This is a genomic window from Klebsiella sp. CN_Kp097, assembly GCF_040064495.1.
Classification (GTDB): domain Bacteria; phylum Pseudomonadota; class Gammaproteobacteria; order Enterobacterales; family Enterobacteriaceae; genus Klebsiella; species Klebsiella aerogenes.
On the sequence record NZ_JBEAIL010000006.1, the window covers coordinates 230,687 to 288,357 of the forward strand.

50 protein-coding genes (2 of these 50 running past the window's edge) are annotated in these 57,671 nt (G+C 57.0%); 36 read left to right on the forward strand and 14 right to left on the reverse strand.

Annotation, left to right across the window (positions count from 1 at the left end):
- Both ABLV07_RS09615 and ABLV07_RS09620 read right to left on the reverse strand, forming a co-directional pair.
- Positions 1–41 carry the 5' end (the start) of a DcrB family lipoprotein gene (locus ABLV07_RS09615; protein ID WP_015369308.1) on the reverse strand. Its footprint begins 517 nt before the window's first position, so 41 of the gene's 558 nt are visible here — the first part of the coding sequence; it begins with the start codon at positions 39–41; its stop codon lies off the left edge, out of view.
- A gap of 73 nt (positions 42–114) precedes the next feature.
- Positions 115–780: a 7-cyano-7-deazaguanine/7-aminomethyl-7-deazaguanine transporter gene (locus ABLV07_RS09620; protein WP_015703712.1), complete on the reverse strand. Its 666-nt coding sequence runs from the start codon at positions 778–780 to the stop codon at positions 115–117.
- A gap of 207 nt (positions 781–987) precedes the next feature.
- On the opposite strand from ABLV07_RS09620, the gene tusA reads away from it, so the two are divergent.
- The gene (gene tusA / locus ABLV07_RS09625) at positions 988–1,233 is read left to right on the forward strand and encodes a sulfurtransferase TusA (RefSeq protein ID WP_015703711.1); all 246 of its coding nucleotides are present in this window, start codon (positions 988–990) and stop codon (positions 1,231–1,233) included.
- 330 nt (positions 1,234–1,563) lie between these two features.
- On the opposite strand, the gene zntA is transcribed toward tusA, so the two are convergent.
- Entirely contained in the window at positions 1,564–3,771 is a 2,208-nt protein-coding gene (gene zntA, locus ABLV07_RS09630; protein WP_348853515.1) for a Zn(II)/Cd(II)/Pb(II) translocating P-type ATPase ZntA, read from the reverse strand.
- Between the two features lie 78 nt (positions 3,772–3,849).
- Positions 3,850–4,476: a lysoplasmalogenase gene (locus ABLV07_RS09635; RefSeq protein ID WP_015369312.1), complete on the reverse strand. Its 627-nt coding sequence runs from the start codon at positions 4,474–4,476 to the stop codon at positions 3,850–3,852.
- A gap of 141 nt (positions 4,477–4,617) precedes the next feature.
- Here ABLV07_RS09635 and ABLV07_RS09640 point away from each other — a divergent pair, with 141 nt between their 5' ends.
- On the forward strand, positions 4,618–4,977 hold the full coding sequence (locus tag ABLV07_RS09640; RefSeq protein WP_045362896.1) for a DUF2500 domain-containing protein: 360 nt from the start codon (positions 4,618–4,620) through the stop codon (positions 4,975–4,977).
- Positions 4,978–4,992: 15 nt separating this feature from the next.
- Here the strand turns inward: ABLV07_RS09640 and ABLV07_RS09645 are convergent, their stop codons facing one another.
- Both ABLV07_RS09645 and rsmD read right to left on the reverse strand, forming a co-directional pair.
- Complete coding sequence (locus ABLV07_RS09645; RefSeq protein WP_015369314.1) at positions 4,993–5,271, reverse strand: DUF1145 family protein; 279 nt, start codon at positions 5,269–5,271, stop codon at positions 4,993–4,995.
- On the reverse strand, positions 5,261–5,857 hold the full coding sequence (gene rsmD, locus ABLV07_RS09650; RefSeq protein WP_032715233.1) for a 16S rRNA (guanine(966)-N(2))-methyltransferase: 597 nt from the start codon (positions 5,855–5,857) through the stop codon (positions 5,261–5,263). Before rsmD ends, ABLV07_RS09645 begins: the two co-directional genes overlap by 11 nt.
- A gap of 193 nt (positions 5,858–6,050) precedes the next feature.
- On the opposite strand from rsmD, the gene ftsY reads away from it, so the two are divergent.
- The 5 genes from ftsY (at position 6,051) to livJ (ending at position 11,801) form a co-directional block, all read left to right on the forward strand.
- The gene (ftsY, locus tag ABLV07_RS09655) at positions 6,051–7,544 is read left to right on the forward strand and encodes a signal recognition particle-docking protein FtsY (protein ID WP_348853516.1); all 1,494 of its coding nucleotides are present in this window, start codon (positions 6,051–6,053) and stop codon (positions 7,542–7,544) included.
- A 2-nt stretch (positions 7,545–7,546) separates the two neighbouring features.
- The gene (ftsE, locus tag ABLV07_RS09660; protein ID WP_348853517.1) at positions 7,547–8,215 is read left to right on the forward strand and encodes a cell division ATP-binding protein FtsE; all 669 of its coding nucleotides are present in this window, start codon (positions 7,547–7,549) and stop codon (positions 8,213–8,215) included.
- Positions 8,208–9,263 (forward strand): permease-like cell division protein FtsX, encoded by a 1,056-nt coding sequence (gene ftsX / locus ABLV07_RS09665; protein ID WP_015369318.1) that lies wholly within the window; start codon positions 8,208–8,210, stop codon positions 9,261–9,263. Before ftsE ends, ftsX begins: the two co-directional genes overlap by 8 nt.
- A 255-nt stretch (positions 9,264–9,518) precedes the next feature.
- On the forward strand, positions 9,519–10,373 hold the full coding sequence (rpoH, locus tag ABLV07_RS09670; protein WP_002920815.1) for an RNA polymerase sigma factor RpoH: 855 nt from the start codon (positions 9,519–9,521) through the stop codon (positions 10,371–10,373).
- Positions 10,374–10,697: 324 nt separating this feature from the next.
- The gene (livJ, locus tag ABLV07_RS09675) at positions 10,698–11,801 is read left to right on the forward strand and encodes a branched chain amino acid ABC transporter substrate-binding protein LivJ (RefSeq protein ID WP_015369319.1); all 1,104 of its coding nucleotides are present in this window, start codon (positions 10,698–10,700) and stop codon (positions 11,799–11,801) included.
- 427 nt (positions 11,802–12,228) lie between these two features.
- Here the strand turns inward: livJ and panM are convergent, their stop codons facing one another.
- Positions 12,229–12,612 carry an aspartate 1-decarboxylase autocleavage activator PanM gene (gene panM, locus ABLV07_RS09680; protein ID WP_032709323.1) on the reverse strand — a complete coding sequence of 128 codons (384 nt, stop codon included), beginning with the start codon at positions 12,610–12,612 and terminating at the stop codon, positions 12,229–12,231.
- 422 nt (positions 12,613–13,034) lie between these two features.
- On the opposite strand from panM, the gene livK reads away from it, so the two are divergent.
- The 12 genes from livK (at position 13,035) to ugpQ (ending at position 23,896) form a co-directional block, all read left to right on the forward strand.
- The gene (livK, locus tag ABLV07_RS09685; protein ID WP_348853703.1) at positions 13,035–14,144 is read left to right on the forward strand and encodes a high-affinity branched-chain amino acid ABC transporter substrate-binding protein LivK; all 1,110 of its coding nucleotides are present in this window, start codon (positions 13,035–13,037) and stop codon (positions 14,142–14,144) included.
- Between the two features lie 53 nt (positions 14,145–14,197).
- The gene (gene livH / locus ABLV07_RS09690) at positions 14,198–15,124 is read left to right on the forward strand and encodes a high-affinity branched-chain amino acid ABC transporter permease LivH (RefSeq protein WP_015369323.1); all 927 of its coding nucleotides are present in this window, start codon (positions 14,198–14,200) and stop codon (positions 15,122–15,124) included.
- Positions 15,121–16,398 (forward strand): branched chain amino acid ABC transporter permease LivM, encoded by a 1,278-nt coding sequence (gene livM / locus ABLV07_RS09695; protein WP_015369324.1) that lies wholly within the window; start codon positions 15,121–15,123, stop codon positions 16,396–16,398. The genes livH and livM overlap by 4 nt, the downstream gene beginning before the upstream one ends.
- A complete protein-coding gene (livG, locus tag ABLV07_RS09700; RefSeq protein WP_015369325.1) occupies positions 16,395–17,162 on the forward strand; it encodes a high-affinity branched-chain amino acid ABC transporter ATP-binding protein LivG in 768 nt (255 codons plus the stop codon). Before livM ends, livG begins: the two co-directional genes overlap by 4 nt.
- A 17-nt stretch (positions 17,163–17,179) precedes the next feature.
- On the forward strand, positions 17,180–17,893 hold the full coding sequence (livF, locus tag ABLV07_RS09705) for a high-affinity branched-chain amino acid ABC transporter ATP-binding protein LivF (RefSeq protein ID WP_086538103.1): 714 nt from the start codon (positions 17,180–17,182) through the stop codon (positions 17,891–17,893).
- Positions 17,894–18,056: 163 nt separating this feature from the next.
- A complete protein-coding gene (locus ABLV07_RS09710; RefSeq protein WP_004174006.1) occupies positions 18,057–18,278 on the forward strand; it encodes a type II toxin-antitoxin system Phd/YefM family antitoxin in 222 nt (73 codons plus the stop codon).
- Positions 18,275–18,643 carry a type II toxin-antitoxin system death-on-curing family toxin gene (locus tag ABLV07_RS09715; protein ID WP_002920800.1) on the forward strand — a complete coding sequence of 123 codons (369 nt, stop codon included), beginning with the start codon at positions 18,275–18,277 and terminating at the stop codon, positions 18,641–18,643. The genes ABLV07_RS09710 and ABLV07_RS09715 overlap by 4 nt, the downstream gene beginning before the upstream one ends.
- Positions 18,644–18,934: 291 nt before the next feature.
- Positions 18,935–20,251 (forward strand): sn-glycerol-3-phosphate ABC transporter substrate-binding protein UgpB, encoded by a 1,317-nt coding sequence (gene ugpB, locus ABLV07_RS09720; protein WP_015703703.1) that lies wholly within the window; start codon positions 18,935–18,937, stop codon positions 20,249–20,251.
- A gap of 106 nt (positions 20,252–20,357) precedes the next feature.
- Positions 20,358–21,245 (forward strand): sn-glycerol-3-phosphate ABC transporter permease UgpA, encoded by an 888-nt coding sequence (ugpA, locus tag ABLV07_RS09725; protein ID WP_015369328.1) that lies wholly within the window; start codon positions 20,358–20,360, stop codon positions 21,243–21,245.
- On the forward strand, positions 21,242–22,087 hold the full coding sequence (ugpE, locus tag ABLV07_RS09730; RefSeq protein ID WP_015369329.1) for a sn-glycerol-3-phosphate ABC transporter permease UgpE: 846 nt from the start codon (positions 21,242–21,244) through the stop codon (positions 22,085–22,087). Before ugpA ends, ugpE begins: the two co-directional genes overlap by 4 nt.
- Position 22,088: 1 nt before the next feature.
- Positions 22,089–23,159 (forward strand): sn-glycerol-3-phosphate import ATP-binding protein UgpC, encoded by a 1,071-nt coding sequence (locus tag ABLV07_RS09735; RefSeq protein WP_015703701.1) that lies wholly within the window; start codon positions 22,089–22,091, stop codon positions 23,157–23,159.
- On the forward strand, positions 23,156–23,896 hold the full coding sequence (gene ugpQ, locus ABLV07_RS09740; RefSeq protein ID WP_151584202.1) for a glycerophosphodiester phosphodiesterase: 741 nt from the start codon (positions 23,156–23,158) through the stop codon (positions 23,894–23,896). The genes ABLV07_RS09735 and ugpQ overlap by 4 nt, the downstream gene beginning before the upstream one ends.
- 23 nt (positions 23,897–23,919) lie before the next feature.
- On the opposite strand, the gene ABLV07_RS09745 is transcribed toward ugpQ, so the two are convergent.
- Positions 23,920–24,240: a DUF2756 family protein gene (locus ABLV07_RS09745; protein WP_032715222.1), complete on the reverse strand. Its 321-nt coding sequence runs from the start codon at positions 24,238–24,240 to the stop codon at positions 23,920–23,922.
- Between the two features lie 123 nt (positions 24,241–24,363).
- Here ABLV07_RS09745 and ggt point away from each other — a divergent pair, with 123 nt between their 5' ends.
- A complete protein-coding gene (gene ggt, locus ABLV07_RS09750) occupies positions 24,364–26,109 on the forward strand; it encodes a gamma-glutamyltransferase (protein WP_020077772.1) in 1,746 nt (581 codons plus the stop codon).
- Positions 26,110–26,196: 87 nt separating this feature from the next.
- Here the strand turns inward: ggt and yhhY are convergent, their stop codons facing one another.
- Together yhhY and ABLV07_RS09760 are read right to left on the reverse strand one after the other, a co-directional pair.
- Positions 26,197–26,685 carry an N-acetyltransferase gene (yhhY, locus tag ABLV07_RS09755; RefSeq protein ID WP_020077773.1) on the reverse strand — a complete coding sequence of 163 codons (489 nt, stop codon included), beginning with the start codon at positions 26,683–26,685 and terminating at the stop codon, positions 26,197–26,199.
- 226 nt (positions 26,686–26,911) lie between these two features.
- A complete protein-coding gene (locus ABLV07_RS09760) occupies positions 26,912–27,559 on the reverse strand; it encodes a polymer-forming cytoskeletal protein (protein WP_032715216.1) in 648 nt (215 codons plus the stop codon).
- Between the two features lie 265 nt (positions 27,560–27,824).
- Here ABLV07_RS09760 and ABLV07_RS09765 point away from each other — a divergent pair, with 265 nt between their 5' ends.
- The 11 genes from ABLV07_RS09765 to glgP all read left to right on the forward strand — a co-directional run bounded on the left by ABLV07_RS09765 (position 27,825) and on the right by glgP (position 44,092).
- Positions 27,825–28,862, forward strand: a complete 1,038-nt coding sequence (locus ABLV07_RS09765) for an oxidoreductase (protein ID WP_032715611.1) — start codon at positions 27,825–27,827, stop codon at positions 28,860–28,862.
- A gap of 121 nt (positions 28,863–28,983) precedes the next feature.
- Positions 28,984–29,679, forward strand: a complete 696-nt coding sequence (locus ABLV07_RS09770; RefSeq protein WP_015369337.1) for a pirin family protein — start codon at positions 28,984–28,986, stop codon at positions 29,677–29,679.
- Between the two features lie 114 nt (positions 29,680–29,793).
- A complete protein-coding gene (gntR, locus tag ABLV07_RS09775) occupies positions 29,794–30,789 on the forward strand; it encodes a gluconate operon transcriptional repressor GntR (RefSeq protein ID WP_015369338.1) in 996 nt (331 codons plus the stop codon).
- Between the two features lie 193 nt (positions 30,790–30,982).
- Positions 30,983–31,513, forward strand: coding sequence for a gluconokinase (gene gntK, locus ABLV07_RS09780; protein ID WP_015369339.1), 531 nt, complete (start codon positions 30,983–30,985; stop codon positions 31,511–31,513).
- Complete coding sequence (gntU, locus tag ABLV07_RS09785) at positions 31,513–32,853, forward strand: gluconate transporter (RefSeq protein WP_015369340.1); 1,341 nt, start codon at positions 31,513–31,515, stop codon at positions 32,851–32,853. The genes gntK and gntU overlap by 1 nt, the downstream gene beginning before the upstream one ends.
- Positions 32,854–33,326: 473 nt before the next feature.
- Positions 33,327–34,433 carry an aspartate-semialdehyde dehydrogenase gene (gene asd / locus ABLV07_RS09790; RefSeq protein WP_020077776.1) on the forward strand — a complete coding sequence of 369 codons (1,107 nt, stop codon included), beginning with the start codon at positions 33,327–33,329 and terminating at the stop codon, positions 34,431–34,433.
- Between the two features lie 237 nt (positions 34,434–34,670).
- Complete coding sequence (gene glgB / locus ABLV07_RS09795) at positions 34,671–36,854, forward strand: 1,4-alpha-glucan branching enzyme (protein ID WP_213197596.1); 2,184 nt, start codon at positions 34,671–34,673, stop codon at positions 36,852–36,854.
- Positions 36,854–38,830, forward strand: a complete 1,977-nt coding sequence (glgX, locus tag ABLV07_RS09800; protein WP_015369344.1) for a glycogen debranching protein GlgX — start codon at positions 36,854–36,856, stop codon at positions 38,828–38,830. Before glgB ends, glgX begins: the two co-directional genes overlap by 1 nt.
- 68 nt (positions 38,831–38,898) lie before the next feature.
- Positions 38,899–40,194, forward strand: coding sequence for a glucose-1-phosphate adenylyltransferase (gene glgC, locus ABLV07_RS09805; RefSeq protein ID WP_015703688.1), 1,296 nt, complete (start codon positions 38,899–38,901; stop codon positions 40,192–40,194).
- Positions 40,194–41,627 (forward strand): glycogen synthase GlgA, encoded by a 1,434-nt coding sequence (gene glgA, locus ABLV07_RS09810; RefSeq protein ID WP_015369346.1) that lies wholly within the window; start codon positions 40,194–40,196, stop codon positions 41,625–41,627. The genes glgC and glgA overlap by 1 nt, the downstream gene beginning before the upstream one ends.
- Positions 41,628–41,644: 17 nt before the next feature.
- Positions 41,645–44,092 (forward strand): glycogen phosphorylase, encoded by a 2,448-nt coding sequence (glgP, locus tag ABLV07_RS09815; protein ID WP_015369347.1) that lies wholly within the window; start codon positions 41,645–41,647, stop codon positions 44,090–44,092.
- A 95-nt stretch (positions 44,093–44,187) separates the two neighbouring features.
- On the opposite strand, the gene glpD is transcribed toward glgP, so the two are convergent.
- Entirely contained in the window at positions 44,188–45,696 is a 1,509-nt protein-coding gene (gene glpD / locus ABLV07_RS09820) for a glycerol-3-phosphate dehydrogenase (RefSeq protein WP_020077778.1), read from the reverse strand.
- Between the two features lie 206 nt (positions 45,697–45,902).
- Here glpD and glpE point away from each other — a divergent pair, with 206 nt between their 5' ends.
- The 3 genes from glpE to ABLV07_RS09835 are packed head-to-tail and all read left to right on the forward strand — an operon-like array spanning position 45,903 to position 47,893.
- Positions 45,903–46,232 carry a thiosulfate sulfurtransferase GlpE gene (glpE, locus tag ABLV07_RS09825; protein ID WP_015369349.1) on the forward strand — a complete coding sequence of 110 codons (330 nt, stop codon included), beginning with the start codon at positions 45,903–45,905 and terminating at the stop codon, positions 46,230–46,232.
- A 52-nt stretch (positions 46,233–46,284) separates the two neighbouring features.
- Positions 46,285–47,115 (forward strand): rhomboid family intramembrane serine protease GlpG, encoded by an 831-nt coding sequence (gene glpG / locus ABLV07_RS09830; protein ID WP_015703685.1) that lies wholly within the window; start codon positions 46,285–46,287, stop codon positions 47,113–47,115.
- 19 nt (positions 47,116–47,134) lie between these two features.
- Positions 47,135–47,893, forward strand: a complete 759-nt coding sequence (locus ABLV07_RS09835; RefSeq protein ID WP_046883666.1) for a DeoR/GlpR family transcriptional regulator — start codon at positions 47,135–47,137, stop codon at positions 47,891–47,893.
- 6 nt (positions 47,894–47,899) lie between these two features.
- On the opposite strand, the gene malT is transcribed toward ABLV07_RS09835, so the two are convergent.
- Complete coding sequence (gene malT / locus ABLV07_RS09840) at positions 47,900–50,605, reverse strand: HTH-type transcriptional regulator MalT (RefSeq protein WP_015369352.1); 2,706 nt, start codon at positions 50,603–50,605, stop codon at positions 47,900–47,902.
- Between the two features lie 621 nt (positions 50,606–51,226).
- On the opposite strand from malT, the gene malP reads away from it, so the two are divergent.
- Both malP and malQ read left to right on the forward strand, forming a co-directional pair.
- Positions 51,227–53,617, forward strand: coding sequence for a maltodextrin phosphorylase (gene malP / locus ABLV07_RS09845; protein WP_015703683.1), 2,391 nt, complete (start codon positions 51,227–51,229; stop codon positions 53,615–53,617).
- Positions 53,618–53,627: 10 nt separating this feature from the next.
- The gene (gene malQ / locus ABLV07_RS09850; protein ID WP_063445216.1) at positions 53,628–55,703 is read left to right on the forward strand and encodes a 4-alpha-glucanotransferase; all 2,076 of its coding nucleotides are present in this window, start codon (positions 53,628–53,630) and stop codon (positions 55,701–55,703) included.
- 253 nt (positions 55,704–55,956) lie between these two features.
- Here the strand turns inward: malQ and gntT are convergent, their stop codons facing one another.
- Together gntT and nfuA are read right to left on the reverse strand one after the other, a co-directional pair.
- On the reverse strand, positions 55,957–57,273 hold the full coding sequence (gntT, locus tag ABLV07_RS09855) for a gluconate transporter (protein ID WP_348853704.1): 1,317 nt from the start codon (positions 57,271–57,273) through the stop codon (positions 55,957–55,959).
- A gap of 343 nt (positions 57,274–57,616) precedes the next feature.
- Positions 57,617–57,671, reverse strand: the 3' end of a protein-coding gene (gene nfuA, locus ABLV07_RS09860) for a Fe-S biogenesis protein NfuA (RefSeq protein WP_015369356.1). It continues 521 nt past the right edge of the window; the window shows 55 of its 576 coding nt (coding positions 522–576); the start codon falls outside the window, past its right edge; it ends in the stop codon at positions 57,617–57,619.

Below are 57,671 nucleotides of genomic sequence, written 5' to 3' on the forward strand. Positions count from 1 at the left end.
ACCAGCAGGCCAATACCGACATATTTAACCAAATTGCGCATTGACATCTTCCTTTCGATAAACGGCCATTAACGGCTCATCCGGTTATCTTATCACAACCGTTAGCGAGTACCTTTAACCTGGCTGCAATGCCGACAAATCAGATTTATCCGCCAGTTTTTTCAACAGCATATTCAACAGCACGCCGTACATCGGCAAGAAGAAGACAATGCTGATAAGCACTTTGAAGCAGTAGTCGACCGTGGCGATTTCTCCCCAGTGGGCGGCCATAAACGGATCCGGGCTGCGCCAGAAGGCGATGAAGAAGAAGGCCAGGGTATCGCTGACGTTACCGAACAGGGTCGACGCCGTCGGTGCCAGCCACCAGCGACGATTCTGACGCAGGCGGTTGAAAACGTGGACGTCGAGAATTTGCCCCAGCGCATAAGCCATAAAGCTGGCGGCGGCGATACGGGCGACGAACAGATTAAAGGTGCCCAGCGCGGCAAAGCCCTGCCACTCGCCCATATAAAACAGCGCCGAAATGCCATAGGAAATAATCAGCGCCGGGATCATCACTGCGAAGATGATGCGTCGCGCCAGCGGGGCGCCGAAAATGCGCACCGTCAGATCGGTGGCGAGAAAAATAAAGGGAAAACTGAACGCCCCCCAGGTGGTATGGAAACCAAAAATGGAGATCGGCAGTTGGACCAGATAGTTGCTGGAGGTGATCACCAGCAGATGAAATAGCGAAAGCCAGACGAGCGCTTTCTTACGCTGTACGGTAGTAAAGGGATTCATATTGTGACCTTTTTATGCCCGTCATGCTTCATACCAATGAAGGAATCGGGAGCGGAACGTTGGGGTGAGGGAACCCAATTAAAAACGGCTGCATGATACTGCGTTGCGAGCGTAATGCAATGGTTGTTTTTCGCGCAAACGTTAACCTGGCTTGCGTACTGGCGAAGTGGGGGTAAACTAGGGCCGTTTTGTTGAAGTGAGATAAAAATGAGCGAACTTTTTTCCAGTCCTGACCATACGCTGGACGCCCTTGGGCTCCGCTGCCCGGAGCCGGTGATGATGGTGCGTAAAACCGTGCGTACCATGCCGGTGGGCGAGACCCTGCTGATTATTGCCGACGATCCGGCCACCACCCGCGATATTCCCGGTTTTTGCCTCTTTATGGAGCATGAACTGGTGGCGCAGGAAACCGAAGCCCTGCCGTACCGCTACCTGATCCGCAAAAGCCACTGAATCCGCGTTATCCGGGCTACCTAACGGCCCGGAACCGCAGCCCTGCTAAGCGCAGCGCGAGCAGGGAATACCCCCGGATGGCGGCGCGTTGCGCCTTATCCGGGCTACCTAACGCTCAGAACCGTAGCCCTGCTAAGCGCAGCGCGAGCAGGGAACACCCCCGGATGGCGGCGCGTTGCGCCTTATCCGGGCTACCTAACGCTCAGAACCGTAGCCCTGCTAAGCGCAGCGCGGGCAGGGAATACCCCCGGATGGCGGCGCGTTGCGCCTTATCCGGGCTACCTAACGATCTGGAACCGTGCTGCGCGAGCAGGGAATATCGGTTCAACCTTACTTTTTACGCAATAACCGCAGGGCGTTAGCTGTTACCAGCACCGTCGCGCCGGTATCCGCCAGCACCGCCAGCCACAACCCCGTCAGGCCGAGAAGGGTCGTGACGAGGAAAATCCCCTTCAACCCTAAAGCGATGGCGATATTCTGGCGAATATTGGCATGGGTGGCGCGCGCCAGCGAAATCATCTGCGCCAGGCCGGTGAGGCGGTTATGGGTCAGCGCCGCGTCGGCGGTCTCCAGCGCTACATCGGTGCCGCTGCCCATCGCAATACCGATGGTCGCCGCTTTCATCGCCGGGGCATCGTTGATACCGTCGCCGACCATTGCCAGCGGCGCGTTGGCGTTAAGCGCCATCACCGCGTTCACTTTGTCTGCCGGCAGCAATCCGGCGCGGAACTGCAGACCCAGTTCATTGGCGATAGCCGCCGCAGCGCGCGGGTTATCCCCGGTGAGGATCACCCCTTGTACGCCCAATTGATGCAGCTCTTCCACCGCCTGACGCGCATCGTCGCGCAGGGTATCGCGCAGCGCCAGAATGCCGAGCAAGGTATCATCGCGCATCACCAGTACCACCGTCTGTCCGGCGCCCTCCAGTTGCTGGATCTGTGCCTCATGCTCAGCGGGGGCGGCCTTACTGGCCGCGCAGATTAAGATGCGGCTGCCGTTGACCTCGGCTTCTATCCCGGAACCGGCCAGCGCCCGCTGGTTGCGCGCAACGGGAAGAGTCAGCTTACGCTGCTGCGCTTCGCGGACGATAGCCTGCGCCAGCGGGTGGCTGGAGCCTTGTTCAACCGCTGCCGCCAGCGCCAGCAGGCCGTTTTCATCAACGTCGGCGGTGGTGATAACGTGGGTGACCTGCGGTTGGCCGATGGTCAGAGTACCGGTTTTATCGAACGCCACCTGGCGCACCTGGCCCAATTGTTCCAGCGCCGCGCCGCCTTTAATCAGCGCACCGCGCCGTGCGGCGACAGCCAGGCCGGAGGTAATCGCCGCCGGGGTAGAGATGACCAGCGCGCAAGGGCAGCCGATCAGCAGCAGCGTTAAGCCTTTATAGATCCACGGCAGCCAGGCGCTGGCGAAGAATAGCGGCGGTACGATGGCAACCAGCAGGGCGACCACCATAATGGCCGGAGTGTAGATTCGGCTGAAGCGATCGATGAAGCGCTCAATCGGCGCCCGGCGCTCCTCGGCTTCTTCAATCAGTTTGAGTATCCGGTCAATGGCGCTGTCGCCCGGTTCGGAGATAACGCTCAATTGCACCAGCCGATCGACGCTGGTGGCGCCGGCGGCGACGCGCTCGCCGGCTTTACGCTCCACTGGTACCGATTCGCCAGTCAGCGCGCTTTCGTCAAAACTGGCAAACGGCGATAGCAGCTCGCCATCGGCCGGCAGACGCCCGCCGGCGGCGACTTCAATCACGTCGCCAGGACGCAGGTCGCGCTGGGAGACGGTCTCACGCTCGCCGTTGCGCAGGCGAACGGCGGTATCAGGTTTGAGCGCCATCAGGGCGCTCACGCCCTGACGCGCGCGGCTGGCGGCCCAGCCTTCAAGTCGTTCGCCGATCAGGAACAGCAGCAGCACCATCGCCGCTTCGGCGGTGGCGCCGATAAACAGCGCGCCAATGGCGGCGACGCTCATCAGCGTTTCGATGGCAAACCAGCTGCCGCTTTTAATTAACCGCAGCGCCTGACGGGCAACCGGCCACAGGCCGACGAGGGTAGTGGCGACAAACGCCAGTTTGCCGAACGGGTGGTTAAACTGCTCCAGCCCCCAGCTGAGCGCCATCATCACTACCAGACTCAATAACGCCAGGTTTTCCTGCAGCCATGAACCTTGCGGTTTCTCTTCCTGCGGCGCGTCAGCATCGCGCAGGGTATAACCCGCGGCGCGTACCGCGTTTTCAACCTGTGAACGGATATCGCTGTCGGCATTGACCAGCAGTTTCTCGGTGGCGAATAGCACCTGTACCTGGCTGACCCCGTCGATTTGGCGCACGGCGGTCTCCACCTTACGGGCGCAGGCCGCGCAGTCCATCCCTTCCACCTGCCAGCTATAGCGGGCGCCATTGAGCGGCTGCTCAGCGGAGGCGGTTTCTCCGGCGCAGTTATGATCGGTACAGCAGCTTTCCGCGGGCGCTGTCGCCGGGGTAAATTTGAATGACGAGAACTGGGGGACTTTTTTGTCCTGAGATTCTGGTGTCGACATGGCACCCTCCGGGTAATGATAATTTTCTCATTACCCGGAGGATACACTCTGGAGTCGACTCCAGAGTCAAGCAGTAAATTACAGATACAGTGCGCGAACGATCAGGAAGTGCCCGGCAAAGTAGAAGGCCGCGGAAATGGCGTTATCGGCGCGGAAGCGACGGCGATAGTGGCTAATCAGCCAGACGGCGTTACCCAACAGCAGCGAAGCGGCGCCAAGGAAGCCGGAGAGCGCGGTATCGGTCGGCCGCACGAACCACAGTTCGCCCGCCAGCCACACCATCACCAGAGTCATACCGATAAAGGTCAGCACCGGCATGCGCATCTCTTCCAGTCGGGTCCAGATAATCGCCAGCAGCAGCGCGCCGAGCACCAGCAGTACCAGCGGCAGCGGCCAGAAGAACGAAAGCGTCATCTGGCTGGCGAACCAGATCGTATACAGCAGATGAGAGAGGAAGAATGCGCCAACCGCGTACATCACCCGCTGGCGCGGCAGCAGGGTTAACGCATCGCCGAGCAGTGAAGCGCACAGGCCCGCCAGCACCAGGTAGCTAATGGCGTTGAACATCGGCGCCTGCCAGGCTAACAGCAGCAACAGAAGCAGGGTGACCGGTTTAAAGACCCAGCGCTGCCAGGCCGGCCCACGATAGGACGCATCGACGTACAGCCATGCGGAGAAACAGACAGCAATAAACGACCAAAGCATAGTAAGTCCCTGTATCTGTTATCATTAAATAAGCGATTACGCTTACGGTACCGGATCTCAGTGTAGTGGTTTGGGCCAGAAGATGACAACGTTATTCAATGCGCGTTATCCTTATTCCTGATAATTCTTATGGGTACGCAAATGAGTAAAGTTCCGCTATTTTTTGTGCTGGTGGTCGCGGTGATTGTGGTGGCGGCCTCGTTTCGCTACGTGCAGCAGCGCCGGGAGAAAATGGATAACGACGCCGCGCCGCTGCTGCAGAAGCGGGTGGTGGTCAGCAATAAGCGGGAAAAGGTGATTAACGATCGCCGCTCGCGCCAGCAGACGGTGACGCCAGCCGGCAGCGAGATGCGTTATGAAGCGAGCTTCCGCCCGGAAAATGGCGGACTGGAAGTGGTGTTCCGCCTTGATGCGCCGCAATACCACGCGCTGAGCGTTGGCGACCGGGGAATGCTGAGCTATAAGGGCTCAAAATTCGTCGAGTTCGTCGCCGATAACTGAGCCCTCGATTAACCGTTACTTCTTCTTCAGCGTGGCCTTCAGCTTTTTCTGCCAGGCCACCAGTTCAAATACGCCGAAGATGAAAATACGAATCTGCTCAAAGCGGCTCAGCGGCGGCGCATCTTTCGTCTGCGTCGCTTTCAACAGCGTCAGCTGCAGGCCATGCATCAGAATCATAAAAATCAGCGCCACGTTAACGAAGATATTCAGCGGTTTTGGGAAAGGTTGAAACAGGTTCAACAGCAAAAACGCCCAAACGCATAGCATCAGCAGGCGGCCTAAATTAATCAGCATGGTTTTCTCCTTGTGCCTCGCGTTGATACAGGCGGTAGGCGACCTGTCCGGCGACTTTTTCGCGATACAGCTGCCAGTTTGCCGGAACCGGCGGTAGTCCGTTTTCTACTTCGCTCTCGACATAAATCAGCGCTTCATCTGCGAGCCAGTGGTTTTTTTCCAGCAGGCTGAGCGTTTCTTCCAGCAGCCCTTTGCGGAAGGGAGGATCGACGAAGACAATATGGTGCGGCGTACCCGGCTGGCTGAGAAACGCCAGCGTGTTGGTGTTGACCACCTTGCCGTTGTTGGCTTTCAGCGTCGCGAGATTTTTTTGTAGCTGCTGCGCGACGCCGCGCTCCATCTCCAGTAGCGTGGTGCTGGCGGCATAGCGTGACAGCGCTTCCAGCCCCAGCGCGCCGCTGCCGGCGAAGCAGTCAAGGCAGTGGGCGTCGACCATCGACGGCGCCAGCCAGTTAAATAGCGTTTCCCGAACCCGGTCGGTGGTCGGGCGCAGACCCGGGCTCTCCGGCACCGGTAATTTACGGCCCCGCCACTGTCCGCCGATAATGCGGATCTGGCCGCTGCCTGCGTGATTTGGTTTCTTCATCTCTTTGCTCAAGTCTCAACTTCCAGCCTGCTATTCTAACGATCGAAGACCATTGACGAAACCTTAATCCGGGGGCGGTGATGCGAGTTAAGTTAAGTGATAGACTATCCAACTAATTTCATCATTTTTTCAGCTTCTGAAGCGGTTGTGTCGAAGCTGCGCCATGAATAAACAGCGAGGAGTGTGGTCGCAAATGGCAAAAGAGAAAAAACGTGGCTTCTTTTCCTGGCTGGGCTTTGGGCAAAAAGAACAGGCTCAGGAAAGCGAAACAGAACAAAAAGTAGAAGAACAACAAGAGGTTGCGGAACAGGCTCCGGCGGCGGAAATGCTTGCGGAAGCCGTACCCGCGGCGGAAACGGTAAAAGAAGACCCCGAGGCCTTTGCCGCTGAGGTCGTAGAAGTCACCGAACAGGTTGTTGAAAGCGAACTGTCGCATCCGGTGGCGGAAGAGACCGCGGCGTCGGAAATCGTAGTTGAAGAAGCGCCGGTTGTTCCTGCGGTAGAAGAAAAAGTCGCTGAACCGCTGGTTGAAGAGGTAATAGCCGAGCCGGTTATCGCCGAAGCGGTCGCTGAACAGACGCCGGAAGAGGTTATCGTCGCGGAGACTGAGGTCATCGAAGATGAGATCCTCCCGGAAGAGCCCGAAGCCGAACTAAGCGATGAAGAGCTCGAAGCACAAGCTCTGGCGGCGCAAGGCGTAGAAGAGACGCCAGAAGAAGAAGCGGAAACTCAGGAAGCGGCGCCGCAGGAGCAGGAAAAACCGACCAAAGAAGGTTTCTTCGCCCGCTTAAAACGCAGCCTGGTGAAAACCAAACAGAATCTGGGGTCCGGATTTATCAGCCTGTTCCGCGGTAAAAAAATCGACGACGATCTGTTTGAAGAGCTGGAAGAACAGCTGTTGATTGCCGACGTTGGGGTGGAAACCACGCGTAAGATTATTACCAATCTTACCGAGGGGGCGAGCCGTAAGCAGCTGCGTGATGCCGAGGCGTTATACGGTCTGCTGAAAGAAGAGATGAGCGAGATCCTGACGAAAGTTGAGGAACCGCTGAATGTTGAAGGGAAAACGCCATTTGTTATTCTGATGGTCGGCGTTAACGGCGTGGGTAAAACCACCACCATCGGTAAGCTGGCGCGTCAGTTTGAGCAGCAGGGCAAATCCGTGATGCTGGCGGCGGGGGATACCTTCCGCGCGGCGGCGGTGGAACAGTTACAGGTCTGGGGCCAGCGTAACGAGATCCCGGTGATTGCCCAGCATACCGGCGCTGATTCAGCCTCGGTTATTTTTGACGCCATTCAGGCGGCGAAAGCGCGCAATATTGATGTGCTGATTGCCGATACCGCGGGGCGTCTGCAGAATAAATCGCATCTGATGGAAGAACTGAAGAAGATTGTCCGCGTAATGAAGAAACTGGATGTCGACGCGCCGCATGAAGTCATGCTAACCATCGACGCCAGCACCGGGCAGAACGCGATTAGCCAGGCCAAACTGTTCCACGAAGCCGTGGGGCTGACCGGCATTACGTTGACTAAGCTTGACGGAACCGCGAAGGGCGGGGTTATCTTCTCAGTGGCTGACCAGTTCAGTATTCCGATTCGCTATATTGGCGTCGGCGAACGTATTGAAGATCTGCGTCCGTTTAATGCGGGCGACTTTATTGAGGCACTTTTTGCCCGAGAGGATTAAGAATGATTCGCTTTGAACAAGTCAGCAAAGCCTATCTCGGTGGGAGACAAGCGCTGCAGGGGGTGACGTTCCACCTGCAGCAGGGCGAGATGGCGTTCCTGACCGGCCATTCCGGCGCGGGGAAAAGTACCCTGCTGAAGCTTATCTGTGGTATCGAACGGCCGAGCGCCGGGAAAATTCTGTTCAGCGGCCATGATATCACCCGCCTGAAGAGCCGCGAGGTGCCGTTCCTGCGCCGCCAAATCGGCATGATTTTCCAGGACCACCACCTGCTGATGGATCGCACCGTGTTCGATAATGTGGCGATCCCGCTGATTATCGCCGGCGCCAGCGGCGATGATATTCGCCGCCGCGTATCCGCAGCGCTGGATAAAGTCGGGCTGCTGGACAAAGCGAAAAATTTCCCCATCCAACTCTCCGGCGGTGAGCAACAGCGTGTGGGCATTGCCCGCGCGGTGGTCAACAAGCCGGCGGTGCTGCTGGCGGATGAACCAACCGGTAACCTCGATGAGGCGCTCTCGGAAGGGATTTTACGTCTGTTTGAAGAGTTTAACCGCGTAGGTGTAACGGTACTGATGGCGACCCACGACCTGGGGCTTATTTCCAGCCGTCCGTACCGTGTCCTGACGCTAAGCGACGGTCATATGCATGGAGGCCATCGGGGTGAATAAGCGCGACGCAGTGAACCAGATTCGCCAGTTCGGCAGCAAGTTCGATCGTCTCCGTAACGCCACCGGCGGCGGCAACGGCGGGCGCAATGCGCCAAAACGGCCAAAAGCGGCGCCGAACCCGGCATCGCGGAAGAGTAACGTCTTTAACGAGCAGGTGCGCTACGCCTGGCACGGCGCGTTACAGGATTTAAAAAGCACGCCGCTGGCGACCTTCCTCACCATCATGGTGATCGCCATTTCGCTGACGCTGCCGAGCGTCTGCTATATGGTCTACAAAAACGTCAACAGCGCGGCGTCGCAGTATTATCCGTCGCCGCAGATCACCGTCTATCTGGAAAAAACGCTGGATGACGATGCGGCGGCGCGGGTGGTTGGCCAACTGCAGGCGGAGCAGGGCGTTGAGAAAGTAAATTACCTGTCGCGAGATGAGGCGCTGGGCGAGTTCCGCAACTGGTCCGGGTTTGGCGGCGCGCTGGATATGCTGGAAGAGAACCCGTTGCCGGCGGTAGCGATTGTGGTGCCGAAGCTCGATTTCCAGAATACCGATTCGCTTAACACCCTGCGCGATCGCGTCTCCCGTATTCAGGGGGTAGACGAAGTGCGCATGGACGATAGCTGGTTTGCGCGCCTGGCGTCGCTGACCGGGCTGGTCGGCCGGGTGTCGGCGATGATCGGCGTGCTGATGATCGCCGCGGTGTTCCTGGTGATTGGCAACAGCGTGCGCCTGAGCATCTTCGCCCGTCGCGATACCATTAACGTCCAGAAGCTGATCGGCGCTACCGACGGTTTCATCCTGCGTCCGTTCCTCTATGGCGGCGCGCTGCTGGGCTTCGCCGGGGCGTTTTTGTCGCTGATTCTGTCGGAGATTCTGGTGATGCGCCTCTCCTCGGCGGTGACCGAAGTGGCGAAAGTGTTTGGTACTAAATTTGAACTCAGCGGCTTAGGCTTCGATGAATGCCTGCTGATGCTAATCGTCTGCTCGATGATTGGCTGGGTCGCAGCATGGCTGGCGACGGTGCAACATTTACGTCACTTTACCCCCGACTAAAAATTTTCTGGTATAATCTTTCCCTGCACTGAATATCTCTCTGCAGGGAAAGAGTCCCTGTTCGCCTCTTCCCTAATCTTTCATCTCCATGTCACATTTTGTGCGTAATTTACTCACAACGTTGCATGGAACTTGTGGATAAAATCACTGTCTGATACTACTGTGGGTGATATTCTCGTTGCTCATAAATGCTGGCATGTTTGTTGCCTGATGGGGACAAGATCATGTCAGACACTATCGATTGAGAGGATTTGAATGACCAAAGAAATGCAAACTTTAGCTTTAGCCCCCGTTGGTAACCTGGAATCGTACATCCGGGCTGCTAACACTTGGCCGATGTTATCGGCTGATGAAGAGCGGGAGCTTGCTGAAAAGCTGCATTACCAGGGCGATCTGGAAGCAGCGAAAAAGCTGATTCTGTCTCACCTGCGCTTTGTTGTTCATATTGCTCGTAACTACTCGGGCTATGGCCTGCCGCAGGCGGACCTGATTCAGGAAGGTAACATCGGTCTGATGAAAGCCGTACGTCGTTTCAACCCGGAAGTGGGTGTGCGACTGGTTTCCTTCGCCGTGCACTGGATTAAAGCGGAAATCCACGAATACGTGCTGCGTAACTGGCGTATCGTTAAAGTCGCAACCACCAAAGCGCAGCGTAAGCTGTTCTTCAACCTGCGTAAAACCAAGCAGCGTCTGGGCTGGTTTAACCAGGACGAAGTAGAGATGGTTGCCCGCGAGCTGGGTGTGTCGAGCAAAGACGTACGTGAGATGGAATCACGTATGGCAGCGCAGGACATGACCTTTGATATGTCGTCCGATGACGAATCCGATAGCCAGCCGATGGCGCCGGTGCTCTATCTGCAGGACAAAACGTCTAACTTTGCCGACGGTATCGAAGACGATAACTGGGAAGAGCAGGCTGCTAATAAACTGACTGATGCGATGCAGGGCCTGGACGAGCGTAGCCAGGACATCATCCGCGCTCGCTGGCTGGACGAGGACAACAAGTCCACGCTGCAGGAGCTGGCGGATCGTTATGGCGTCTCAGCTGAACGTGTTCGTCAGCTGGAAAAGAACGCGATGAAAAAACTACGCGCCGCTATCGAAGCTTAATCTTCGACTTTCTGCGCCGTAGTGAATTAAGCCTCTGCTGTTTCAGCGGGGGCTTTTTGTTTTATATCCCCGTCATACCCGTTTCCCCTCTCCGCGCGATTTGTCGCGACCTTTAGCTTCAGTCACATAACTTTTACATCTCTTGCAAATTGTTGTTTCAAATTCTGAAAAATGGGGTATGTTTTGGCATAGTGTGCTGCAAAAGCGCAGGCGGCAGACCCAAATGCAGTCATACTACACTTATTATGACTAAAAAATCAGAATAATGCGCTGACAAACAACATCACAACAAATGCAAAAACCATAATAATGGGGAGCCTCAGGATGAATATGAAGGGTAAAGCGTTACTGGCAGGATGTATTGCTTTAATTATGAGCGGTTCCGCGCTGGCGGAAGACATTAAAATTGCCGTCGTGGGAGCGATGTCCGGCCCGGTTGCCCAGTATGGCGACCAGGAGTTTACCGGCGCGGAGCAGGCGGTAGCGGATATCAACGCCAAGGGCGGTATCAAAGGCAATAAATTGCAGATCGTAAAATATGACGATGCCTGCGACCCGAAACAAGCGGTGGCTGTTGCGAACAAAGTGGTGAATGACGGCATTAAATACGTTATCGGTCACCTGTGTTCCTCATCCACCCAGCCGGCGTCTGACATCTATGAAGACGAAGGCATCCTGATGATTACCCCGGCGGCAACCGCGCCGGAGCTGACGGCGCGCGGCTATAAGCTGATTCTGCGCACCACCGGTCTCGACTCCGATCAGGGACCGACGGCGGCTAAATATATTCTCGGCACGGTGAAGCCGCAGCGCATCGCTGTGGTTCATGACAAACAGCAATATGGCGAAGGGCTGGCGCGCTCAGTTCAGGAAAACCTGAAGAAAGGCGGCGCCAACGTGGTCTTCTTTGACGGGATCACCGCCGGTGAGAAAGATTTCTCTACCCTCGTGGCGCGCCTGAAGAAAGAAAATATCGACTTCGTCTACTACGGCGGTTATCACCCGGAAATGGGGCAGATCCTGCGCCAGGCGCGCGCAGCCGGTCTGAAAACCCAGTTTATGGGCCCGGAAGGCGTGGCTAACGTTTCCCTGTCTAACATCGCCGGCGAGTCGGCAGAAGGCCTGCTGGTCACCAAACCGAAGAACTACGATCAGGTTCCGGCAAACAAACCGATTGTGGATGCTATCAAAGCGAAGAAACAGGATCCGAGCGGCGCCTTCGTGTGGACCACCTATGCGGCGCTGCAGTCGCTGCAGGCGGGGTTAAATCAGTCTGAAGATCCGGCGGAAATCGCGAAATACCTGAAAGGGGCGAAGGTGGATACCGTCATGGGGCCGCTGTCGTGGGATGAGAAAGGCGACCTGAAAGGGTTCGAGTTCGGCGTGTTTACCTGGCATGCTAACGGTACGGCAACCGACGCCAAATAATTTAACCGGCGCCTTTCACGCCGCAGATGCGTTGTCTGCGGCCCTCAACCCCGGTCACTTACTGATGTAAGCTCCCGGGGATTTCGGGTCTTGACGCCTTCCTGCAACGCGAAATGCTGGGTTAAATGTGAGGGCGCCTTTCACGCCGCAGATGCGTTGTCTGCGGCCCTCAACCCCGGTCACTTACTGAAGTAAGCTCCCGGGGATTTCGGGTCTTGACGCCTTCCTGCAACGCGAAATGCTGGGTTAAATGTGAGGGCGCCTTTCACGCCGCAGATGCGTTGTCTGCGGAGCCTTTCACGCCGCAGATGCGTTGTCTGACCCCGGTTGCGCTGCGCTTACCGGGGCTACAATTTCCAGGTAGCCCGGCTAAGCGAAGCGCCGCCGGGTTCTTCCCTGGTCACGCTGCGTTTATTGGGGCTACGGTTTAATGCTTCTCCCAACCATTCTGCTGGGCGCTGAAACCCAGCGCCTGCATAAATGCCGCCATCACGCCGCGGTCTTCCACCCCGCTATCGGCAACGCGCCAGCTATTGATATTCGGGTTATCGCTTAACGTCTCTTCTACTAAATATTGCCCCACGCCGCGGCGGCGGGTGACTTCACGCACGCACAGATCGCTGAGCTCGCCTTCGACGCCGCGCAGGGTAACGCGTACGGCGCCGAGCAGACGTTCGTTAAAGCGGGCGGCGTAAATACGATGGTTATCGTCCAGCATCAGCGCCGCAGGATCCTGCGACGGCCAGATTTTGCCTAAATCAATGCGATCCTGATCGCTGAAGTGCTGTAAACGGATAATGGTGAGCTTCATACGCGGCAGTTCCAGTCAAAACAGATGCGACAGTGTACTCAAATTTCTCGTTCGGCGGGGCGCTGTTTTCAACTCATTCATTAGGGGATTCGTTTTCCTGGTTGCGTGGGGGTAGCGCAATACATTATGGATCGAAAAATAAGCAGAATTTTAATCTGATATGTAGCGTTTTATTCCGCCTTATATGCCGTTATTTTATGCTGTGAACTGGACTTTTTTTTGTTTATCTTCGCCTTAAACCAGAATATTATCTTTTCTTAATCACCTGAAAAATAGAGATTTTAATCATAATTCAGGTAAAAAACTGCGCTAAACCATTAAAGTTCATGGTAAAAATGGCGTTGTTTAACAAAAGCACAGAATGCTTTTTAACCATAAAAATACAAAACATTTACATCACATCACGAACGGGGTTCTGAAGCATGAAAAGGAACGCGAAAACGATCATCGCGGGAGTCGTTGCATTAGCGATTTCCCACGCGTCGTTGGCAAAGGATATTAAAGTCGCCGTCGTCGGCGCGATGTCTGGCCCGGTTGCCCAGTGGGGCGATATGGAATTCAACGGCGCGCGCCAGGCGATTAAAGACATTAACGCCAGCGGCGGCATTAAAGGCGACAAACTGGTTGGCGTCGAATATGACGACGCCTGCGATCCGAAACAAGCGGTCGCGGTCGCCAACAAAATCGTCAATGATGGCATTCAGTACGTTATTGGCCACCTCTGTTCCTCCTCCACCCAGCCGGCGTCTGACATCTATGAAGATGAAGGCATCCTGATGATCTCCCCCGGGGCGACCAACCCGGAACTGACCCAGCGTGGCTACCAGTACATTATGCGTACCGCAGGTCTTGACTCTTCCCAGGGGCCGACCGCCGCGAAATATATCCTCGAACAGGTGAAGCCGCAGCGTATTGCGATTATTCATGACAAACAGCAGTACGGTGAAGGACTGGCGCGTTCCGTGCAGGACAACCTGAAGAAAGCCGGCGCCAATATCGTCTTTTTTGACGGTATTACCGCCGGTGAGAAAGATTTCTCCGCGCTGCTGGCGCGCCTGAAGAAAGAGAATATCGACTTCGTCTACTACGGTGGCTACTACCCGGAAATGGGGCAGATGCTGCGCCAGGCGCGCTCCGTCGGCCTGAAAACGCAGTTTATGGGGCCGGAAGGCGTCGGTAACGCCTCGCTGTCCAACATCGCCGGCGCGGCGGCGGAAGGTATGCTGGTGACGATGCCAAAACGCTATGACCAGGATCCGTCCAACAGCGCTATTGTTGATGCGCTGAAAGCGGATAAAAAAGATCCGAGTGGTCCGTACGTCTGGATCACCTATGCCGCCGTTCAGTCGCTGGCGCAAGCAATGGACAGAACCGGCAGCCAGCAGCCGCTGGATTTAATTAAAGATTTGAAAGCTCACGGCGCGAAGACCGTGATTGGGCCGCTGAAATGGGATGAAAAAGGCGATCTGAAGGGATTTGAATTTGGTGTCTTCCAGTGGCACGCGGATGGTTCATCCACCGTCGCTAAGTAAGACGCGTTATCCCACCGCCCGCACCGCGCGGGCGGCATGAAAAAGGTTACCTTATGTCCGAGCAGTTTCTCTATTTTCTGCAGCAGATGTTTAACGGCGTCACGCTGGGCAGTACCTATGCGCTGATCGCCATCGGCTATACGATGGTGTACGGCATTATCGGCATGATTAACTTCGCCCACGGCGAGGTCTACATGATCGGCAGCTACGTCTCGTTCATGATTATCGCCGCCCTGATGATGCTGGGGATCGATACCGGCTGGCTGCTGGTCGCCGCAGGCTTTATTGGCGCCATCATTATCGCCAGCGCCTACGGCTGGAGTATCGAGCGCGTGGCCTATCGGCCAGTGCGCAGCTCCAAACGTCTGATCGCGCTGATTTCCGCCATCGGGATGTCGATATTCCTGCAGAACTTTGTCAGCCTGACCGAAGGCTCGCGCGATGTCGCGCTGCCGAGTCTCTTTAACGGCCAGTGGATTGTCGGCCACAGCGATAATTTCTCCGCCACTATCACTACCATGCAGCTGGTCATCTGGGTCGTTACCTTTATCGCCATGCTGGCGCTGACGCTGTTTATTCGCTATTCGCGAATGGGCCGCGCCTGCCGCGCCTGTGCGGAAGATCTGAAAATGGCGAGCCTGCTGGGCATCAATACCGACCGCGTTATTGCGCTGACCTTCGTCATTGGCGCAGCGATGGCGGCGGTCGCGGGCGTCCTGCTGGGGCAGTTCTACGGCGTAATTAACCCCTACATCGGCTTTATGGCCGGGATGAAGGCCTTTACCGCAGCTGTGCTCGGCGGTATCGGCAGTATCCCTGGCGCGATGATCGGCGGCCTGATTCTGGGTATCGCCGAGGCGCTCTCTTCTGCCTATCTCAGCACCGAATATAAGGACGTCGTCTCCTTCGCGCTGCTGATTCTGGTGCTGTTAGTAATGCCGACCGGCATTCTGGGCCGCCCGGAGGTAGAAAAAGTATGAAACCGATGCAAATTGCGATGGCGCTGCTTTCCGCCGCGATGTTCTTTGTTCTGGCGGGCGTCTTTATGGGCGTGCAGCTGGAGCTGAATGGCACCAAACTGGTGGTCGATACCGCCGCCGATATTCGTTGGCAGTGGATTTTCATCGGCACCGCGGTGGTCTTTTTCTTCCAACTGCTGCGCCCGCTGTTCCAGAAAGCGGTTAAGAACGTTTCCGGGCCGAAATTTATTATGCCGGCGATTGACGGGTCGACGGTCAAGCAGAAGCTCTTTCTGATAGCCCTGCTGGTGATTGCCGTGGCCTGGCCGTTTATGGTGTCGCGCGGTACGGTGGATATCGCCACCTTGACGATGATTTATATCATCCTTGGTCTCGGACTTAACGTGGTGGTTGGGCTTTCCGGCCTGCTGGTATTGGGCTACGGCGGGTTTTACGCCATCGGCGCCTATACCTTTGCGCTGCTTAACCACTATTACGGTCTCGGTTTCTGGACCTGCCTGCCGCTGGCCGGCCTGGTTTCCGCGGCGGCCGGCTTCCTGCTGGGCTTCCCGGTGCTGCGTCTGCGCGGCGACTATCTGGCGATTGTGACCTTAGGCTTCGGCGAGATCGTGCGCATTCTGCTGCTTAACAATACCGAGATCACCGGCGGGCCAAACGGTATCAGCCAGATCCCGAAACCGACTTTCTTTGGTCTTGAATTTAGCCGTACCGCCCGTGAAGGCGGCTGGGATACCTTCAGCAACTTCTTCGGTCTGAAGTACGATCCCAGCGATAGGGTGATTTTCCTCTATCTGGTAGCGTTGCTGCTGGTGGTGCTCAGCCTGTTCGTTATTAACCGTCTGCTGCGGATGCCGCTCGGGCGGGCGTGGGAAGCGCTGCGTGAAGATGAAATCGCCTGTCGTTCGCTGGGCCTGAGCCCGACGCGCATCAAGCTGACCGCCTTTACTATCAGCGCCGCGTTTGCCGGATTTGCCGGCACGCTGTTCGCCGCGCGCCAGGGCTTCGTGAGCCCGGAGTCCTTTACCTTCGCCGAGTCGGCCTTTGTGCTGGCGATCGTGGTGCTGGGTGGTATGGGCTCGCAGTTTGCAGTGATCCTGGCGGCTATTCTGCTGGTGGTATCGCGCGAGCTGATGCGTGATTTCAACGAATACAGCATGTTAATGCTCGGTGGGTTGATGGTGCTGATGATGATCTGGCGTCCGCAGGGGCTGCTGCCGATGACGCGCCCGCAGCTGAAGCTGAAAAACGGTCAGGCGAAAGGAGAGCAGGCATGAGTCAGCCAATATTATCCGTGAACGGCCTGATGATGCGTTTTGGCGGCCTGCTGGCGGTCAATAACGTCTCCCTTGAGCTGCGCCCGCAGGAGATCGTTTCCTTAATTGGCCCAAACGGCGCGGGAAAAACCACCGTTTTTAACTGCCTGACCGGTTTCTATAAACCTACCGGTGGCACCATTATGCTGCGCGACCAGCACCTGGAAGGGCTGCCGGGGCAGCAGATTGCGCGGATGGGGGTGGTACGAACCTTCCAGCACGTGCGTCTGTTCCGCGAAATGACGGTGATTGAAAATCTGCTGGTGGCGCAGCATCAACAGCTGAAAACCGGCGTCTTCTCCGGGCTGCTGAAAACGCCGGCCTTCCGTCGCGCACAGAGCGAAGCGCTGGATCGGGCTGCCACCTGGCTTGAGCGTATCGGCCTGCTGGAGCACGCCAACCGCCAGGCCAGTAACCTGGCCTACGGCGACCAGCGCCGGCTGGAGATCGCCCGCTGTATGGTGACGCAGCCGGAGATCCTGATGCTTGATGAACCGGCGGCGGGGCTTAACCCGAAAGAGACCAAAGAGCTGGATGAACTTATCGCCGAGTTGCGTAGCCATCACAACACCACCATCCTGCTTATCGAACATGATATGAAGCTGGTGATGGGCATTTCCGATCGCATCTACGTCGTGAACCAGGGGACGCCGCTGGCCAACGGGACGCCGGAAGAGATTCGTAATAACCCGGACGTGATCCGCGCCTATTTAGGTGAAGCATAATGGTGGTGACGCATAAGATGGAAAAAGCGATGTTAACTTTTGACAATGTCAGCGCCCACTACGGCAAGATTCAGGCGCTGCACAACGTCAGCCTGCATATCAAACAGGGTGAGATCGTCACGCTTATCGGCGCCAACGGCGCAGGGAAAACCACCCTACTTGGTACGCTGTGCGGCGATCCGCGGGCTTCCAGCGGGCGCATTGTCTTTGACGGTAAGGATATTACCGACTGGCAGACGGCGAAAATCATGCGTGAAGCGGTGGCGATAGTGCCGGAAGGGCGACGCGTCTTTTCGCGCATGACGGTGGAAGAGAATCTGGCGATGGGCGGTTTCTTTGCCGACCGCGACCAGTTCCATACCCGCATCAAATGGGTGTATGAGCTGTTCCCGCGTCTGCATGAACGCCGTATTCAGCGCGCCGGCACCATGTCCGGCGGCGAGCAGCAGATGCTGGCGATCGGTCGCGCTCTGATGAGCCAGCCGCGCCTGCTGCTGCTTGATGAGCCCTCATTGGGGCTGGCGCCGATTATCATTCAGCAGATTTTCGATACCATCGAACAGCTGCGTGAGCAGGGGATGACGATCTTCCTGGTTGAGCAGAACGCCAACCAGGCGCTGAAGCTGGCCGATCGCGGCTACGTACTGGAAAACGGTCACGTGGTGCTGGAGGATACCGGCGACGCGCTGTTGGCCAACGAGGCGGTGCGCAGCGCCTATCTCGGCGGTTAGTTCATCGTAACCCGGCGTTATTCACTTCGCCGGTTTGTAGCCCGGGCGAGGCGCTTGCGCCGACCCCGGGAGCCGATCGCACGAATACATTTAAAAGAGCCTGTTGGCTCTTTTTTTGTACATGTATGTTGTACAATAAAAGAGTACAGCTTTGGAGGTTTTTATGAGAACGGTTAACTATAGCGAAGCCCGGCAAAATCTGGCTGATGTGCTGGAAAGCGCAGTGACAGGTGTACCTGTGACCATTACCCGTCGTGGGCATAAATCTGCGGTCATCATTAGTGCAGAAGAGTTTGAACGCTACCAGGCGGCCAGAATGGATGATGAGTTCGCGGCTATCATGGCGGTTCATGGTGATGAGATCAGGGAGCTTGCGGATAAATGACGCTGCAGATTATCTCAGCGGAAGAGATAATACAGTTTCACGACAGGCTGCTCCGCGTCACGCCTGGCGTTGCCGGTATGCCCGATCCGGGGCGTGCCGAAGCGATAATGTATAGGGTGCTAAACAAAATTGAATATGAAGGTGTGACAGACGTGTGGCGACTCGCTGCGATGCATCTGCTGGCGATTTCTCGCGGTCATATATTTAATGATGGTAATAAGCGTACGGCACTGTTTATCACCCTGCTTTTTTTAAAGCGAAATGGAATTATATTGCCGGCGAATCCAGACTTCGTCGGCATGACCGTCGAGGCTGCAGCGGGGCAACTTACCCTGGAACAGATTGTCGCGCGTTTGCGCGGATGACGGTTAACTCGTTGCAACCCGGCGGCGCTTCGCTTGGTCGGGCTACCCAAGCCGTTGTAGCCCGGGCGAGGCGCTTGCGCCGACCCCGGGAGCCGATCGCACGGATATTATCCGTGTCTCAGCTCCCACTTTACTTCCCCCGTCCTTTCATCGGCTTGTCATCTCTCTGACCCGTTACTATCTTTTTTTTGTAATAAAAAAGTTATTTTTCTGTAATTCGAACATGTCATGTTACCCCGCGAACATAAAACGCGTGAAATCGCGCATCCGGAACAACAAGAGAGATAACCGATGATATCGTTACGACATACAGCTTTAGGACTGGCGCTGAGCCTGGCATTTGCTGGCCAGGCACTGGCAGTAACCACCATCCCTTTCTGGCACTCGATGGAAGGGGAACTGGGTAAAGAAGTTGATTCTCTGGCGCAACGTTTCAACGCGGCCAATCCTGATTACAAAATTGTTCCGATGTACAAAGGCAACTACGAGCAGAGCCTGAGCGCCGGTATCGCCGCCTTCCGTACCGGCAACGCGCCGGCGATTCTGCAGGTGTATGAAGTCGGCACCGCCACCATGATGGCGTCAAAAGCTATTAAGCCGGTGTACCAGGTCTTTAGCGATGCGGGTATTAAGTTCGATGAATCGCAGTTCGTACCGACGGTGTCCGGTTATTACACCGATTCAAAAACCGGCCATCTGCTCTCCCAGCCGTTTAACAGCTCCACGCCGGTGCTGTACTACAACAAAGACGCCTTCAAGAAAGCGGGTCTGGACCCTGAGCAGCCGCCGAAAACCTGGCAGGATTTGGCGGCTTACACCGCCAAACTGAAAGCGGCCGGAATGAAGTGCGGCTACGCCAGCGGTTGGCAGGGCTGGATCCAGATTGAGAACTTCAGCGCCTGGAACGGCCTGCCGGTCGCCACGAAAAATAACGGCTTTGACGGTACCGACGCGGTTCTTGAGTTCAACAAGCCGGAGCAGGTGAAGCATATCGCGCTGCTCGAAGAGATGAACAAGAAAGGCGATTTCAGCTATTTCGGGCGTAAGGATGAATCCACCGAGAAGTTCTATAACGGCGACTGCGCGATGACTACCGCCTCATCCGGTTCGCTGGCGGATATTCGTCAGTACGCGAAATTCAACTACGGCGTCGGCATGATGCCTTACGACGCTGATGTGAAAGGCGCGCCGCAGAACGCCATCATCGGCGGGGCCAGCCTGTGGGTGATGCAGGGCAAGGACAAAGAGACCTACACCGGCGTGGCGAAGTTTCTCGACTTCCTGACCAAACCGGAAAACGCCGCCGAGTGGCACCAGAAAACCGGCTACCTGCCGATTACCACCGCGGCCTACGATCTGACGCGCCAGCAGGGCTTCTATGATAAGAATCCAGGCGCTGATATCGCCACTCGCCAGATGCTGAACAAGCCGCCGTTGCCGTTCACCAAAGGCCTGCGCCTGGGCAACATGCCGCAAATTCGCACCATCGTTGATGAAGAGCTGGAGAGCGTGTGGACCGGCAAGAAAACCCCGCAACAGGCGCTGGACTCCGCCGTTCAGCGCGGGAATCAACTGCTGCGCCGTTTCGAGCAAGCCACCAAATCGTAATCTGTAACTTGCCCGGTGGCGCTGCGCTTACCGGGCCTACGATGTGCCCTATGTAGGCCGGGTAAGGCGTAGCCGCCGCCCGGCATTGTTCAGGAACCAAATCTCAATGTCATCATCCCGTCCGGTATTCCGCTCGCGCTGGCTGCCCTATGTGCTGGTCGCGCCGCAGCTGATTATCACGCTGATTTTCTTTATCTGGCCCGCGGGCGAAGCGCTGTGGTACTCGCTGCAGAGCGTCGATCCGTTTGGCCTTTCCAGCCAGTTTGTCGGCCTGGATAACTTCGTCACGCTGTTCCACGACCCGTACTATCTGGACTCGTTCTGGACGACCATAAAATTCAGCACTCTGGTAACCGTCAGCGGCCTGCTTATTTCGCTGTTTTTTGCCGCGCTGGTCGACTATGTGGTGCGCGGCAGCCGCTTTTATCAAACGCTGATGCTGTTGCCGTATGCCGTGGCTCCCGCCGTCGCGGCGGTGCTGTGGATCTTCCTCTTCAATCCCGGACGCGGGCTGATCACCCATTTCCTCGGCGAATTGGGTTACGACTGGAACCACGCGCAGAACAGCGGCCAGGCGATGTTTCTGGTGGTCTTCGCCTCGGTCTGGAAGCAGATAAGCTACAACTTCCTGTTCTTCTTCGCCGCGCTGCAGTCGATCCCGCGTTCGCTGGTTGAGGCCGCCGCCATCGACGGCGCCGGACCGATTCGTCGCTTCTTCAAGCTGGCGCTGCCGCTGATTGCGCCGGTGAGTTTCTTCCTGCTGGTGGTCAACCTGGTTTACGCCTTCTTCGACACCTTCCCGGTGATCGATGCCGCCACCGCCGGCGGCCCGGTGCAGGCGACCACCACCCTAATCTACAAAATTTATCGCGAAGGTTTCGCCGGGCTCGATCTTTCCGCTTCCGCCGCGCAGTCGGTGGTGCTGATGTTCCTCGTCATTATCCTGACGGTGGTGCAGTTCCGTTACGTTGAAAGTAAGGTGCGTTACCAATGATTGAGAACCGTCGCGGGCTGACGATTTTCAGCCACACCATGCTCATTTTGGGTATTGCCGTCATTTTATTCCCGCTGTATGTCGCCTTCGTGGCGGCGACGCTGGATAACAAATCGGTGTTTGAAACGCCGATGACGCTGATCCCCGGCGGACATCTGCTGGAGAACATGAAGACCATCTGGGTGAACGGCGTCGGCGTCAACAGCGCGCCGTTCTGGCTGATGATGCTCAACAGCTTCATCATGGCGTTCGCCATTACGGTAGGCAAAATCGTGGTGTCGATGCTTTCGGCTTTCGCCATCGTCTGGTTCCGCTTTCCGCTGCGTAACCTGTTCTTCTGGATGATCTTCATCACTCTGATGCTGCCGGTCGAGGTGCGTATTTTCCCGACGGTGGAAGTGATCGCCAACCTCAAAATGCTCGACAGTTATGCCGGGTTAACGCTGCCGTTGATGGCTTCGGCTACCGCCACCTTCCTGTTCCGCCAGTTCTTTATGACTCTGCCGGACGAGCTGATTGAAGCGGCGCGTATCGATGGCGCTTCGCCGATGCGCTTCTTTCGCGACATCGTGCTGCCGCTGTCGAAAACCAACCTCGCCGCGCTGTTCGTCATCACCTTTATCTACGGCTGGAACCAGTATCTATGGCCGTTGCTGATTATTCAGGATGTGAATCTTGGCACCGCCGTCGCCGGTATTAAAGGCATGATCGCCACCGGTGAAGGTACTACCCAGTGGAATCAGGTGATGGCGGCGATGCTGCTGACCCTGATCCCGCCGGTCGTCATCGTTTTAGCCATGCAGCGCGCGTTTGTGCGCGGCCTGGTCGATAGTGAGAAATAAAATGGCTGGTTTAAAACTACAGGCAGTAAGCAAAAGCTGGGATGGCAAAACCCAGGTAATTCAACCGCTGACGCTGGACGTGGCGGACGGGGAGTTTATCGTCATGGTCGGCCCGTCGGGCTGCGGGAAATCAACGCTGCTGCGGATGGTTGCCGGACTTGAACGGGTGACCAGCGGCGATATCTGGATTGATCGTAAACGGGTGACCGAGATGGAGCCGAAGGATCGCGGTATCGCGATGGTGTTCCAGAACTATGCGCTTTATCCGCATATGAGCGTGGAAGAGAACATGGCGTGGGGGCTGAAGATTCGCGGCATGGGTAAGGGATTGATTGCCGAGCGCGTGCAGGAGGCGGCGCGTATTCTTGAGCTGGATGGCCTGCTCAAGCGCCGACCGCGGGAACTGTCAGGCGGTCAGCGCCAGCGCGTGGCGATGGGCCGCGCTATCGTGCGTGACCCGGCGGTTTTCCTGTTCGACGAACCGTTGTCAAACCTCGATGCCAAGCTGCGCGTGCAGATGCGTCTGGAACTGCAGCAGCTGCATCGGCGCCTGAAAACGACCTCGCTGTATGTCACCCACGATCAGGTCGAAGCGATGACCCTTGCCCAGCGGGTGATGGTAATGAATAAGGGGATTGCCGAGCAGATCGGCACGCCGGTCGAAGTGTACGAAAAGCCCGCCAGCCGCTTTGTGGCGAGCTTTATCGGCAGCCCGGCCATGAACCTGCTGGAGGGGCGGGTGAGCGATGATGGCGGCCGCTTTGAGCTGGAAGGCGGCATACAGCTACCGATGAATCACGAGCATCGGCGTTACGCCGGGCGTAAAATGACTCTCGGTATCCGCCCGGAGCACTTTATTTTAAGCTCGCAGGCGCAAGGCGGCATTCCGCTGCTGATGGATACGCTGGAAATTTTAGGTGCCGATAACCTCGCCCACGGGCGCTGGGGCGAGCAGAAGCTGGTGGTCAGATTGCCGCATCAGCAGCGCCCGGCGGGCGGCAGCACGCTATGGCTGCATCTGCCTTTGGAACATCTGCACCTCTTTGATGGTGAAACAGGACAACGCGCATGAGTAACTGGCCTTATCCCCACATCGTCGCCCATCGCGGCGGCGGTAAACTGGCGCCGGAGAACACCCTGGCGGCTATCGACGTCGGCGCCCGCTACGGGCACACGATGATTGAATTTGACGCCAAGCTGTCGAAGGACGGGCAGATCTTTCTGCTGCACGACGATAATCTCGAACGCACCAGCAACGGCTGGGGCGTGGCGGGCGAGCTGGCGTGGGACGATCTGCTGAAGGTCGATGCCGGCAGCTGGTACAGCCGTGAATTTAAGGGCGAACCGCTGCCGCTGCTCTCCCAGGTAGCGGAACGCTGCCGCCGTCACGACATGATGGCCAATATCGAAATTAAGCCGACCACCGGGCAGGGGCCGCAGACCGGCAAAGTGGTGGCGCTGGCCGCGCGCGATCTGTGGGCCGATATGACCGCGCCGCTACTCTCATCCTTTGAAATCGACGCGCTGGAAGCGGCGCAGGAAGCCGCGCCCGAGCTGCCGCGCGGGCTGCTGCTGGATGAGTGGCGCGATGACTGGCGCGAATTGACCACCCGGCTGGGCTGCGTATCTATTCATCTCAACCACAAGCTGCTGGATGCGGCTCGGGTAGCGAGCCTGAAACAGGCCGGCCTGCATATTCTGGTGTATACGGTCAATAAACCCCAGCGCGCCGCTGAACTGCTGCGCTGGGGCGTAGATTGCATCTGCACCGATGCTATTGACGTCATCGGGCCGAATTTCCAGCCTTAATACTGATTTGCGGCGGACGATCTTTACGGGTTAGTCTGCCGCAGCATCCCGCCGTTGTTGTTCGGCAGTACCTGCGGCTGCGAATTGAGATTGCCGCCCTGCGCCGCGCGCTGCTGATTGGTCTGCAGCTGATTTTGCAAATGCTGCTGCTGCGAGCGGGTCTGATTATTCAGATTCTGCTTCAGCATGCTTTGCTGCTGCTGTTGCTGCACCTTCATCTCATTTTGCATTCGCTGCTGGCTGGGCACCACATAACCCGGCTGGTTAGGGTTGTTATCGATGTTAATCGGCTGTGCTAAAACGCCGAGCGGCATCAGCGCCGCCAGGAATAAAATCGCTTTCATGTTTTCTCCTCCCGTGCGTGGGATCACTTAAGTGTACCTCGAATTCGCCATAACAATGATTTTTTAGGAGTTATCAACCAGGCTTAAGCCGGGATATAAAACCTACCTTTCAGGAGTAAGACAATGATAAAAACAACAATATGGCGTCAGGTGGTCATCGCAGCGTTACTGGCGGGGGGCAGCTTTACCGTCGCCGCCAATCCGCCGCCCCCGCCGCCGGTCTCGTATGGCGTTGAGGAAGATGTGTTTCACCCGGTGCGCGCCCAGCAGGGGATGGTGGCCTCGGTGGATGCGCTGGCGACCCGCGTCGGCGTGGATATTTTGCGTCAGGGCGGCAACGCCGTCGATGCAGCGGTGGCTGTCGGCTACGCGCTGGCGGTCACGCATCCGCAGGCCGGTAATATCGGCGGCGGCGGGTTTATGATGCTGCGTACTAAAGACGGTAAAACCACGGCGATCGATTTCCGCGAGATGGCCCCGGAACAGGCCACCCGCGATATGTTCCTCGATGAACATGGCAATCCGGACAGTAAAAAATCGCTGACTTCACATCTCGCTTCCGGTACGCCAGGCAGCGTCGCGGGCTTCTCTCTCGCGCTGGAAAAATACGGCACCATGCCGCTGAATAAGGTGATCCGCCCGGCGATTAAGCTGGCGGAAGAGGGCTTTATCGTTAACGATGCGCTGGCTGACGATTTAAAAACCTATGGCAGCGAAGTGATCCCGCAGCATGAAAACAGCAAAGCGATTTTCTGGAAGAACGGCGAGCCGCTGAAAAAAGGCGACCGGCTGGTGCAAAAGAATCTGGGGAAAAGCCTGGAGCTGATTGCCGAGCACGGCCCGGACGCCTTCTATAAAGGGGCTATCGCCGACCAGATTGCCGGTGAGATGAAAAAACACGGCGGGCTTATCACCAAAGCCGACCTCGCCAACTACAGGGCCGTGGAGCGTACGCCAATTAGCGGTGAATATCGCGGCTATGAGGTTTACTCCATGCCGCCGCCGTCCTCTGGCGGGATCCACATCGTGCAGATCCTCAATATCCTCGAAAACTTCGATATGCAGAAATATGGCTTTGGCAGCGCTGACGCCATGCAGGTGATGGCGGAGGCGGAGAAACATGCCTATGCCGACCGTTCGGAATATCTCGGTGATCCTGACTTCGTCAAAGTGCCGTGGCAGGCGCTGACCAGCAAAGCTTACGCTAAAGCGATAGCCGCCGAGATTGATGTGAATAAGGCGAAGCCTTCCAGCCAGATCCGTCCGGGCAAGCTGGCGCCGTATGAAAGCAACCAAACCACCCACTTCTCGGTAGTCGATAAAGACGGCAATGCGGTGGCGGTCACCTATACGTTGAATACCACCTTTGGCACCGGCATCGTGGCCGGCGACTCCGGCATTATACTCAACAACCAGATGGATGATTTCTCGGCGAAACCCGGTGTGCCTAACGTCTATGGGCTGGTGGGCGGCGACGCCAACGCGGTAGGGCCGAAAAAGCGTCCGCTGTCGTCGATGTCGCCAACTATCGTGGTAAAAGACGGGAAGACCTGGCTGGTGACCGGTAGCCCGGGCGGTAGCCGAATTATCACCACCGTGCTGCAAATGGTGGTCAACACCATTGATTTTGGGATGAACGTCGCGGAAGCCACCAATGCGCCGCGCTTCCACCACCAGTGGCTGCCGGATGAACTGCGGGTGGAGAAAGGTTTTAGCCCGGATACCGTGAAATTGCTGGAAGCAAAAGGGCAGAAAGTCGCGCTGAAAGAGGCGATGGGCAGTACCCAGAGCATTATGGTGGGGCCGGACGGCACGCTGTATGGCGCTTCCGATCCGCGTTCGCCCGGTGATTTGACCGCGGGGTATTGATGTGTTGCCCGGTGGCGCTGCGCTTACCGGGTCGACAAGTGTGCGAACGGTAGGCCGGGTAAGGCGAAGCCACCACCCGGCAACACGCTACTTCATTCTCGCCATATAATACGCATCCACATACTCGCCGTTGCGCAATGCGTAACCCTTGGCGGTGCCTTCGATCTCAAAGCCGTACTTCTTATACACCGCGACCGCCGGGGCGTTATCGGCGAACACCGTCAGCTCAATGCGCTCGACGCGCAGCCAGTTGTCGCACATATCAATCATGGTACGCATCAGGGCGCTGGCGACGCCGCGGTTATGCCAGCGCGAATCCACGCTGATACCAAAATCGGCGACGTGGCTACGGCGAGGACGTTGGGCGACAGCAATGCATAAATGCCCCACGACTTGCCCATCGATACAGGCCACCAGCTGCTTCACGCCGGGCGTATCGGTTAGCCGCTCCTGCCACATATGCTCGGATGGATGAGGGACCTGTAGCGTGTTGTGATACACCTCCGGCTGGGCGTGAATTTGACGAATCGCGTCAACATCTTTCGGTTCAGCATGGCGTATCACGATGTCACTCATTCCTTGTTCCTCATTTGGTTGAAAAGACCCTTTAAACATCACTGACTCCGGCGTCCGAGTCAACACGCATTAATTGCAAAAAAAAGTAGACAAGTGCGAATGAGAATGATTATTATTGTCCTGCATTCAGGGAGACCCTTGCGGAAAGCCTGAAAGCACGACATTGCTCACATTGCTTCCAGTATTACTTTAGCCAGCCGGGTGCTGGCTTTTTTTTGCGCTCATTTCAGGCATGTTGCGATTTGGCGGATTTCACCGCTTCTTCCGCGACCAGGCCGACGATATTACTTTTATTTTTGCTCTCCGCCGCGGCCAACACCTCCGCGCTGCCGGTAAACAGGCCGCCCTTTTTAATCGCCAGCGCGCGATAGGCGAGGGTGCCGTCGAGGTTGCCATGTTCCTCAATAGCAATGCTATCGCCACGGCACTGGCCATGAACCTTGCCGTCGACGATCAGCTCGCGGCAACTGATATTGCCCTCAACCTCACCTTCGCGCATCACCTTAATGAGATGTTCTTTGGCCTCAATGTTGCCGGTGACCTGGCCGTGGATATAGACATGGCCGCTGGCGACGATGTTGCCGACAAAATGCACGCCGCTGGCGATCACCGTGGTTTCCTGTTTTTTGACGCTTGCCGTTTCTGGCTCTGTTGCCGCCACGGCTGGCGCCGCGACTTCAGCAGCCTGCGCTTCGGTTTTATTTTTCTTCATAAACATAGCGTTAATTTTTTCCCGTTGGGTATGAGTAAGGAAAGCGAAAAGGGTACAGGCCGCCGCCAGGCGCGCCAGCGCGGCCTCATCGCTAAACCAGGCGATCAGTGCAAGAAGCCAGAAAAAAATGGCGCAGTTTATGGCGAGATACTTTTTTTCCATCAGCAGCGGCTGGCTACTCCGTTAGTCTTTAGCAACGTCCTGGTTTTGCCCTTCACTTATCCGCAGTTTCGTCATTGGGATCAAGACTTTCTGTTGAAAAACTGAAATTTAATGACTTATTAATCAATCACTTATTAATAATTGTGTATGAGTGGTAACCGAAATATTTTGCCGGTGAATTTTCCAGCTCAGAGGAAAAGGAGGATGAAGTTAGCCCCCGGCTTGCGCTATGGTTAAAGGCAGCACATCAACTAAGGACAGCGTTATGATTCTGCACTGCGCATTTATTGGCTTTGGTAAAAGCACGACCCGCTATCATCTTCCTTACGTCCTGCATCGCAAAGACCGCTGGCACGTCGCGCATATTTATCGCCGCAGCGCCAGGCCGGAAGAACAAGCGCCGGCGTATTCCCATATCCACTTCACCAGCGACCTCGATGAAGTGCTGAACGACCCGCAGGTCAAACTGGTGGTGGTCTGCACCCATGCCGATAGCCACTTCGAATATGCGAAGCGGGCGCTGGAAGCGGGGAAAAACGTACTGGTCGAAAAGCCCTTTACCCCGACGCTGGCAGAGGCGAAGGCCCTGTTTACGCTGGCGAAAAGCAAAGGGTTGACGGTGACGCCTTATCAGAACCGCCGCTTCGACTCCTGTTTCCTGACCACCAAAAAGGTGATTGAAAGCGGTAAGCTCGGCGAACTGGTGGAAATTGAAAGTCATTTTGATAACTACCGACCGGTGGCGGAAACCATCCAGGGGGGACCACAAAGCGGCGATTTCTATGGCCTCGGGGTGCATACCATGGACCAGATCATTTCGCTGTTTGGTCGCCCGGATCATGTTTCCTACGATCTGCGCTCACTACGTAATAAAGCCAATCCCGATGACACGTTTGAAGCTCAACTGTTTTATGGCGACCTGAAAGCGATCGTCAAAACCAGCCATCTGGTGCAGATTGACTACCCGAAATTTATCGTTCATGGCCATAAAGGCTCGTTTGTGAAATACGGCATTGACCAGCAGGAGACCAGCCTGAAGGCCAACATTATGCCGGGCGACGCGGGGTTCGGCGCTGATGACAGCGTAGGGCAACTGGTCTACATCAACGAGGCGGGCGTGGCGGTACGTGAAGAGGTGCCGCTGGAAACCGGCGACTACGGACGAGTGTATGACGCGCTGTATGACACCCTCGTTAACGGCCAGCCGAATTACGTCAAGGAATCTGAAGTTCTCACCAATATGGAGATTCTGCAGCGCGGCTTTGAACAACCTTCTCCGGCTACTATTACCCTCGCAAAATAAGAAAATCTGGCTCCTCGCCGCTTGTTCATATTTTTTGAACAGAGGAGTCAATTTTCACCCTCTATGATCGCCGGCGGAATGGGTCCACACTTACTCCATCGAAAACATACGGGGGTGCAACATGATCTACTTACGCAAAGCTAACGAACGTGGCCACGCTAACCATGGCTGGCTGGATTCCTGGCATACTTTCTCTTTCGCCAACTACTACGACCCGAACTTTATGGGTTTCTCCGCGCTGCGCGTGATTAACGATGACGTAATCGACGCCGGCCAGGGGTTTGGCACCCACCCGCACAAAGACATGGAAATCCTGACTTATGTGCTGGAAGGCGCGGTTGAGCACCAGGACAGCATGGGTAACAAAGAGCAGGTTCCGGCTGGCGAGTTCCAGATCATGAGCGCGGGTACCGGCGTGCGTCACTCTGAGTACAACCCGAGCAGCACCGACCGCCTGCGTTTGTATCAGATCTGGATTATTCCAGAAGAAACCGGCATTACGCCGCGCTACGAGCAGCGCCGCTTTGATGCCGCGCAGGGCAAACAGCTGGTGCTGTCGCCAGATGCGCGCGAAGGGTCGCTGAAAGTGCATCAGGATATGGAACTGTATCGCTGGGCGCTGCTGAAAGATGAGCAGTCGGTTCACCAGATTGCCGCGGAACGTCGCGTGTGGATCCAGGTAGTGAAAGGCGAAGTGACGATTAACGGCACCAAAGCCACCACCAGCGATGGTCTGGCGATTTGGGACGAGCAGGCGATTTCGGTTCACGCCGACAGCGATAGCGAAATCTTACTTTTCGATCTGCCGCCGGTTTGATAGTCATCTGCGCCAGGTTAAATAAATTGCGCAACCTTCTCCAACATCGGGGAAGGTTGCGCTTTGTCCGTGATAAACTGAGAAAATGTTTCCCAGCCGATCACAGTCAGGACGATGAAAAAGAAAAGACCCGTACTTCAGGATGTAGCCGATCTTGTCGGCGTGACCAAAATGACGGTCAGTCGCTATTTACGTAACCCGGAACAGGTTTCTGAGGCCCTGCGTGGCAAGATTGCCGTTGCACTCGATGAGCTGGGTTATATTCCCAATCGTGCTCCTGATATTCTCTCTAACGCCACCAGCCGCGCCATCGGCGTGCTGCTGCCCTCGTTAACTAACCAGGTCTTCTCGGAAGTGCTACGCGGCATTGAAAGCGTCACCGACGCCTTCGGTTATCAAACCATGCTGGCGCACTACGGCTATAAGCCGGAGATGGAAGAGAAGCGCCTCGAATCGATGCTCTCCTGGAATATTGACGGCCTGATCCTCACTGAACGTACCCACACGCCGCGCACGTTGAAAATGATTGAAGTGGCCGGGATCCCTGTGGTTGAGCTGATGGACAGCCAGTCGCCGTGCCTCGACATTGCCGTCGGTTTCGATAACTTCGAAGCGGCGCGGCAGATGACGGCGGCGATTATCGCCCGCGGTCACCGCCACGTTGCTTATCTCGGCGCGCGTCTGGATGAACGTACTATCATCAAACAGAAGGGGTACGAGCAGGCGATGCTCGATGCCGGCATGACGCCCTACAGCGTGATGGTGGAGCAATCCTCTTCCTACTCGTCAGGGATTGAGCTGATGCGTCAAGCGCGTCGCGAATATCCGCAGCTCGACGGCATCTTCTGCACCAACGATGACCTCGCGGTCGGCGCGGCGTTCGAGTGCCAGCGTCTGGGGCTGAAAATCCCGGACGACATGGCGATAGCCGGTTTCCACGGTCACGATATCGGTCAGGTGATGGAGCCGCGTCTCGCCAGCGTACTGACCCCGCGTGAGCGCATGGGGCGCATCGGCGCCGAGCGTCTGCTGGCGCGCATCCGCGGTGAGACGATTACCCCTAAGATGTTAGATTTAGGTTTCACATTGTCACCGGGTGGATCTATTTAAACCGACAAGTTTGAAGTAGATCACACATATTCACATCTGGCACGAATGGTTATTGCTTCTCCCAGGGTCCGGCATGACAATGTTACCGATAACAGTTACCCGTAACACTTGCCCGTAATCATTAACCAGTACGCCGCTTTCGCGCTGTATCAGTCAGCCCCGGCGCGGCGTACCAGTCCAGTGGGAGGACGCTTTGAGCACGACTAACCATGATCACCACGTCTATGTCCTGATGGGCGTTTCCGGCAGTGGTAAATCCGCCGTCGCCAGCGAAGTGGCGCATCAACTGAAAGCCGCGTTTCTCGATGGCGATTTTCTGCATCCGCGCAGCAACATCACCAAGATGGCTTCCGGCGAGCCGCTGAACGACGATGATCGCACCCCGTGGCTGCAGGCGTTGAATGACGCGGCATTTGCCATGCAGCGCACCAACAAAGTTTCGCTGATCGTCTGCTCAGCGCTGAAAAAAAGCTACCGCGACATTCTGCGCAAGGGCAATCCGAACCTCTCCTTTATCTACCTGAAAGGCGACTTCGACGTGATTGAAAGCCGTCTGAAGGCGCGTAAAGGGCACTTCTTCAAAACCCAAATGTTGGTGACGCAGTTTGAAACACTGCAGGAACCAGGCGCTGACGAAAGCGATGTGCTTATCGTCGATATCGACCAGTCACTGGAAGGCGTGGTCGCCAGCACCATTGAGGTGATTAACAAAGGCAGTAACTAGTGAGTACTTTAACGCTTGTTTTAACAGCAGTCGGCTCGGTATTGCTGCTGCTGTTTTTAGTCATGAAGGCGCGTATGCACGCCTTCGTGGCTTTAATGGTGGTTTCTATTGGCGCAGGTCTCTTTTCCGGTATGCCGCTGGATAAAATCGCGGCGACGATGGAAAAAGGGATGGGCGGCACGCTGGGCTTCCTGGCGATAGTCGTCGCGCTGGGCGCGATGTTCGGTAAAATTTTGCATGAAACCGGCGCGGTCGACCAAATTGCGGTAAAAATGCTGAAGTCCTTCGGCCACAACCGCGCGCACTATGCGATTGGCCTGGCCGGCCTTATCTGCGCGCTGCCGCTGTTCTTCGAAGTGGCGATCGTGCTGCTGATTAGCGTCGCGTTCTCCATGGCGCGCCATACCGGCACTAACCTCGTGAAGCTGGTGATCCCGCTGTTCGCAGGCGTAGCCGCCGCCGCGGCATTCCTGCTGCCGGGGCCCGCGCCGATGCTGCTGGCTTCGCAGATGCACGCCGATTTCGGCTGGATGATCCTGATTGGTCTCTGCGCCGCTATTCCGGGGATGATTATCGCCGGCCCGCTGTGGGGTAACTTCATCAGCCGCTATGTTGAGCTGCACATTCCTGACGATATCAGCGAACCGCATCTCGGCGAAGGTAAAATGCCGTCCTTCGGCTTTAGCCTCTCGCTGATCCTGCTGCCGCTGGTGCTGGTCGGCCTGAAAACCATCGCCGCGCGCTTTGTGCCGGTGGGATCCACCGCCTATGAATGGTTCGAGTTTATCGGCCACCCATTCACCGCGATTCTGGTTGCCTGCCTGGTAGCGATTTACGGCCTGGCGGTACGTCAGGGGATGGCGAAAGATCGCGTGATGGAGATCTGCGGCGCGGCGCTGCAGCCGGCGGGTATTATTCTGCTGGTGATTGGCGCAGGCGGCGTCTTCAAGCAGGTACTGGTTGACTCCGGCGTCGGCCCGGCGCTCGGCGAAGCGCTGACTGGTCTGGGTCTGCCGATTGCGATTACCTGCTTCGTGCTGGCGGCTGCCGTACGTATTATTCAGGGCTCCGCGACCGTGGCGTGTCTGACGGCGGTCGGCCTGGTGATGCCGGTCATTGAGCAACTGAACTACAGCGGCGCGCAAATGGCGGCTCTCTCCATCTGTATCGCAGGTGGTTCGATTGTAGTGAGCCACGTGAACGATGCCGGCTTCTGGCTGTTCGGTAAGTTTACCGGCGCCAGCGAAGCGCAGACGCTGAAAACCTGGACGATGATGGAAACCATCCTTGGCACCACCGGCGCCATCGTCGGGATGATTGCCTTCCAGCTGCTGAGCTAAGCAAAAATAATTTCCCCGGACACCACCACGGTATCCGGGGAAAAATCAGGGTAATGCCGCTTATCCTGAATTCTCTTCGGTAACACGCTTTTTTCCCCTCTTTTCCACTTCCTTCTGCCGTGAATATCAGCGCTACGACAATGATCGTATCGCTCGTCAGGCCTTGCGACACAAGGCTTCATCCGTTTTTTTTCGCAAGCGTGAAAGCGATATTTTTCGTGCTGAATCCATAATCAGGATCAATAAAATAGCGACGGAAAATATTCCATTACGCGGGTTATTTGCCCGATAATCTTTACGCTTTTTATGACTACCAGCGACGGTGGGCGGAGTGTGGGATAAGTTGCTTTTCTGATTGGCGCGCAATCATTGATTAATTTCACTTGCGACTTTAGCTGCATTTTGTAATGTGAAGGACATCCCAGTTGGAAACTGGCCTGGCACTAACAGCACACACCTCGCAGGAATACGTTATGAAAAATGTTGGTTTTATCGGTTGGCGTGGAATGGTCGGCTCTGTTCTCATGCAACGCATGGTGGAAGAGCGTGATTTCGACGCCATTCGCCCTGTTTTCTTCTCCACCTCTCAGCTGGGTCAGCCCGCGCCGTCATTCGGCGGCAGTACCGGGGGGACGCTTCAGGATGCATTCGATCTGGAAGCGCTGAAGGCGCTGGACATTATTGTTACCTGCCAGGGCGGCGATTACACCAACGAGATTTACCCGAAGCTGCGCGAAAGCGGCTGGCAGGGGTACTGGATTGACGCGGCGTCTTCGTTGCGCATGAAAGACGATGCGATCATTATTCTCGACCCGGTTAACCAGGATGTGATTACCGCTGGCCTGAATAACGGCATCAAAACCTTTGTCGGCGGCAACTGTACGGTGAGCCTGATGCTGATGTCCCTCGGCGGCCTGTTTGCCCATGACCTGGTGGAGTGGGTCAGCGTGGCGACTTACCAGGCGGCTTCCGGCGGCGGCGCGCGTCATATGCGCGAACTGCTGAGCCAGATGGGCCAACTGCATGGCCACGTGGCAAGCGAGCTGGCGAACCCGGCTTCCGCGATTCTCGATATCGAGCGCAAAGTGACGTCGCTGACCCGCAGCGGCGACCTGCCGGTCGATAACTTTGGCGTGCCGCTGGCGGGCAGCCTGATCCCATGGATCGACAAACAGCTTGATAACGGCCAGAGCCGCGAAGAATGGAAAGGCCAGGCGGAGACGAACAAAATTCTCGCCACCGCGTCGCCGATCCCGGTCGATGGTCTGTGTGTGCGCGTCGGCGCGCTGCGCTGCCACAGCCAGGCGTTTACCATCAAGCTGAAGAAAGATGTTTCTATCCCGACCGTTGAGGAACTGCTGGCCGCGCATAACCCGTGGGCCAAAGTGGTGCCAAACGATCGCGACATCACCATGCGCGAGCTGACCCCAGCCGCGGTGACCGGCACCCTGACCACCCCGGTAGGGCGCCTGCGTAAACTGAACATGGGTCCTGAGTATCTGTCGGCCTTTACCGTCGGCGACCAGCTGCTGTGGGGCGCCGCCGAACCGTTGCGCCGCATGCTACAACAGCTGGCGTAAACGCAGGACAAACGATAAGGGGTGTGGATACACCCCTTTTTTTTGCGTAATACAAGGAGTAAACGCGGATGTTGGATTTTTCCCCACGGAGGTAACGCAGCCTTGGCTATGCTTTAAGTAAGGAGTTCCTTACCTGAAGGTGGGACGGAGCAGGAGGATGCACGTTGGTGCTGCGCCGTTCAGGTCAAAAAAGTCGCCGGTTACAGGAAAGGGCGACACTTACAACAGGATGAAAGCATGTCGAATCGAATCGATAGAGACGTGATTAATGCGCTTATTGCAGGTCATTTCGCGGATCCCTTTTCCGTGCTTGGCATGCACCGCACCGAGGCGGGGCTGGAAGTTCGCGCATTATTACCAGATGCCACCGAAGTGTGGGTTATTGAACCGAAAACCGGGCGTAAAGTCGGCAAACTCGAATGCCTCGACTCGCGCGGTTTCTTTAGCGGCCTGCTGCCGCGGCGTAAAAACGCTTTTCGCTACCAGCTGGCCGTCACCTGGCACGGACAGCAAAACCTGATTGACGACCCTTACCGTTTCGGCCCGCTGCTGCAGGATGTTGACGTCTGGCTGTTGTCCGAGGGGACGCACCTGCGCCCTTACGAAACCCTGGGCGCGCACGCCGACACCATGGATGGCGTCACCGGTACGCGCTTTTCGGTCTGGGCGCCTAACGCCCGCCGGGTCTCGGTGGTGGGGCAATTTAACTATTGGGATGGCCGACGTCATCCGATGCGCCTGCGTAAAGAGTCCGGTATCTGGGAACTCTTCATCCCCGGCGCGCTTAATGGCCAACTGTATAAATTCGAGCTGATCGATGCCCACGGCAATCTACGCGTCAAAGCCGATCCTTACGCCTTTGAGTCGCAGATGCGCCCGGAAAGCGCGTCGCTTATCTGCGATTTGCCGCCGAAAGTCGAACAGCCGGCGGCGCGCAAAGCCGCGAACCAGTTTGATGCGCCGATCTCTATTTATGAAGTGCACCTCGGTTCCTGGCGCCGCCATACCGACAATAACTTCTGGCTTAGCTACCGCGAACTGGCGGACCAACTGGTGCCTTACGCAAAATGGATGGGCTTCACCCATCTTGAACTGCTGCCGGTGAACGAACACCCGTTCGACGGCAGCTGGGGCTACCAGCCGACCGGCCTCTACGCGCCGACACGCCGCTTCGGCACCCGTGAAGATTTCCGCTATTTCATCGATGCCGCCCACGCCGCAGGCCTTAACGTGATCCTCGATTGGGTTCCGGGTCATTTTCCGGCGGATGATTTTGCGCTGGCCTCATTTGACGGCACCTCGCTGTATGAACACAGCGATCCGCGCGAAGGTTATCACCAGGACTGGAATACCCTTATCTATAACTACGGCCGCCGCGAAGTCAGCAATTACCTGGTGGGTAACGCGCTGTACTGGATCGAGCGCTTCGGCATTGACGCGCTGCGCGTCGACGCGGTGGCGTCGATGATCTACCGCGACTATAGCCGTAAAGCGGGTGAGTGGATCCCCAACGAATACGGTGGGCGGGAAAATCTTGAAGCAATCGAGTTTCTGCGTAACACCAACCGTATCCTCGGCGAGCAGACGCCAGGGGCGGTAACGATGGCGGAAGAGTCCACCGATTTTGCCGGCGTGACGCGCCCGCCCGCCGACGGCGGCCTCGGCTTCTGGTTCAAATGGAATCTCGGCTGGATGCACGACACGCTGGACTATATGAAGCTCGATCCTGTCCATCGTCGCTACCATCACGACAAAATGACCTTCGGCATGCTCTACAACTACACCGAGAACTTCGTGCTGCCGCTCTCCCACGATGAAGTGGTGCACGGCAAAAAATCGATTCTCGACCGCATGCCGGGCGACGCATGGCAGCGCTTTGCCAACCTGCGCGCCTACTACGGCTGGCTGTTCGCCTTTCCGGGCAAAAAGCTGCTGTTTATGGGCAATGAATTCGCCCAGGGCCGCGAGTGGAACCACGACGCCAGTCTCGACTGGCATCTGCTGGAGGGCGGCGACAACTGGCACCACGGCGTCCAGCGACTGGTGCGCGACCTGAACCACACCTACCGTCACCATAAAGCGCTGCACGAGCTTGATTTCGATCCCTACGGCTTCGAATGGCTGGTGGTCGACGATCATGAACGTTCGGTATTTATCTTTGTGCGCCGCGATAAAGCCGGCAATGAGATTATCGTCGCCAGCAACTTTACCCCGGTGCCGCGGCACAACTACCGTTTCGGCATCAACCAGCCGGGACGCTGGCGCGAAGAATTGAACACCGACTCGATGCATTATCACGGCAGTAACGCCGGAAATGGCGGCGTGGTTGAGAGCGAGCCCGTCGCCAGCCATGGCCGTCAGCATTCGTTGTCGATTACCCTGCCGCCGCTGGCGACCATCTGGCTGGTACGGGAGGCCTGATGACGACGCTTGCCGCGGGAAAACCGACGCCTTTGGGCGCCAGCTATGACGGCAAAGGGGTGAACTTCACCCTGTTTTCCGCCCACGCCGAGCGGGTGGAGCTCTGCGTGTTCGACCAGCAGGGCAACGAGCGGCGCTACGACCTCCCGGCGCGCAGCGGCGACATCTGGCACGGCTGGCTGGCCGATGCGCGTCCGGGGCTACGCTACGGTTATCGGGTGCACGGGCCGTGGGATCCGGCGCAGGGGCATCGCTTCAATCCGGCCAAGCTGCTGCTCGACCCTTGCGCGCATCAGGTGGCGGGTGAACTGCTGGACGACGAGCGTCTGCATGGCGGTATGCATGAACCGGATGCCCGCGACAGCGCAGCCATTGCGCCAAAATCCCAGGTGGTCGATCTGCATTACGACTGGCTCGGTGATAAACCGCCGCGCACGCCTTGGGGCGAAACGGTCATTTATGAAGCCCACGTCAAAGGGTTGACCTGGCTGCATCCGGAGCTGCCGGAGGCGATCCGCGGCACCTATCAGGCGCTGGGCCACCCGCTGATGATCGATTATTTTCGCCGTCTGGGTATTACCGCGCTGGAGCTGATGCCGGTGGCGCAGTTCGCCAGCGAACCTCGCCTGCAGCGGATGGGGCTGAGCAACTACTGGGGCTACAACCCGCTGGCGCTGTTTGCGCTGGAGCCGCGCTACGCCAGCCAGCCGCAGCGGGCGCTCGATGAGTTCCGCGATGCGGTGAAGGCGCTGCACGCGGCGGGCATCGAGGTGATCCTCGATATCGTGCTGAACCATAGTGCGGAAATCGATCTTGAAGGGCCGACAGTCTCCCTGCGCGGTATCGATAACCGCAGCTATTATTGGATCAGGGACGACGGCGATTATCACAACTGGACCGGCTGCGGTAACACGCTCAACCTCAGTCATCCCGGCGTGGTGGAGTATGCCCTGCAGTGCCTGCGCTTTTGGGTTGATGAATGCCACGTCGACGGTTTTCGCTTCGACCTGGCGTCGGTGATGGGGCGTACGCCGGAATTTCGTCAGGACGCGCCGCTGTTTGAGGCCATTCGCCGCGACCCGGTATTGTCGGCGCTCAAGCTGATTGCCGAACCCTGGGATATTGGCCAGGGCGGTTATCAGGTGGGGAACTTCCCGCCGCTGTTTGCCGAATGGAACGACCATTTTCGCGATACCGCGCGCCGTTTCTGGTTGCAACAAAACGTGTCGTTGGGTGACTTCGCCCAGCGCTTCGCCGCCTCCAGCGATCTCTTTGCCCGCGATGGCAAACGGCCTGCGGCGACGATCAATCTGATCACGGCGCATGATGGATTCACCCTACGTGATTGCGTCTGTTTCAATCAGAAACACAATCAGGCGAACGGCGAAGAGAATCGCGATGGGACTAACAATAACTACAGCAATAATCATGGTATAGAGGGATTAGAAGCCAATCTTGCCGTGATTGAGCGGCGGCGCGATAGCGTACATGCGCTCCTGACCACGCTGCTGCTGTCGCAAGGAACGCCGATGCTGCTGGCGGGCGATGAGCATGGCCATAGCCAGCACGGCAACAATAATGCGTACTGTCAGGACAATGCCTTGACCTGGCTGGACTGGCGGCGGGCAAATCACGGGTTAACCGCTTTTGTCGCCGCGCTTATCCACCTGCGTCGGCGCATTCCGGCATTAACCCGTAATCAGTGGTGGCAGGAGCAGGACGGCAACGTGAGCTGGCTCAATCAGCGCGGAGAACCGTTAAACGCCGACGAGTGGCAACATGGCGCCGCGCGGCTGCAAATCCTGTTATCCGATCGCTGGTTGATCGCGCTGAATGCCACCGCGGAGGTGGCGGATATGGTTTTACCCGCGGGGGAGTGGCGCGCCGTTCCTCCATTCGCCGGAGAGGATAATCCGGTCATCATGGCTGTCTGGCATGGGCCCGCGCACGGAGTTTGCGTATTTCAAAGGTCGTAGTCCCTGGGGGTTTTCGGCGCGTTCATGATGAATGGGCCGTGAAGCAGGGGAATCAAAAGGAGTTAATCATGGTTGGGCTAGAAAAGAACGATCCGTTGATGCTGGCGCGTCAACTTCCTCTCAAATCGGTGGCGCTGATCCTTGCTGGCGGGCGTGGTACCCGGCTTAAGGATTTAACCATTAAGCGCGCGAAGCCTGCCGTCCACTTTGGCGGTAAGTTCCGTATTATCGACTTCGCGTTATCTAACTGTCTTAACTCAGGTATTCGCCGCATCGGCGTGATTACCCAGTATCAATCACATACTTTGGTGCAGCATATCCAGCGCGGCTGGTCTTTCTTCAGCGAAGAGATGAATGAGTTCGTCGATCTGCTGCCGGCGCAGCAGCGGGTACATGGTGAAAACTGGTATCGCGGTACGGCCGATGCGGTGACGCAGAACCTCGACATTATTCGTCGCTATAAAGCCGAATATGTGGTGATCCTCGCCGGCGACCACATCTACAAACAAGATTACTCGCGCATGCTGATCGACCATGTCGAAAAAGGCGCGCGCTGCACTGTCGCCTGTATGCCGGTGCCCATCGAAGAAGCATCCGCCTTTGGCGTGATGGCGGTCGACGAAAGCGAGAAGATCATCGAGTTCGTCGAGAAACCGGCCAACCCGCCGGCGATGCCGAACGACGCTACCCGCTCGCTTGCCAGTATGGGCATCTATGTCTTTGATGCGGATTACCTTTATGAACTGCTGGCCGCCGACGATCTCGACGAAAACTCCAGCCACGACTTCGGCAAAGATATCATCCCGAAAATTACCGAAGCTGGCATGGCTTATGCACATCCTTTCCCGCTCTCCTGCGTGCAATCCGACCCGCAAGCCGAGCCGTACTGGCGCGATGTCGGGACACTGGAAGCCTACTGGAAGGCCAACCTCGATCTGGCCTCGGTGACGCCGGAGCTGGATATGTACGACCAGCACTGGCCTATCCGTACCCATATGGAATCGCTGCCGCCGGCGAAGTTCGTCCAGGACCGCTCCGGCAGTCACGGCATGACGCTGAACTCGCTGGTTTCCGGCGGTTGCATTATCTCGGGCTCGGTGGTGGTGCAGTCGGTGCTGTTCCCGCGAGTGCGGGTGAATTCGTTTTGTAACATTGATTCGGCAGTCTTATTGCCGGATGTCTGGGTCGGGCGCTCGTGCCGCCTGCGCCGCTGCGTGATAGATCGCGCCTGCGTCATCCCGGAAGGGATGGTCATTGGGGAGAATGCGGAAGAAGATGCCAGCCGCTTCTATCGTTCAGAAGAAGGGATCGTGCTGGTTACGCGCGACATGCTGCGGAAACTGGGGCACAAACAGGAGCGATAATGCAGGTTTTACACGTATGTTCAGAGATGTTCCCGTTGTTAAAAACCGGCGGTCTGGCTGACGTTATCGGCGCGCTGCCTGCGGCGCAGATCGCAGACGGCGTGGATACCCGCGTGCTGCTGCCGGGGTATCCGGATATCCGCCGCGGGATTACCGACGCGCAGGTCGTCACCCGCCGGGATACCTTTGCCGGGCGCATCACCCTGCTGTTCGGCCATTTTAACGGCGTCGGTATCTATCTGATCGACGCGCCGCATCTCTACGATCGTCCGGGGAGCCCGTATCACGACGCCAACATGAACGCCTATACCGACAACGTGCTGCGCTTTGCGCTGCTCGGCTGGGTGGGGAGCGAAATGGCCTGCGGGCTGGATCCATTCTGGCGCCCGGAGGTGGTGCACGCCCATGACTGGCACGCGGGCCTGACGCCGGCCTATCTGGCGGCGCGCGGCCGTCCGGCGAAATCGGTGTTTACGGTGCACAATCTCGCCTACCAGGGAATGTTTTACTCCTGGCATATGAATGAGATAGAGCTGCCGTGGTCGTTCTATAACATGCACGGCCTCGAATTTAACGGTCAGATCTCGTTCCTCAAAGCCGGGCTGTACTATGCCGACCATATCACGGCGGTGAGTCCAACCTACGCGCGGGAAATCACCGAACCGCAATATGCCTACGGCATGGAAGGGCTGCTGCGCCAGCGCCAACACGAGGGCCGCTTGTCCGGCATCCTTAACGGTGTCGATGATGCTATCTGGAATCCGCAAAGCGATCTGCTGCTGGCGGCGCGCTATGACCGCGATAGCCTGGAAGAGAAAGCCGAGAATAAACGGCAGCTGCAAATCGCCATGGGGCTGAAGGTGGATGACAAAGCGCCGCTGTTCGCCGTGGTGAGCCGCCTGACCAGCCAAAAAGGGCTGGATCTGGTGCTGGAGGCGCTGCCGGGCCTGCTGGAGCAGGGCGGGCAACTGGCGCTGCTGGGCGCCGGCGATCCGGTCCTGCAGGAGGGCTTCCTCGCCGCCGCCGCCGAACATCCGGGCCAGGTCGGCGTGCAGATTGGCTATCACGAGGCGTTTTCGCACCGCATCATGGGCGGCGCCGATGTGATTCTGGTTCCCAGCCGCTTTGAACCGTGCGGCCTGACTCAGCTGTATGGCCTGAAATACGGCACCCTGCCGCTGGTGCGCCGCACCGGCGGTCTCGCCGATACCGTGGCCGACTGTTCGCTGGAAAACCTCGCCGACGGCGTCGCCAGCGGCTTTGTCTTTGAGGACAGTAACGCGGTGTCGTTGCTGCGGGCCATCCGGCGCACCTTTGTGTTGTGGTCGCGGCCATCGCTGTGGCGCTACGTTCAGCGTCAGGCGATGAATATGGACTTTAGCTGGCAGGTGGCGGCGAAATCCTATCGTGAACTCTATCAACGCTTGATGTAACCACAGGAGCTATGGCTATGAATGCACCCTTTAGTTATGCATCACCCACGCTGAGCGTTGAGGCGTTAAAGCATTCTATCGCGTATAAGCTGATGTTTATCATCGGCAAAGATCCGGCGATCGCCAACAAACACGAATGGCTGAACGCCACCCTGTTCGCCGTTCGCGACCGCATGGTCGAGCGCTGGCTGCGTTCAAACCGCGCCCAGCTGTCGCAGGAAGTGCGGCAGGTTTACTATCTGTCGATGGAGTTTTTGATTGGCCGCACCCTCTCTAACGCGCTGCTGTCGTTAGGGATTTATGAAGATGTGAATAATGCGCTGGCCGATATGGGGCTCGATCTGGAAGAGCTTATTGATGAAGAAAACGACCCCGGTTTAGGCAACGGCGGTTTAGGGCGCCTGGCCGCCTGCTTCCTCGATTCTCTGGCAACGCTGGGCCTGCCGGGCCGCGGCTACGGTATCCGCTACGACTATGGGATGTTCAAGCAGAACATCGTCGACGGGCGGCAGAAAGAGTCGCCGGATTACTGGCTGGAGTACGGCAACCCGTGGGAGTTCGAACGCCACAATACGCGCTATAAAGTGCGTTTCGGCGGCCGCGTGCAGCAGGAAGGGAAAAATACCCGCTGGATAGAGACCGAAGAGATTATCGCTGAAGCCTACGATCAGATTATCCCCGGTTTCGATACCGATGCCACCAACACCCTGCGTCTGTGGAGCGCGCAGGCCAGTAGCGAAATCAACCTCGGTAAATTCAACCAGGGCGACTACTTTGCGGCGGTGGAAGATAAGAACCACTCCGAGAACGTTTCGCGGGTGCTGTACCCGGATGACTCCACCTATTCCGGGCGCGAGCTGCGCCTGCGTCAGGAGTATTTCCTGGTCTCGGCGACGGTACAGGATATCCTCAGCCGCCACTATCAGCTGCACCGCACCTACGACAATCTGGCGGCGAAAATCGCCATTCACCTCAATGACACCCACCCGGTGCTGTCGATTCCTGAGCTGATGCGTCTGCTGATCGATGAGCACAAATTTAGCTGGGATGAAGCCTTCGAGGTGACCTGTCAGGTCTTCTCCTATACCAACCATACGTTGATGAGCGAAGCGCTGGAGACCTGGCCGGTCGATATGCTGGGGAAAATCCTGCCGCGCCATCTGCAGATTATCTTCGAGATTAACGATTACTTCCTCAAGACGCTGCAGGAGCAGTATCCCAACGATACTGCTCTGCTGAGCCGTACCTCGATCATTGATGAATCCAATGGTCGCCGGGTGCGCATGGCGTGGCTGGCGGTTGTCGTCAGCCATAAAGTCAACGGCGTGTCAGAGCTGCATTCTCGCTTAATGGTCGAGTCGCTGTTTGCCGAGTTTGCGAAGATTTTCCCGATGCGCTTTACCAACGTCACCAACGGCGTCACGCCGCGACGCTGGCTGGCGTTGGCGAACCCGCCGCTGTCGCAGGTGCTGGATGAGAATATCGGCCACACCTGGCGCACCGACTTAAGCCAACTAAGCGATCTGCAGCAGCATATTGATTATCCGACGGTGAACCAGGCGGTGCGCCGCGCCAAGCTTGAGAATAAGCAGCGGCTGGCGAACTATATCGCCCAGCAGTTGAACGTGGTGGTCAATCCTAAGGCGCTGTTTGATGTGCAGATCAAACGCATCCACGAATATAAACGCCAGCTGATGAATATCCTGCACGTCATCACCCGCTACAATCGGATCAAAGCCGATCCGCAGGCGGAGTGGGTGCCGCGGGTGAATATCTTCGCCGGCAAGGCCGCGTCGGCTTACTACATGGCGAAGCATATTATTCATCTGATCAACGATGTAGCGGCGGTGGTAAACAACGATCCGCAGATTGGCGATAAGCTAAAAGTGGTGTTTATCCCCAACTACAGCGTGAGCCTGGCGCAGCTGATTATCCCGGCGGCGGATCTCTCCGAGCAGATTTCGTTGGCGGGAACGGAAGCGTCCGGTACCAGCAATATGAAGTTTGCGCTCAACGGCGCGCTAACCATTGGTACGCTGGATGGCGCTAACGTTGAAATGCTGGAGCACGTCGGCGAGGACAATATCTTTATCTTCGGTAATACCGCGGAACAGGTAGAAGCCCTGCGCAGCAACGGCTATAAACCGCGCGACTATTATGAGCAGGATGAGGAGCTGCATCAGGCGTTGACGCAGATTGGCACCGGCCTGTTCAGTCCTTCGGAGCCTGGCCGCTACCGCGACCTGCTGGATTCGCTGATCAACTTTGGCGACCACTATCAGGTACTGGCGGACTACCGCAGCTACGTTGATTGCCAGGATAAGGTGGACGAACTGTACCGCCATCCGGAGGAGTGGGCCAATAAAGCGATGATGAACATCGCCAATATGGGCTATTTCTCATCCGACCGCACGATCCAGGAGTACGCCAAACATATCTGGCATATCGACCCGGTTCGTTTGTAATCGGTTAAGCATCAGTAAAACGGGGCCAGTTGGCCCCGTTTTTGTGTGTGCGGTGATGTAGCCCGGGCCAGGCGTCAGCCGCAGCCCGGGGCATGTCAGGACGCTAACGACAGTTCAGACTTTCCCGTATGTTGCGCCAGCCACTCGCTGATACGCGCCTGCTGCTCGGCATTCAGCCACATCCCCTGTTTGGTACGGCGCCAGATAGCGTCATCCAGGCTGCGAACCCACTCGTGTTCGACCAGGTACTTCAGCTCGGCTTCATAAAACTCGTGGCCAAAATCTTCTCCCAGATCGGCAAGCGAAGTCGCTTCGCCAAGGATCCACTCGCTGTTGCTGCCGTAGGTGCGGGCGTAGTGGCGGGCCATTGATTCGCTGATAAACGCGAAGCGACGGCGCAGTTTCGCCGCGTAGTCGTCGCGGTCGCCGCCGATATCGCCGCCGGGCAGAACGGCGGTTTTGGTCCACGCCGGGCCAATCCCCTGATAATACGGCGTCAGTTTTTCCAGCGCATGTTCCGCCAGTTTACGGTAGGTGGTGAGCTTGCCGCCGAATACCGACAGCAGCGGCGCCTGACCGTTCTCATCGTGAATATCGAGGGTATAGTCGCGGGTAATCGCCTGCGGCGAGTCGGATTCATCGTCGCACAGCGGACGCACGCCGGAGTAAGTCCAGACGATATCGTCGCGCGACAGCGTCTTTTTAAAGTGCGCGTTGTAGACGTTCAGCAGGTAGTTGATCTCTTTATCATCGATCGCCACCTCTTTTGGATCGCCGTTGTACTCGACGTCGGTGGTGCCGATAATTGAGAACTCATCCATCCACGGGATGACAAACACGATACGTTTATCTTCGTTTTGCAGGATATAGGCCTGCTTCTGGGTGTGCACGCGCGGCACCACGATATGGCTGCCTTTGATCAGACGGATGCCATACGGCGAGCGCAGATGCATGCCTTCGTCGAAGAAATGTTTCACCCACGGGCCGGTGGCGTTAACCAGGCCGCGCGCGTGCCAGGTGAATTTTTCGCCGCTATCGATATCTTCCGCTTCCACCACCCACAGGCCGTTTTCGCGTTTTGCCGAGATAGCGCGGGTGCGGGTGCGAACCTCGCCGCCTTTACGTACCACCATCTGGGCGTTGGCAAGAACCAGACGCGCATCGTCGACCCAGCAGTCGGAATATTCGAAACCGCGCACGATTTCCGGCTTAAGTACCGATTCCGCGCCAAAGCGCAAACCGGTCGAGCCCGGCAGGCTGGTACGTTTGCCGAGGTGATCGTATAAAAACAGACCGATACGAATCATCCACGCCGGGCGCAGATGCGGGCGATGTGGTAAGCGAAAGCGCATCGGGAAGGCCAAATGCGGCGCCATTTTTAATAACACCTCGCGCTCCGCCAGCGCTTCGCTGACCAGGCGGAATTCGTAGTGTTCCAGGTAGCGCAGGCCGCCGTGAATCAGTTTTGAGCTGGCGCTCGAGGTGGCGCAGGCAAGGTCTCTCGCTTCCAGCATCAGCACGGATAAACCGCGCCCGGCGGCGTCTGCCGCGATACCGGCACCGTTGATGCCTCCGCCTATCACAATCAGATCTTTGATTTCCACGCTCGCACCTCGTTCACTTTCGTTTAAGCTCATAAATGTTCGATATCGCTCACTATAGCAAACAAACGCGCTTTTGGTAACATCAAAAAAACATTTCAGAGTGATGCATGTAACATATTGGCGTTTATTTACCGCCTGACGGTACACTAGCGGGTAAAATCAGGGTCGGTCACCGCCCGTCATGAAGTGCAATAGAGAAGAGAACCATGGAACAATTTGAATGTATCAATGTAGAAGAAGCGCATCAGAAACTGCATCAGCAGAAGGCGGTGCTGGTCGATATCCGCGATCCGCAAAGCTATGCCATGGGGCACACGCCGGGCGCGTTTCATCTGACCAACGATACCCTGGGCGCTTTTATGCGCGATAACGATTTTGAGACGCCGGTGATGGTGATGTGCTACCACGGCAACAGCAGTAAAGGCGCCGCGCAGTATCTGCTGCAGCAGGGCTTCGAGAACGTCTACAGCGTCGATGGCGGTTTTGACGCCTGGCATCGTCATTTCCCGGCGGAAGTCGCGCACGGCTCGCTATAAGCGCGGTACGGTATATACTAGCCCCCTTTGTGTGGAATAAGCGATCCGCTGTATGTTAATGATTACCTCTTTTGCCAACCCGCGCGTGGCCCAGGCGTTTGTCGACTATATGGCGACGCAGGGGGTCATCCTGACTATCCAACAGCACACGCAGAGCGATGTCTGGCTGGCTGATGAAAGCCAGGCCGCGCGGGTGCAGGCCGAGCTGGCCCGTTTTCTCGAAAACCCGGCCGACCCGCGCTATCTCGCCGCCAGCTGGCAATCGGGGCATACCAATAGCGGATTGCATTATCAACGCTTCCCGTTTTTAGCTACCTTGCGTAACAACGCCGGGCCGTTTACGTGGGCGATTTTGCTGGCCTGTATCCTGGTCTTCATACTGCAAAACGTTCTGGGCGATCAGACGATGATGATCTGGCTTGCCTGGCCCTACGATCCATCGCTGAAATTCGAAGCCTGGCGCTATCTTACCCATGCTTTCATGCACTTCTCGCTGATGCATATTCTGTTTAACCTGCTATGGTGGTGGTACCTCGGCGGTGCGGTGGAGAAGCGCATCGGTAGCGGCAAACTGGTGGTGATTACCATTATCAGCGCTCTGCTGAGCGGATTCGTCCAGCATCAGGTTAGCGGCCCGTGGTTCGGCGGTTTGTCGGGAGTGGTCTATGCATTAATGGGCTATGTCTGGCTGCGTGGCGAGCGCGACCCGCAGAGCGGTATTTATCTGCAACGCGGTCTGATCCTCTTCTCTTTAGTGTGGTTAGTGGCTGGATGGTTTGATGTTTTCGGCATGTCGATCGCCAATGGCGCGCACGTGGCGGGCCTGGCAGTCGGGCTGGCGATGGCGTTTGTCGATACGCTAAATGTGCGAAAACGAACGTAGAGATTCCCAGGGATATTTCATGAAACAAACACAACGTCATGACGCGATTATCGAGCTGGTAAAAAAACAGGGATACGTCAGTACCGAAGAGCTGGTGGAGCAGTTTGCCGTCAGCCCGCAGACTATTCGTCGCGATCTGAATGATTTAGCGGAACAAAAAATGATCATGCGCCACCACGGCGGCGCGGCGATGCCTTCAAGCTCGGTCAACACCTCGTGGCACGACAGGAAAGCGACCCAGACGGCGGAAAAAGAGCGCATCGCGCGGAAAGTGGCGAGCGAAATCCCCGACGGCGCAACCCTGTTTATCGACATTGGCACGACGCCGGAAGCAGTGGCCCATGCGTTGCTCGATCATAATGACCTGCGGATTGTGACCAACAATCTCAACGTCGCGAATACGCTGATGGTGAAAGACGATTTTCGCATTATCCTCGCCGGTGGTGAGCTGCGTAGCCGCGACGGCGGGATCATCGGCGAAGCGACGCTCGATTTTATCTCCCAGTTCCGCCTCGACTTCGGCATTCTCGGTATAAGCGGTATTGATAGCGACGGCTCGCTGCTGGAGTTTGATTACCATGAAGTGCGCACCAAGCGGGCGATTATCGAAAATTCGCGCCACGTGATGCTGGTGGTGGATCACTCGAAGTTTGGCCGTAATGCGATGGTGAACATGGGCAGCATTAGTATGGTCGATGCGGTTTATACCGATATCATGCCGCCCGCAGGCGTGCTGAAGGTGATTAAAGACAACAACCTGCAGCTGGAGCTGTGCTAAACGGCGTTATACGCCGTATCCCATCATTTTGAGCAACCGCTGGGCATGCTGAACGGCATCCTGGCGGTGCGCGACGCCCAGTTTCTGATATAGATTGCGAATATGCGTTTTAATCGTGGTGGCCGCGACATCCAGTTCGCCGGCGATCTGCTCGTTGCTGTAACCGGAATAGATAAGCCCTAACACCTGCCACTCGCGCTGGGTCAGCGGACTGGTGCGGATAAGCTCCGGCACTTCCGGGTGGTTCAGCAGCCGTTCGACGAAGCTCTCGTCGAAATGGGCGAATTTATGTCGATGATGCTGGTTAATATCGCGCAGGATACGCTGGGCGCGGTGCTGCTCCAGCTCCGGCAGCGTATTCAGTTGAATCAGCTGACGCAGCTGCTGGGCCATGGCTTCGCCTTCAATCACGAAGTGGTTGATAAAGCCGGTGCGGTTAGCGAGGGTTAAAGCTTCCATTAACACTTTTTGCGCCTCGCCCTTGCGCTCCGCCTGCCAGTACAGCTGGTTCAACAGTAGCAGGTTACGGTTGATATCGCTCATCAGCCGCAGCGAGCGGGCATTTTCATTTAACTCTTCCAGCACCATTTCGGCGGAATCAAAATCACCGAGAAGGATCTGTGCGCGGGCAATGTTGCGCCACTGGCTTTGCAGGAAGTGGTTATTGGCGAATTCAGGTTTCGGCGTCTGGCGCAGCCAGTTGGCCGCTGCGGTTTTATCACCGGTCATCTGCCAGTAGATCACCCGCACTTTGTCGGCGTTAGAGACCCAATCGCTGTGATAGTGGCCGTTGCCCAGCAGATTTTCCAGGCGGTTTAATAAGCTGCGGGCGTTGTCGAGATCGCCGCGCGCCAGCGAGCACTGCACCATCAACGCCAGGCACTGCAACTGCTGCTGCGGCTGGTAGTTTGCCAGCACAGCGATGCCGCTGCGGGCACTTTCTTCTGCTTCATCAAGACGCGCCCACGCCCACAGCAGCTGCGCGCGGATGCGCAACAGGAACTCATGCATCGGCAGCTGTTCAAGATGCTGATCGCGGATAAGCTGGAAAGCTTTATCCTGAATCTCCCATGCCGCCTGCAGGAAGCCCTGGGCAAACAGAATCTCGCTCTGCTGGATCATGCTCCACAGGGCGTAGTGCCAGACGTCATGACGGCGAGCCATCTGTTCTGTTTGCTGCATCACCGCCAGCGATTTGCTCAGGTGGCCTTTGCAGTGCAGCACTTCGCCGTGAACGGAAGTGGCGACGATGCGGCTGTAATAGCTCGCCAGCGGCAGTTCATCCAGCGCCACCATTGCCAGACGCTCGGCTTCGTCCTGATCGCCGGCGTTGATAGCGACCTGCGCGCGCAGGGCGTTGAAATCGCCGTGCATCGCGGTATCCATTTCGACATCCATCTCCTGCTCGGCGCGGGCCAGCAGGGTATTCACTTCGCTATAGCGATGCTGGCTCTGCATCAGCCAGGCCTGTAACAGGATCAGCCGCGGGTTTTCCAGCAGGTTCGACCACGGCAGCGCCGCCAGCGATTGTTCCAGCAGACCCAGCTCACTATGGTTGAACATGCCCCAGGCGTGGTTGAGCAAAATATCGCGCAGCATGGCGGCATCGCCAGCGGCAAGCGCATGATGGATGGCTTCGGTGGGGAACCCCTGCGCCATCCACGCTTCGGCGGCGGCGCGGTGAATTTCCGGTAGCTCGGTGGCCATTTCCCACTGACAGCGCTGGCGCAGGAAGTTGCCGAATAGCGGGTGATAGCGGAACCACTCGCCGGAGTCATCCATCCGGTGCAGAAACAGCCCCTGACGTTCGATCTCTTCCAGTTGCATCTGGCCGTTCTCTTCGCCGGTGACGCGGACGATAAGCGCGTCATTCATCGAGCGCAGCAGCGAGCTTTTTAACAAGAAGCTGCGGGTACGGGCATCGACGTTATCCAGCACTTCATCGACCAGATAGTCGGAAAGGTGGCTGGCGTTAATCCCGGCGAGACGACGGGCGGAGTGCTGGGCTGAGGTGTTTTTCTGCCGGGCGGAGAGGGCGATGAGCTGCAGGGCGGTGGCCCAACCGGCGACGTCATCGCACAGGCGACTGCTGTCATCGGCTTCAATGGGGGAGGCGAGGCGGCAGTCAAAGAACTGTTTCGCTTCCTGATGAGTAAAAGCCAACTGTTGGCTGCCGATTTCCAGTAACTGCTCGCGCACCCGTAGGTTGGCGATCCCCAACTGCGGCAGGTTGCGCGACAGCACTACCAGCGTCATGGTCTCTGGCTGATGGCGCAAGAAGAAGCGCATGGCATCGTGGATCACCGGATTGGTAATCAGGTGATAATCATCAATGACCAGGTACAGCGGACGCTGCCAGTCGGCAAGCTCAATAAACAGCTGCGCAAACAGCGACGGCAGGCTGGCGTACTGGCGCTTTTGCACCATGGCTTCGCTGGCGGCGCAGTGGCCGCCTGTCGCCTGTTGAATCGCCGCAATCAGATAGCTGGCGAAGCGCTCTTGTTGATTATCGCCTTCATCAAGCGAAAACCAGCCAAGGTCATGTTTACCCGAAGCCCACTGCGAAACGAGCGTGGTTTTGCCGTAACCTGCCGGGCTGGTCACCAACGCGAGACGATAATTGTTCGCGCCGGAAAGTTTCGCCAGCAACCGTTCGCGAACCACAGTGTGTTCAAGACGGGATGGACGACTTAATTTTGACGGAATCAACATAGTTCACTTTTTCGCTGTGCAAGAAAGGGATGGGGATTTTTTTTGCGCTTCGTAATTAATGACTCCTAAGGTCGGCGATAATGAAAGTTATTGCAAGTTATGTCCAAAATTGATGCTCTTGAATTTGCTCTCGGTCACAATTTCTCGCTTCGGTTTTTAATTAGCTTTAAACCGGTACCAGAACGCGTCATGCCTCGGTTTACGACGGTTTCGTCCGGGACGAAATTACTTTACCCGGCATTTTTTGTAGTTGATTGTTTTTATTAAATTATCGTCAGTGGATTCTTAGGTTTAATCTATTTCACGTATTTTTGTCATGGCATCTTTTTATTCTGTCAGTAGTTTATTTTTTATTTCACGATAATGGCCTGTGCGAATTTTGCTTTGCGCTATGAATTGCGCTGTAACAAATTTGCCGTTCGTTGCGCTGGCGAAATTATTGTTCTACACGCGCAATAGGGCGGCGAATTCCCGTCGACGAGCTAACGTTAAAGTGGCCGCGATCACAATTTTCGCTCATCCCCGCTACTCCTCCCTGTCTAATCCCCCTCGGGAGGAGGCAGCGGCCTCGGGAGGTCGGCACACTAAGGCTAACGTTTTAGTAAAGGACCAGGATTTCTTATGTCACAGACTTCTTTTAACCAGGCTCAGTTTCAGGCTGCACTGACGCGTCAGTGGCAGCGTTTCGGTTTATCGTCAGCCGCAGAGATGACCCAACGCCAGTGGTGGCGTGCGGTCAGCGGCGCGCTGGCGGAGCTTTTGGCGGCGCAACCGGCGGCGGAAACCGTTAAAGGACAGCGCCACGTTAACTACATTTCGATGGAGTTCCTGATCGGTCGCCTGACCGGTAATAACCTGCTCAACCTGGGCTGGTATGAAGGAGTGAGCGAGACGCTGAAGGCGTACGACATCCAGTTGACCGACCTGCTGGAAGAAGAGACCGATCCGGCGCTGGGCAACGGCGGCCTGGGCCGTCTGGCGGCCTGCTTCCTGGATTCTATGGCCACCGTCGGCCAGTCGGCAACCGGTTACGGCCTGAACTACCAGTACGGTCTGTTCCGTCAATCCTTCGCTGACGGTCAGCAGATGGAAGCGCCGGATGATTGGGGACGCGGCAGCTATCCGTGGTTCCGCCACAACGAAGCGCTGGATGTGCAGGTGGGCATCGGCGGTAAAGTCAGCAAAAGCGGCGAATGGCAACCGGCTTTCGTGATTACCGGCGAAGCCTGGGATCTGCCGGTGCTTGGCTATCGCAATAACGTCGCGCAGCCGCTGCGTCTGTGGCAGGCAAAACATGCCCATCCGTTCAACCTGACCAAATTCAACGACGGCGATTTCCTGCGCGCGGAGCAGCAAGGTATCGACGCCGAAAAATTGACCAAGGTGCTGTATCCGAATGACAACCATCTGGCGGGGAAAAAACTGCGCCTGATGCAGCAGTACTTCCAGTGCGCCTGCTCGGTGGCCGATATTCTGCGTCGTCACCATCTGGCTGGCCGCAAGCTGCATGAGCTGGCGGATTATGAAGTGATCCAGTTGAACGACACCCACCCGACCATCGCCATCCCGGAGCTGCTGCGCGTGCTGCTTGATGAGCACCAGATGAGCTGGGACGATGCGTGGGCCATCACCAGCAAAACCTTCGCTTACACCAACCATACTCTGATGCCGGAAGCGCTGGAGTGCTGGGATGAGAAGCTGGTCAAGGCGCTGCTGCCGCGCCACATGCAGATAATCAAAGAGATTAACGACAGATTTAAACTGCTGGTGGAGAAAACCTGGCCGGGCGATAAGCAGGTGTGGGCGAAGCTGGCGGTGGTCCATGATAAACAGGTTCGCATGGCCAACATGTGCGTGGTGAGCGGCTTTGCGGTGAACGGCGTCGCGGCGCTGCACTCCGATTTGGTGGTGAAGGATCTGTTCCCGGAATATCACCAGCTGTGGCCGAACAAATTCCATAACGTGACCAACGGCATTACGCCGCGTCGCTGGATTAAACAGTGTAATCCGGCGCTGGCTGCCCTGCTTGATAAGACGCTGAAGAAAGAGTGGGCCAACGATCTCGACCAGCTGATCAAGCTGGAGAAGTACGCCGACGATGCCAAATTCCGTCAGGTTTATCGTGACATTAAGCAGGCGAATAAAGTGCGTCTCGCTGAGTTCGTGAAGCGGCGTACCGGTATCGACATCAACCCGCAGGCGATTTTCGATATCCAGATTAAGCGCCTGCACGAATACAAACGCCAGCATCTCAACCTGCTGAATATTCTGGCGCAGTATAAAGAGATCCGCGAAAACCCGCAGGCCGACCGTGTACCGCGCGTCTTCCTGTTTGGCGCTAAAGCCGCGCCGGGCTACTACCTGGCGAAGAATATTATTCTGGCGATCAACAAAGTGGCCGAGGCGATCAATAACGATCCGCTGGTGGGCGATAAGCTGAAAGTGGTCTTCCTGCCGGATTACTGCGTATCGGCGGCGGAAATGCTGATCCCGGCGGCTGACGTCTCCGAGCAGATTTCCACGGCGGGTAAAGAGGCCTCCGGTACCGGCAACATGAAGCTGGCGCTGAACGGCGCGTTGACCGTCGGCACTCTTGACGGCGCCAACGTTGAAATCGCTGAGCAGGTTGGCGAGGACAATATCTTTATCTTCGGCCATACCGTGGAAGAAGTTAAGGCGTTGAAGGCGAAAGGCTACGATCCGCTGAAATGGCGCAAAAAAGATAAGCTGCTGGACGCGGTGCTGAAAGAGCTGGAAAGCGGTAAATATAGCGGCGGCGACAAACACGCCTTTGATCAGATGCTGCATAGCCTGCTGCAAGGCGGCGATCCTTACCTGGTGCTGGCTGACTTTAGCGCTTACGTCGCGGCGCAGAAGCAGGTAGACGAACTGTATCGCGACCAGGAAGCCTGGACCCGTGCGGCGATCCTCAACACCGCGCGCTGCGGCATGTTCAGCTCCGACCGCTCTATTCGTGATTATCAGCAACGTATCTGGCAGGCAAAACGCTAAGGACAGGCCTATGGAGAATAAACGCCTTGATAATGCCGCGCTGGCGGCGGGGATCAGCCCCAGCTATATCAACGCGCACGGCCAGCCGCAGTCGATCGCGGCGGCCACCAAACAACGTTTGCTGGATGCTATGCATCGTACGTCTACTGCCGCGAAAGCGGCAGTAGAACCGCTGCCCAGCGTCAAGGTTTTTACCCACGGTAAAAAAATGCAGTTGCCGGTAGCGGGAAGCGGCGCGTTTCACTGGCTGCTGACGACCGAAGAAGGTAAGCAGTATCAGGGTGAGACGCGCGGCGGCGAAACGCTCGCTTTGCCTGGGCGATTGCCGACGGGCTATCACACCCTGACCCTCACGCGGGACGGCGAACGCTGGCACTGCCGGGCGATCGTCGCCCCGGCGCGCTGCTACGAACCGCAGGCGCTCAAAGAGGGCAAAAAGCTATGGGGCGCCTGCGTCCAGCTCTACACCCTGCGTTCTGAGGACAACTGGGGCATTGGCGACTTCGGCGATCTACGCGCCATGCTGCCGGAAATCGCCCGTCGCGGCGGCGCGTTTATCGGCCTCAACCCGATTCACGCGCTCTATCCGGCGAACCCGGAGAGCGCCAGTCCGTACAGTCCGTCCTCGCGCCGCTGGCTTAACGTCATCTATATCGACGTCAACGCGGTGGAGGATTTCCAGCGTAGCCCTGCCGCGCAGGCATGGTGGCAGCTTGCGGAAACCCAGCAGGCCTTGCAGGCCGCGCGGCAGACCGCTGATGTCGACTATACCGCTGTCACCGCGCTGAAGTTGACCGCGCTGCGTCTGGCGTGGGCCGAGTTTTCTACGCGTGAAGATGAGCAAATGGCGGAGTTCCGTCAGTTCGTGCTGCGCGAGGGCGAAAGTCTCTACTGGCAGGCGGCGTTTGATGCGCTGCATGCCTGGCAAAGCCGTCAGGATCCGATGCGCTGGGGCTGGCCGGCATGGCCGGAAGCGTATCAGAGCACGAGCAGCCCGCAGGTGAAAACCTTCTGTGCGGAGCATGCCGATGAGGTGAGCTTTTATCTATGGCTGCAGTGGCTGGCATATACGCAGTTCGCCGCCTGTTGGCACACCAGCCAGCAGGACGGGATGCCGATTGGCCTGTATCGCGATCTGGCGGTCGGCGTCGCCGAAGGCGGATCGGAGACGTGGTGCGATCGCGAGCTGTATTGCCTCAAGGCTTCCGTCGGCGCGCCGCCGGATATCCTCGGCCCGCTGGGACAGAACTGGGGCCTGCCGCCGATGGATCCGCATGTAATGGTTGCCCGCGCCTACGAGCCGTTTATCGAACTGCTACGAGCGAATATGCAAAACTGCGGCGCATTGCGTATTGACCACGTGATGTCGGTGCTGCGTTTATGGTGGATACCGTATGGCGAAACCGCCGACCATGGCGCCTATGTGCAGTATCCCGTGGATGACCTGCTGGCGATCCTGGCGCTGGAGAGCCAGCGGCACCGCTGCATGGTCATTGGCGAAGACCTCGGTACCGTACCGGTTGAAATCGTCGGCAAGCTGCGCAAAAGCGGCGTTTACTCGTATAAAGTGCTCTATTTCGAAAATGGCCCTGATAAAACGTTCCGCGCGCCGAAGGCTTATCCACAGCAGTCGATGGCGGTCGCAACGACCCACGATCTCCCGACGCTGCGCGGCTATTGGGAGAGCGGTGATTTGACGCTCGGGAAGACGCTGGGTCTGTATCCGGATGAAGTGGTGCTGCGCGGCTTATATGCCGATCGCGAACAAGCAAAGCAGGGGTTGCTGGATGCGCTGCATCGGCACGGCTGTTTGCCGAAGCGCGCCGGACATAAAGCCTCGCTGATGGCGATGACCTCAACGCTCAATCGCGGGATGCAGCGCTATATCGCCGACAGCAACAGCGCCCTGCTTGGGCTGCAGCCGGAAGATTGGCTGGAGATGGCTTCGCCGGTCAACATCCCGGGCACCAGTACCGAGTATCCCAACTGGCGGCGTAAGCTTAGCGTGACGCTCGAGCAGATGTTTGCCGATGCGCAGGTGAATAAGCTGATTAAAGATCTGGATAAGCGCCGCAAAGCCCGCTAATCCAGAGAGAATTCCCCGGTGGCGCTGCGCTTACCGGGGCTACGGTTGAGAGCTGAAGAACAAAAAGGGAACGAGGATTACACCACCATCCCCAGGATCGTAGGTCGGATAAGGCGTTAGCCGCCATCCGACAAAAAACGGCACCGCGGGTAGCCCGGATAAGGCGCTTTGCGCCGCTATCCGGGAAACGAAGAACAAAAAAGGCCGGGGCGCATGATGCGCACCCGGCCTTTTTTATCTCAGGGAGAGAGGGTTACACCACCATCCCCAGCAGCAGACAACCAACCAGGCCGCACACGGAAATAATGGTTTCCAGTACCGACCAGGACTTGATGGTCTCGCCAATGGTCAGGTTGAAATACTCTTTGAACAGCCAGAAACCTGGGTCGTTCACGTGGGAGAAGATAACGCTACCGGAACCCACGGCGATAACCATCAGCTCCGGGCTAACGCCGGTAGTGGCAATCAGCGGCGCGGCGATACCACCTGCGGTGATAGCGGCAACGGTAGCCGAACCCAGCGCAATACGCAGCACCGCAGCGATAGACCACGCCATAAACAGCGGTGACATATTGGATTCGTGCATGATAGAGGCGATGTACTTATCCATGCCGCTATCCACCAGCACCTGCTTGAAGGCGCCGCCGCCGCCGATGATCAACAGCATCATGGCGATGATTTTGATAGAGGAGGTCAGCGTATCGTTGATCTGCTCCATGGAACGGCCGCGATTGAGGCCGAAAGTGAACAGCGCGATCAGCACCGCAATCAGGGTCGCCATCACCGGGTCGCCGAAGAACTCGGCAACGGGCAGGAAGGCGTGGCCCTTCGGCAGAACCATCTCGGCGACGGCGCGCATCGCCATCAGGATCACCGGTACCAGAGAGGTCCAGACGCTGACGCCAAAGCCCGGCATCTCTTCTTCAGTGAAGGTTTTCGGGTTGTGCAGGCCTTCCGGGATCGGTTTATCAATACCTTTCAGGAAACGGGCGAAAACCGGGCCGGCGAGAATAACCGTCGGGATAGCCAGAATTGTCCCGTAGAGCAGCGTTTTGCCCATATCGGCGTGGAAAATTGTCGCGATAGCGGTCGGGCCCGGGTGTGGCGGCAGGAAACCGTGGGTGACGGAGAGCGCCGCGGCCATCGGTACGCCAACGTACAGCAGCGGGATACGCGCGGAAGCGGCGATGGTAAAGACCAGCGGCAGCATCAGCACGAAACCGACTTCATAGAACAGGGCAAAACCGACGGTGAAACCGGTCAGTACAACGGCCCATTGAATATGTTTTTTACCGAATTTATCAATCAGGGTAGTGGCGATACGCTGCGCGCCGCCGCAGTCCGCCAGCATTTTACCGAGCATAGCGCCGAAGCCCATGATCAGTGCGAGGCTGCCGAGCGTGCCCCCCACGCCGTTTTTGATGGATACGATGACTTTATCCAGAGACATACCCTGCATTAATCCGACGGCGAGCGCCACCAGAACCAGAGCGATGAAGCCGTTCATTTTGAAACGGATCATCAGCAACAATAACAGGGCAACCCCGATAGCTACGATGACTAATGGCATGATTTACCTGGCCTTAACTTGTTATGGGTAACGTTAAAGTCTGAACATCTACAGTATCCGTTCCGCAGAGGAACAAGGATGTCTTGCACCGTAAAGCTGGCTTATTCCTGACCCAGAGAAAGGATAGCTGGCTATTTTTTTGTCGGTGGTGCTTGCTGTGGATGATACGGGTAACATGTGAGCTTTGAGAATGCCCTGCGCGGGGTAAATTTTAAATATGAGACTTAAGTCATACTCTCTGCCGGGTTTTTGCCGTGATGGCTAGTCAGAAATGTTGTGCGGTAACATGCTGAAGGGAGAAGTCGCCCGGCAAACGGATTGTTGCCGGGCGAGAGGGGGAAGCTTAGTAGTAGGAGTGCTCGCCGCGCTGGTGTTCGGTCAGATCGCGCACGCCTTTC

What these genes read in the sequence shown, in the direction of transcription:
- ABLV07_RS09620 (WP_015703712.1), bottom strand. Translation starts at nt 780, where the DNA reads ATGAATCCCTTTACTACCGTACAGCGTAAGAAAGCGCTCGTCTGGCTT.
- tusA (WP_015703711.1), top strand. Translation starts at nt 988, where the DNA reads ATGAGCGAACTTTTTTCCAGTCCTGACCATACGCTGGACGCCCTTGGG.
- zntA (WP_348853515.1), bottom strand. Translation starts at nt 3,771, where the DNA reads ATGTCGACACCAGAATCTCAGGACAAAAAAGTCCCCCAGTTCTCGTCA.
- ABLV07_RS09635 (WP_015369312.1), bottom strand. Translation starts at nt 4,476, where the DNA reads ATGCTTTGGTCGTTTATTGCTGTCTGTTTCTCCGCATGGCTGTACGTC.
- ABLV07_RS09640 (WP_045362896.1), top strand. Translation starts at nt 4,618, where the DNA reads ATGAGTAAAGTTCCGCTATTTTTTGTGCTGGTGGTCGCGGTGATTGTG.
- ABLV07_RS09645 (WP_015369314.1), bottom strand. Translation starts at nt 5,271, where the DNA reads ATGCTGATTAATTTAGGCCGCCTGCTGATGCTATGCGTTTGGGCGTTT.
- rsmD (WP_032715233.1), bottom strand. Translation starts at nt 5,857, where the DNA reads ATGAAGAAACCAAATCACGCAGGCAGCGGCCAGATCCGCATTATCGGC.
- ftsY (WP_348853516.1), top strand. Translation starts at nt 6,051, where the DNA reads ATGGCAAAAGAGAAAAAACGTGGCTTCTTTTCCTGGCTGGGCTTTGGG.
- ftsE (WP_348853517.1), top strand. Translation starts at nt 7,547, where the DNA reads ATGATTCGCTTTGAACAAGTCAGCAAAGCCTATCTCGGTGGGAGACAA.
- rpoH (WP_002920815.1), top strand. Translation starts at nt 9,519, where the DNA reads ATGACCAAAGAAATGCAAACTTTAGCTTTAGCCCCCGTTGGTAACCTG.
- livJ (WP_015369319.1), top strand. Translation starts at nt 10,698, where the DNA reads ATGAATATGAAGGGTAAAGCGTTACTGGCAGGATGTATTGCTTTAATT.
- panM (WP_032709323.1), bottom strand. Translation starts at nt 12,612, where the DNA reads ATGAAGCTCACCATTATCCGTTTACAGCACTTCAGCGATCAGGATCGC.
- livK (WP_348853703.1), top strand. Translation starts at nt 13,035, where the DNA reads ATGAAAAGGAACGCGAAAACGATCATCGCGGGAGTCGTTGCATTAGCG.
- livH (WP_015369323.1), top strand. Translation starts at nt 14,198, where the DNA reads ATGTCCGAGCAGTTTCTCTATTTTCTGCAGCAGATGTTTAACGGCGTC.
- livM (WP_015369324.1), top strand. Translation starts at nt 15,121, where the DNA reads ATGAAACCGATGCAAATTGCGATGGCGCTGCTTTCCGCCGCGATGTTC.
- livG (WP_015369325.1), top strand. Translation starts at nt 16,395, where the DNA reads ATGAGTCAGCCAATATTATCCGTGAACGGCCTGATGATGCGTTTTGGC.
- livF (WP_086538103.1), top strand. Translation starts at nt 17,180, where the DNA reads ATGGAAAAAGCGATGTTAACTTTTGACAATGTCAGCGCCCACTACGGC.
- ABLV07_RS09710 (WP_004174006.1), top strand. Translation starts at nt 18,057, where the DNA reads ATGAGAACGGTTAACTATAGCGAAGCCCGGCAAAATCTGGCTGATGTG.
- ABLV07_RS09715 (WP_002920800.1), top strand. Translation starts at nt 18,275, where the DNA reads ATGACGCTGCAGATTATCTCAGCGGAAGAGATAATACAGTTTCACGAC.
- ugpB (WP_015703703.1), top strand. Translation starts at nt 18,935, where the DNA reads ATGATATCGTTACGACATACAGCTTTAGGACTGGCGCTGAGCCTGGCA.
- ugpA (WP_015369328.1), top strand. Translation starts at nt 20,358, where the DNA reads ATGTCATCATCCCGTCCGGTATTCCGCTCGCGCTGGCTGCCCTATGTG.
- ugpE (WP_015369329.1), top strand. Translation starts at nt 21,242, where the DNA reads ATGATTGAGAACCGTCGCGGGCTGACGATTTTCAGCCACACCATGCTC.
- ABLV07_RS09735 (WP_015703701.1), top strand. Translation starts at nt 22,089, where the DNA reads ATGGCTGGTTTAAAACTACAGGCAGTAAGCAAAAGCTGGGATGGCAAA.
- ugpQ (WP_151584202.1), top strand. Translation starts at nt 23,156, where the DNA reads ATGAGTAACTGGCCTTATCCCCACATCGTCGCCCATCGCGGCGGCGGT.
- ABLV07_RS09745 (WP_032715222.1), bottom strand. Translation starts at nt 24,240, where the DNA reads ATGAAAGCGATTTTATTCCTGGCGGCGCTGATGCCGCTCGGCGTTTTA.
- ggt (WP_020077772.1), top strand. Translation starts at nt 24,364, where the DNA reads ATGATAAAAACAACAATATGGCGTCAGGTGGTCATCGCAGCGTTACTG.
- yhhY (WP_020077773.1), bottom strand. Translation starts at nt 26,685, where the DNA reads ATGAGTGACATCGTGATACGCCATGCTGAACCGAAAGATGTTGACGCG.
- ABLV07_RS09760 (WP_032715216.1), bottom strand. Translation starts at nt 27,559, where the DNA reads ATGGAAAAAAAGTATCTCGCCATAAACTGCGCCATTTTTTTCTGGCTT.
- ABLV07_RS09765 (WP_032715611.1), top strand. Translation starts at nt 27,825, where the DNA reads ATGATTCTGCACTGCGCATTTATTGGCTTTGGTAAAAGCACGACCCGC.
- ABLV07_RS09770 (WP_015369337.1), top strand. Translation starts at nt 28,984, where the DNA reads ATGATCTACTTACGCAAAGCTAACGAACGTGGCCACGCTAACCATGGC.
- gntR (WP_015369338.1), top strand. Translation starts at nt 29,794, where the DNA reads ATGAAAAAGAAAAGACCCGTACTTCAGGATGTAGCCGATCTTGTCGGC.
- asd (WP_020077776.1), top strand. Translation starts at nt 33,327, where the DNA reads ATGAAAAATGTTGGTTTTATCGGTTGGCGTGGAATGGTCGGCTCTGTT.
- glgB (WP_213197596.1), top strand. Translation starts at nt 34,671, where the DNA reads ATGTCGAATCGAATCGATAGAGACGTGATTAATGCGCTTATTGCAGGT.
- glgX (WP_015369344.1), top strand. Translation starts at nt 36,854, where the DNA reads ATGACGACGCTTGCCGCGGGAAAACCGACGCCTTTGGGCGCCAGCTAT.
- glgC (WP_015703688.1), top strand. Translation starts at nt 38,899, where the DNA reads ATGGTTGGGCTAGAAAAGAACGATCCGTTGATGCTGGCGCGTCAACTT.
- glgA (WP_015369346.1), top strand. Translation starts at nt 40,194, where the DNA reads ATGCAGGTTTTACACGTATGTTCAGAGATGTTCCCGTTGTTAAAAACC.
- glgP (WP_015369347.1), top strand. Translation starts at nt 41,645, where the DNA reads ATGAATGCACCCTTTAGTTATGCATCACCCACGCTGAGCGTTGAGGCG.
- glpE (WP_015369349.1), top strand. Translation starts at nt 45,903, where the DNA reads ATGGAACAATTTGAATGTATCAATGTAGAAGAAGCGCATCAGAAACTG.
- glpG (WP_015703685.1), top strand. Translation starts at nt 46,285, where the DNA reads ATGTTAATGATTACCTCTTTTGCCAACCCGCGCGTGGCCCAGGCGTTT.
- ABLV07_RS09835 (WP_046883666.1), top strand. Translation starts at nt 47,135, where the DNA reads ATGAAACAAACACAACGTCATGACGCGATTATCGAGCTGGTAAAAAAA.
- malT (WP_015369352.1), bottom strand. Translation starts at nt 50,605, where the DNA reads ATGTTGATTCCGTCAAAATTAAGTCGTCCATCCCGTCTTGAACACACT.
- malP (WP_015703683.1), top strand. Translation starts at nt 51,227, where the DNA reads ATGTCACAGACTTCTTTTAACCAGGCTCAGTTTCAGGCTGCACTGACG.
- malQ (WP_063445216.1), top strand. Translation starts at nt 53,628, where the DNA reads ATGGAGAATAAACGCCTTGATAATGCCGCGCTGGCGGCGGGGATCAGC.
- gntT (WP_348853704.1), bottom strand. Translation starts at nt 57,273, where the DNA reads ATGCCATTAGTCATCGTAGCTATCGGGGTTGCCCTGTTATTGTTGCTG.